Source organism: Propioniciclava flava, assembly GCF_004126535.1.
Taxonomy (GTDB): domain Bacteria; phylum Actinomycetota; class Actinomycetes; order Propionibacteriales; family Propionibacteriaceae; genus Propioniciclava; species Propioniciclava flava.
In genome coordinates this window covers 57672-107901 of sequence record NZ_PPCV01000009.1, presented here as the reverse complement: position 1 = coordinate 107901, position 50230 = coordinate 57672, and the positions used below count along the sequence as shown (strand labels likewise).

The 50230-nt window shown below is 68.5% G+C and carries 52 protein-coding genes and 2 tRNA genes (1 of these 54 running past the window's edge); 23 read left to right on the top strand and 31 right to left on the bottom strand.

From position 1 onward, the window contains the following. Positions 1-95: 95 nt before the first annotated feature. The 5 genes from C1706_RS12320 to C1706_RS14065 all read right to left on the bottom strand — a co-directional run bounded on the left by C1706_RS12320 (position 96) and on the right by C1706_RS14065 (position 2619). The gene (locus C1706_RS12320) at positions 96-380 is read right to left on the bottom strand and encodes a hypothetical protein (protein WP_129459545.1); all 285 of its coding nucleotides are present in this window, start codon (positions 378-380) and stop codon (positions 96-98) included. A 6-nt stretch (positions 381-386) separates the two neighbouring features. Further along, the gene (locus C1706_RS12315; protein WP_129459544.1) at positions 387-650 is read right to left on the bottom strand and encodes an amidohydrolase family protein; all 264 of its coding nucleotides are present in this window, start codon (positions 648-650) and stop codon (positions 387-389) included. 494 nt (positions 651-1144) lie between these two features. Then, positions 1145-1237, bottom strand: a tRNA-Ser gene (locus C1706_RS12310). Positions 1238-1893: 656 nt separating this feature from the next. Further along, on the bottom strand, positions 1894-2016 hold the full coding sequence (locus tag C1706_RS14810) for a hypothetical protein (RefSeq protein WP_284690568.1): 123 nt from the start codon (positions 2014-2016) through the stop codon (positions 1894-1896). 132 nt (positions 2017-2148) lie between these two features. Beyond that, complete coding sequence (locus C1706_RS14065) at positions 2149-2619, bottom strand: hypothetical protein (RefSeq protein WP_164987549.1); 471 nt, start codon at positions 2617-2619, stop codon at positions 2149-2151. Between C1706_RS14065 and C1706_RS12305 the strand changes: the two genes are divergently transcribed. Further along, the gene (locus tag C1706_RS12305) at positions 2609-4771 is read left to right on the top strand and encodes an LCP family protein (RefSeq protein WP_164987548.1); all 2163 of its coding nucleotides are present in this window, start codon (positions 2609-2611) and stop codon (positions 4769-4771) included. The genes C1706_RS14065 and C1706_RS12305 overlap by 11 nt on opposite strands. Before the next feature lie 65 nt (positions 4772-4836). Here C1706_RS12305 and C1706_RS12300 read toward each other — a convergent pair whose 3' ends face one another. Next, positions 4837-5289: a hypothetical protein gene (locus tag C1706_RS12300; protein ID WP_129459542.1), complete on the bottom strand. Its 453-nt coding sequence runs from the start codon at positions 5287-5289 to the stop codon at positions 4837-4839. 1 nt (position 5290) lies between these two features. After that, positions 5291-5375: transfer RNA gene (locus C1706_RS12295), tRNA-Ser, on the bottom strand. 79 nt (positions 5376-5454) lie between these two features. Between C1706_RS12295 and C1706_RS12290 the strand changes: the two genes are divergently transcribed. Both C1706_RS12290 and C1706_RS12285 read left to right on the top strand, forming a co-directional pair. Next, a complete protein-coding gene (locus C1706_RS12290) occupies positions 5455-6426 on the top strand; it encodes an NAD(P)H-quinone oxidoreductase (protein WP_129459541.1) in 972 nt (323 codons plus the stop codon). A 100-nt stretch (positions 6427-6526) separates the two neighbouring features. After that, positions 6527-7723 carry an MFS transporter gene (locus C1706_RS12285; protein ID WP_129459540.1) on the top strand — a complete coding sequence of 399 codons (1197 nt, stop codon included), beginning with the start codon at positions 6527-6529 and terminating at the stop codon, positions 7721-7723. A gap of 136 nt (positions 7724-7859) precedes the next feature. Here the strand turns inward: C1706_RS12285 and C1706_RS12280 are convergent, their stop codons facing one another. From C1706_RS12280 to C1706_RS12255, 6 genes are all read right to left on the bottom strand, one after another. After that, positions 7860-8693, bottom strand: coding sequence for an ABC transporter permease (locus C1706_RS12280; RefSeq protein ID WP_206661123.1), 834 nt, complete (start codon positions 8691-8693; stop codon positions 7860-7862). Beyond that, positions 8693-9556 (bottom strand): ABC transporter permease, encoded by an 864-nt coding sequence (locus C1706_RS12275; protein ID WP_164987547.1) that lies wholly within the window; start codon positions 9554-9556, stop codon positions 8693-8695. Before C1706_RS12275 ends, C1706_RS12280 begins: the two co-directional genes overlap by 1 nt. After that, positions 9549-10469, bottom strand: coding sequence for an ABC transporter ATP-binding protein (locus tag C1706_RS12270; RefSeq protein ID WP_129459538.1), 921 nt, complete (start codon positions 10467-10469; stop codon positions 9549-9551). The genes C1706_RS12275 and C1706_RS12270 overlap by 8 nt, the downstream gene beginning before the upstream one ends. Before the next feature lie 68 nt (positions 10470-10537). Then, the gene (locus C1706_RS12265) at positions 10538-11020 is read right to left on the bottom strand and encodes a DUF1707 SHOCT-like domain-containing protein (protein ID WP_129459537.1); all 483 of its coding nucleotides are present in this window, start codon (positions 11018-11020) and stop codon (positions 10538-10540) included. Between the two features lie 57 nt (positions 11021-11077). After that, positions 11078-12409: a DUF4921 family protein gene (locus C1706_RS12260; protein ID WP_129459536.1), complete on the bottom strand. Its 1332-nt coding sequence runs from the start codon at positions 12407-12409 to the stop codon at positions 11078-11080. A gap of 40 nt (positions 12410-12449) precedes the next feature. Next, entirely contained in the window at positions 12450-13235 is a 786-nt protein-coding gene (locus tag C1706_RS12255) for an HAD family hydrolase (protein WP_129459535.1), read from the bottom strand. 108 nt (positions 13236-13343) lie between these two features. Between C1706_RS12255 and C1706_RS12250 the strand changes: the two genes are divergently transcribed. The 4 genes from C1706_RS12250 to C1706_RS12235 all read left to right on the top strand — a co-directional run bounded on the left by C1706_RS12250 (position 13344) and on the right by C1706_RS12235 (position 17784). Continuing rightward, the gene (locus C1706_RS12250; RefSeq protein WP_129459534.1) at positions 13344-14450 is read left to right on the top strand and encodes a magnesium transporter CorA family protein; all 1107 of its coding nucleotides are present in this window, start codon (positions 13344-13346) and stop codon (positions 14448-14450) included. A 165-nt stretch (positions 14451-14615) separates the two neighbouring features. Next, on the top strand, positions 14616-15911 hold the full coding sequence (locus tag C1706_RS12245) for an ABC transporter substrate-binding protein (RefSeq protein ID WP_431830704.1): 1296 nt from the start codon (positions 14616-14618) through the stop codon (positions 15909-15911). 84 nt (positions 15912-15995) lie between these two features. Further along, positions 15996-16886: a carbohydrate ABC transporter permease gene (locus tag C1706_RS12240; protein WP_129459532.1), complete on the top strand. Its 891-nt coding sequence runs from the start codon at positions 15996-15998 to the stop codon at positions 16884-16886. Between the two features lie 4 nt (positions 16887-16890). Further along, entirely contained in the window at positions 16891-17784 is an 894-nt protein-coding gene (locus C1706_RS12235; RefSeq protein WP_241653561.1) for a carbohydrate ABC transporter permease, read from the top strand. 68 nt (positions 17785-17852) lie between these two features. On the opposite strand, the gene C1706_RS12230 is transcribed toward C1706_RS12235, so the two are convergent. Together C1706_RS12230 and C1706_RS12225 are read right to left on the bottom strand one after the other, a co-directional pair. After that, positions 17853-18479, bottom strand: a complete 627-nt coding sequence (locus C1706_RS12230; protein ID WP_129459531.1) for a hypothetical protein — start codon at positions 18477-18479, stop codon at positions 17853-17855. A 34-nt stretch (positions 18480-18513) separates the two neighbouring features. Continuing rightward, on the bottom strand, positions 18514-19440 hold the full coding sequence (locus C1706_RS12225; protein WP_164987546.1) for an aminoglycoside phosphotransferase family protein: 927 nt from the start codon (positions 19438-19440) through the stop codon (positions 18514-18516). Between C1706_RS12225 and C1706_RS14060 the strand changes: the two genes are divergently transcribed. Beyond that, the gene (locus C1706_RS14060; RefSeq protein WP_348981034.1) at positions 19352-19885 is read left to right on the top strand and encodes a DUF1707 SHOCT-like domain-containing protein; all 534 of its coding nucleotides are present in this window, start codon (positions 19352-19354) and stop codon (positions 19883-19885) included. The two genes, C1706_RS12225 and C1706_RS14060, sit on opposite strands and share 89 nt — an antisense overlap. A gap of 106 nt (positions 19886-19991) precedes the next feature. Here C1706_RS14060 and serS read toward each other — a convergent pair whose 3' ends face one another. Next, positions 19992-21269 (bottom strand): serine--tRNA ligase, encoded by a 1278-nt coding sequence (gene serS / locus C1706_RS12215; protein ID WP_129459529.1) that lies wholly within the window; start codon positions 21267-21269, stop codon positions 19992-19994. 173 nt (positions 21270-21442) lie between these two features. Between serS and C1706_RS12210 the strand changes: the two genes are divergently transcribed. Next, positions 21443-22999: a bifunctional phosphatase PAP2/diacylglycerol kinase family protein gene (locus C1706_RS12210; RefSeq protein WP_129459528.1), complete on the top strand. Its 1557-nt coding sequence runs from the start codon at positions 21443-21445 to the stop codon at positions 22997-22999. Between the two features lie 113 nt (positions 23000-23112). Next, positions 23113-23814, top strand: coding sequence for an MgtC/SapB family protein (locus C1706_RS12205; protein WP_241653565.1), 702 nt, complete (start codon positions 23113-23115; stop codon positions 23812-23814). A gap of 7 nt (positions 23815-23821) precedes the next feature. Here the strand turns inward: C1706_RS12205 and pheA are convergent, their stop codons facing one another. The 3 genes from pheA to C1706_RS12190 all read right to left on the bottom strand — a co-directional run bounded on the left by pheA (position 23822) and on the right by C1706_RS12190 (position 27413). Beyond that, entirely contained in the window at positions 23822-24733 is a 912-nt protein-coding gene (gene pheA, locus C1706_RS12200; RefSeq protein ID WP_129459526.1) for a prephenate dehydratase, read from the bottom strand. A 37-nt stretch (positions 24734-24770) separates the two neighbouring features. Continuing rightward, complete coding sequence (gene mptB, locus C1706_RS12195) at positions 24771-26402, bottom strand: polyprenol phosphomannose-dependent alpha 1,6 mannosyltransferase MptB (protein WP_241653564.1); 1632 nt, start codon at positions 26400-26402, stop codon at positions 24771-24773. 108 nt (positions 26403-26510) lie between these two features. Continuing rightward, positions 26511-27413, bottom strand: a complete 903-nt coding sequence (locus C1706_RS12190; protein WP_129459524.1) for an Fpg/Nei family DNA glycosylase — start codon at positions 27411-27413, stop codon at positions 26511-26513. An 82-nt stretch (positions 27414-27495) separates the two neighbouring features. Between C1706_RS12190 and C1706_RS12185 the strand changes: the two genes are divergently transcribed. Beyond that, a complete protein-coding gene (locus tag C1706_RS12185; RefSeq protein ID WP_129459523.1) occupies positions 27496-28104 on the top strand; it encodes a DUF1707 SHOCT-like domain-containing protein in 609 nt (202 codons plus the stop codon). Here C1706_RS12185 and aat read toward each other — a convergent pair. Further along, complete coding sequence (gene aat / locus C1706_RS12180) at positions 28082-28798, bottom strand: leucyl/phenylalanyl-tRNA--protein transferase (RefSeq protein ID WP_129459522.1); 717 nt, start codon at positions 28796-28798, stop codon at positions 28082-28084. The genes C1706_RS12185 and aat overlap by 23 nt on opposite strands. A 141-nt stretch (positions 28799-28939) precedes the next feature. Here aat and C1706_RS12175 point away from each other — a divergent pair, with 141 nt between their 5' ends. Continuing rightward, complete coding sequence (locus C1706_RS12175; RefSeq protein ID WP_129459521.1) at positions 28940-29617, top strand: hypothetical protein; 678 nt, start codon at positions 28940-28942, stop codon at positions 29615-29617. Positions 29618-29624: 7 nt separating this feature from the next. Here C1706_RS12175 and alr read toward each other — a convergent pair whose 3' ends face one another. Genes alr through pdhA form a run of 4 tightly spaced genes read right to left on the bottom strand, consistent with a single transcriptional unit; the run spans position 29625 to position 34441 of the window. Then, positions 29625-30740, bottom strand: coding sequence for an alanine racemase (alr, locus tag C1706_RS12170; protein ID WP_206661121.1), 1116 nt, complete (start codon positions 30738-30740; stop codon positions 29625-29627). 56 nt (positions 30741-30796) lie between these two features. Beyond that, a complete protein-coding gene (locus C1706_RS12165) occupies positions 30797-32281 on the bottom strand; it encodes a dihydrolipoamide acetyltransferase family protein (protein ID WP_129459519.1) in 1485 nt (494 codons plus the stop codon). Positions 32282-32303: 22 nt separating this feature from the next. Then, complete coding sequence (locus tag C1706_RS12160; protein ID WP_129459518.1) at positions 32304-33281, bottom strand: alpha-ketoacid dehydrogenase subunit beta; 978 nt, start codon at positions 33279-33281, stop codon at positions 32304-32306. Then, entirely contained in the window at positions 33281-34441 is a 1161-nt protein-coding gene (gene pdhA / locus C1706_RS12155) for a pyruvate dehydrogenase (acetyl-transferring) E1 component subunit alpha (RefSeq protein ID WP_241653560.1), read from the bottom strand. The genes C1706_RS12160 and pdhA overlap by 1 nt, the downstream gene beginning before the upstream one ends. 203 nt (positions 34442-34644) lie before the next feature. On the opposite strand from pdhA, the gene C1706_RS12150 reads away from it, so the two are divergent. Further along, the gene (locus C1706_RS12150) at positions 34645-35994 is read left to right on the top strand and encodes an MFS transporter (protein ID WP_129459516.1); all 1350 of its coding nucleotides are present in this window, start codon (positions 34645-34647) and stop codon (positions 35992-35994) included. 12 nt (positions 35995-36006) lie between these two features. Then, positions 36007-36612, top strand: a complete 606-nt coding sequence (locus C1706_RS12145) for an HAD-IA family hydrolase (protein WP_129459515.1) — start codon at positions 36007-36009, stop codon at positions 36610-36612. Between the two features lie 57 nt (positions 36613-36669). Here the strand turns inward: C1706_RS12145 and argF are convergent, their stop codons facing one another. Next, complete coding sequence (gene argF, locus C1706_RS12140; RefSeq protein ID WP_129459514.1) at positions 36670-37662, bottom strand: ornithine carbamoyltransferase; 993 nt, start codon at positions 37660-37662, stop codon at positions 36670-36672. Between the two features lie 98 nt (positions 37663-37760). On the opposite strand from argF, the gene C1706_RS12135 reads away from it, so the two are divergent. The 5 genes from C1706_RS12135 (at position 37761) to C1706_RS12115 (ending at position 42353) form a co-directional block, all read left to right on the top strand. Beyond that, complete coding sequence (locus C1706_RS12135) at positions 37761-38141, top strand: phage holin family protein (RefSeq protein ID WP_129459513.1); 381 nt, start codon at positions 37761-37763, stop codon at positions 38139-38141. Continuing rightward, on the top strand, positions 38138-38623 hold the full coding sequence (locus C1706_RS12130; RefSeq protein WP_129459512.1) for a low molecular weight protein-tyrosine-phosphatase: 486 nt from the start codon (positions 38138-38140) through the stop codon (positions 38621-38623). Before C1706_RS12135 ends, C1706_RS12130 begins: the two co-directional genes overlap by 4 nt. Before the next feature lie 9 nt (positions 38624-38632). Continuing rightward, on the top strand, positions 38633-39331 hold the full coding sequence (locus C1706_RS12125) for a response regulator transcription factor (RefSeq protein ID WP_129459511.1): 699 nt from the start codon (positions 38633-38635) through the stop codon (positions 39329-39331). Positions 39332-39341: 10 nt separating this feature from the next. Next, positions 39342-40772, top strand: coding sequence for a sensor histidine kinase (locus C1706_RS12120; RefSeq protein WP_129459510.1), 1431 nt, complete (start codon positions 39342-39344; stop codon positions 40770-40772). 162 nt (positions 40773-40934) lie between these two features. Further along, on the top strand, positions 40935-42353 hold the full coding sequence (locus tag C1706_RS12115) for an MFS transporter (protein WP_129459509.1): 1419 nt from the start codon (positions 40935-40937) through the stop codon (positions 42351-42353). A 209-nt stretch (positions 42354-42562) separates the two neighbouring features. Here the strand turns inward: C1706_RS12115 and C1706_RS12110 are convergent, their stop codons facing one another. Beyond that, a complete protein-coding gene (locus tag C1706_RS12110; RefSeq protein WP_129459508.1) occupies positions 42563-42769 on the bottom strand; it encodes a cold-shock protein in 207 nt (68 codons plus the stop codon). A 218-nt stretch (positions 42770-42987) separates the two neighbouring features. On the opposite strand from C1706_RS12110, the gene C1706_RS12105 reads away from it, so the two are divergent. Together C1706_RS12105 and C1706_RS12100 are read left to right on the top strand one after the other, a co-directional pair. After that, complete coding sequence (locus C1706_RS12105; RefSeq protein ID WP_129459507.1) at positions 42988-43230, top strand: hypothetical protein; 243 nt, start codon at positions 42988-42990, stop codon at positions 43228-43230. 137 nt (positions 43231-43367) lie between these two features. Further along, the gene (locus C1706_RS12100; RefSeq protein ID WP_129459506.1) at positions 43368-44771 is read left to right on the top strand and encodes a sodium:proton antiporter; all 1404 of its coding nucleotides are present in this window, start codon (positions 43368-43370) and stop codon (positions 44769-44771) included. A gap of 235 nt (positions 44772-45006) precedes the next feature. Here C1706_RS12100 and rplI read toward each other — a convergent pair whose 3' ends face one another. The 4 genes from rplI to rpsF form a co-directional block, all read right to left on the bottom strand. Beyond that, positions 45007-45453, bottom strand: coding sequence for a 50S ribosomal protein L9 (gene rplI, locus C1706_RS12095; RefSeq protein WP_129459505.1), 447 nt, complete (start codon positions 45451-45453; stop codon positions 45007-45009). A 14-nt stretch (positions 45454-45467) separates the two neighbouring features. After that, on the bottom strand, positions 45468-45704 hold the full coding sequence (rpsR, locus tag C1706_RS12090) for a 30S ribosomal protein S18 (protein ID WP_129459504.1): 237 nt from the start codon (positions 45702-45704) through the stop codon (positions 45468-45470). Between the two features lie 60 nt (positions 45705-45764). After that, entirely contained in the window at positions 45765-46301 is a 537-nt protein-coding gene (locus tag C1706_RS12085; RefSeq protein ID WP_129459503.1) for a single-stranded DNA-binding protein, read from the bottom strand. Positions 46302-46429: 128 nt separating this feature from the next. Next, the gene (gene rpsF, locus C1706_RS12080) at positions 46430-46723 is read right to left on the bottom strand and encodes a 30S ribosomal protein S6 (RefSeq protein ID WP_180316866.1); all 294 of its coding nucleotides are present in this window, start codon (positions 46721-46723) and stop codon (positions 46430-46432) included. Between the two features lie 192 nt (positions 46724-46915). Here rpsF and C1706_RS12075 point away from each other — a divergent pair, with 192 nt between their 5' ends. Then, positions 46916-48259 (top strand): M20 family metallopeptidase, encoded by a 1344-nt coding sequence (locus C1706_RS12075; protein WP_129459501.1) that lies wholly within the window; start codon positions 46916-46918, stop codon positions 48257-48259. Positions 48260-48346: 87 nt separating this feature from the next. Beyond that, entirely contained in the window at positions 48347-48736 is a 390-nt protein-coding gene (locus C1706_RS12070; RefSeq protein ID WP_129459500.1) for a globin, read from the top strand. Positions 48737-48828: 92 nt separating this feature from the next. Here the strand turns inward: C1706_RS12070 and C1706_RS12065 are convergent, their stop codons facing one another. Next, positions 48829-50230: the 3' portion of an AMP-dependent synthetase/ligase gene (locus C1706_RS12065; protein WP_129459499.1), read on the bottom strand. It continues 410 nt past the right edge of the window; the window shows 1402 of its 1812 coding nt (coding positions 411-1812); its start codon lies off the right edge, out of view; the stop codon is at positions 48829-48831.

The following is a 50230-nucleotide window of genomic DNA, read 5'->3' as shown; positions in this document are numbered from 1 at the left end:
CATCAACGGGCTTATCGAGCTCCACCGCCGCATCGCCCGCGGCTTCCGGAACCGAGAGAACTACCGGCTACGCATGCTCCTCATCGGCGGCGGACTCACCGTGCCCCCACCGCAGGTATGAAGAGCCACTCAACCTCCCCACCGGTAGACCAGGCGTGCCCGGCCGAGGTGGTGAGTTGGGGCCCCGCCGCCACGATGCGCGGCCCAGCAATCAGCCCTGACGCGATGGCCTCGCGCAACGCCACGTCGGCGAAGTAGCGCGAGCCCAACGATTGAACAGTGGTGACACACACCGAGGCCAACTGACGGGCGCTCGCCACCGAGGAGAAGGCAACGCGGGCCTGATCGTGGCGCTCATCGGAGGTCGTTTGGGGCAGCACCCGGGCCTACGTGCCCAGATGGGCGTGGGTTTCCACCAGCCCCGGGAGGATCGTGCCGCGCGGGTGCCGCGTCACCGGATAGGTTGCGTACACCTCGGGTAGCGCGTCCACGGGGCCCACCCAGGCGATCGCACCCGCCTCGATGACGACGGCTCCTCGCTCGATGGTCGGCTGGCCTGGCTCGGTGATGAGGCGTTCGGCGGTCATGACGCGGACGCCAGGGTCGGCCAGCGGCTCGACACCGCGCGGGAATACAACAGCAGGAGGCATGAAGAAATCGCTTTCGGGCTCGCAAAAGGGCGCGTTGACCGCGCTAAGAAAAAAGGTTCGACATCAATCGATATCGCGGCAGGCTGGCATCAGGACCGGATGAGGGTGTGGCTCACCGGGGGCCATGGGGCCAGAAGTGAAGAGCGGCTCACCGAGGAGCGACGACCCTGGGGAGTCCTCCCGGCCTAGCCAGGGAGGCCCGCACGGGCGGGAACCGCGAAGATCAGGCGCGACAACAGGCGCCAGCACACATTCGTGCGTCCGCGGCCATGGCCGGGATCGTCTGCACGAACGACGTGAGGCGAGTCATCGCTGTCCTCTCGCTTGCACCAGGATTGGATACTACGAAAAGTCTCGGGACACATTCATGAAATGTCAACTTCGGGCGCTCGATTGTTGCCATCGATACTCGCGCCCCTGAGCAACCACGCTCGAGCGGGGCAAGAAACAGCAGCGCCGCCCGGGGAAAACCCGGGCGGCGCTGCCGCTTCGTCTGGCGGAGGTGGCGAGATTTGAACTCGCGATGGGGTTAACCCCCAAACCCGCTTAGCAGGCGGGCGCCATAGACCGGACTAGGCGACACCTCCTCAGCCAAGCATGCAGCCTAGCGGTCGGCCCCCCGCGCGGCAAAAGCGGGGCAGTGGGCCCGGAGTGGGTACGCCCACCCCGCGTATGCTTGGGCGTCACCCGACCTGAAGAGGTATCGCATGCGCCGATCGGCGGACGACCCGGACGCCCCCGCGTCCCGGGGCGACGCGCGCCCAGCGCGAGCCCGCGACGCTGACCCCACCCCCCCGGCTCGACGCGTGCAAGAGGGTCGCGAGGGGAACCATCGCCCCTCACGGGTGGCAGAAGACACCCCGACCTCGTCCGGTCGCACCCCGTGGCGCGCGGCCCCCGATACACCCCGGACGCCTCCCGTCACCGCAGCCCCCGATACGCCCCGGACGCCTCCCGTTACAGCAGCCCCCGCGTCCACGCCCGTCATGCCCCCTGGAGCGGGATCTCCCTCCGCCTCCGCGCCCCCTACGACGTCCACGTCGTCCTCGGCGTCCGCGCCGGGCACCCACGAGGAGCGCCTCATCGTGCCCCCGGCCGCGCGACACTCGGCGAGTTGGGCAACGAACGCCACACCCTTCCGCTCCGCACCCACACCGCCCCCCGCGACAACGGCCGACGCGTCCGAACCGAGCACGCCGAGCGCACCGGATCCGCTGCGTCCCCGCACGCCGACCGCGGCCGTCTACTCCCCCACCGAACCGTCGGGCATCTCCTTCACCTCCTCCTCGCGTCCCGCCGCGAGGCCTAGCCCCGCGCCCTCCGCACCCACCACCGCCACTCCTCCTGCCTCGACGAGCAGCGCCACCCCGTCAGCGGTTCACCGCACGGCGTCGGATCCCGATGCCCTGCACCGACGCCCTGCCGCGGGGCAGCCCAGCCCGTCACGGACGGACGCGGAGCAGGTCACCTACACGACCGCCACGGGCGCTCCGATTCGCTACACCAGTTCGCGCGACAGCGCCGCGTCGGGGGCGCACCCCGTCAGTTCCGCTCCAGGCGTGGTCTCACCTGACTCAGCCGCAGACGCGACGCACCAGGCCACCACCAGGGATCTGCCCCCGCCCGCCGTCGTGACACCCGCGGCGTCGAGGCAGCCCAGCGCCGCCACGCCGCCACCGCCTCGGCCGACGCCCGCGCCGGCCCAGTACCCAGGGTCGGAAGGGGGTTCCTCGTCGTACACGTTCGCCTCCTCCATGCGGGCCTCAACACCGACGCCCGCACCGCCTTCGGCCACAAGCGACCCCGCGACTGCTCCGCGTCCGGCGCCACACGACGCCCCGCCCACGGTGTTCACGAGCAGCGCATCGACGCCCGCGCCCGACACGCACACGTCCACCGCCGCGCACTCCGGTTCCCCGTATGCGTTCAGCGACGCCGACACGTCCTCCTGGCGGGCTGTGGGAGCCACCGCCCCGTCCACCACGACGGCGACCTCTTCCTATGCCTCCATCGACGCCGGGGACACCTACCGTTCCTCCCAGCCGGACGCCACGCGCCGCAGCCCGAACGACGCCAGCCTGGCCTCCTACTCCTTCGCACGCTCCCCAGAGCCCGGCGCCACGGCCACTGCGGACGCCGCGACGTCCGCGTCCCCTCCCCCCACGGACGACGAGCCCACGGTCGCCTGGTCCTTGCCCGCAGAGGACGAGCCCACAGTGTCGTGGCGCCCTCACACGGCGCCTCCGCGTGCCCACCGTTCCACCTCAGACATGACGCCCGGCGCTCCGCTGGCCGTCACGGCGGCCGCTGCTGCCGCTGCAGCGGACGCTTGGGGGGCTACCGCCGCGTCGGCCACCCCTGACGGCGCCGCGCATCTGGTTGCGCCCACGCCCACACCCTCGGCGAAGTACGATCCGCTCGCCGACATGGCGTCCTGGAGTTCTGCCCCCGCCCAGGAGGCCGTCGAGGCCGGCCACGACACCTCACCGAGCCACGGCTCAGCCGCCGACCCTGAGGGCGCTACCACGCTCACGACCGACCCCTCGGCGCCCCCCTCCGCGGATGCCCAGCCGCAGGATGCCCCGCGGCGGCCTTCCCGGGCACTCGCCTCTCCCCTGGAGCCTGACGCGCGGCCGCGCAGTTTCCGCTCCGCACTCGGCTGGACGCTGGCAGGGACCGTCGTCCCGGGGCTGGGGTTGATCCGTGCCCGACACCGTGTGATCGGGATCGTCATGCTGGTGCTCTTCGTTGCCGCGGCGGTCACCGGCGCCATCATCGCGACCACCTCACCGACCTCCCTCCTCGCCGCGGCGAGCCCGACTGCCCTGCTCGCCGCCGCGATCGGGCTGTCCCTCTTCGGGGTGGTCTGGGCCACCAGCGTGGTCGTGACACATCTGTCGCTGCGCCCGCGCAACCCCTCGGGCGCACAGCGAGCCATCGGCGGGGTTGCGGTCGCCGTCTTGTCCGCAGCCCTCCTGATACCCACCGCCGTGGGCGCCCGCGCGCTGTATGACACCTCCACGATGCTGACCGGGATCTTCGGTGAGCAGGCCGCCGATGCCCCCTCCCCCGCAAACTTCGGGAATGCGGCCGACCCCTGGGCGAACAAGAAGCGACTCAACGTCCTCCTGCTTGGTGGCGATTCGGGCCAAAACCGCGCCGACGCGGTGGGCGCACGCACCGACTCCGTCATCCTCGCGTCCATCGACACCGCCAGCGGCAACACAGTGCTGTTCAGTCTGCCGCGGCAAACCCAGCGCATCCCCTTCTCGTCCGGTTCGCCCCTGGCCAAGAAGTGGCCCAGCGGATTCACCGATGGGGTGGCCAACGACGCCGAGTTCTTCCTCAACGCGATCTACCACAACGTCCCCACGATGGCCCCCGGAGCGATCCCCGCTGGCACCGAGGACGCCGGCGCCTACGCCCTCAAGGACGGCGTCGGCACCGCGCTGGGGCTGCCCATCGACTACTACGCCATGATCAACATGGACGGCTTCATCGAACTGATCAACGCGCTCGGCGGCATCACGGTGAACATCAACACCCCCGTGGCGGTCGGCGGCAGGACCACGGGGGATGTGCCGCCGGACCGCTGGCTTCCGCCGGGCCCGAACCAGCGCCTCAACGGCTGGGATGCCCTGTGGTATGCCCGAGGCCGCTACGGCGCGGCCAGCGGCGACTACGACCGGATGGCCCGTCAGCGGTGCGTCGTCTCGGCGGTCGTCAAGCAGGCGAACCCCACCACGGTGCTGGCCAACTATGAGGCGCTCACCAAGGCTGGTTCCACCATCATCGCCACCGATGCCCCCAGCAGCATGGCACCCTCCCTGCTCGCCCTCGCCTTGAAGGTGCGCGAGGGCACGATGACGAGCGTCTCCTTCGAGAACGACAAGGACGGCTTCAGCACAGTGCGTCCGAACTGGGAGTCGGTGCGGGCACGCGTCCAGGCGGCGATCAGCGTCCCCGCGCCAGCGGCGTCGTCGGCCGCGCCAGCCTCACACGCACCGACCACGGCAGCGGCACCGGCGGCGCCCGCGACCAGTGCACCGCCCGCGGCGCCCGCCACGAATGCCGGAGGCGCGTCCTCGGTGGTCGACGAGTGCTCCTATAACCCGAAGTAGCCGGGCTTCACCCGACCTAGCCGGGAGATCCCCTACCCTCAGGACAGCGCGTTCGGCCGCACGCCTCAACCCATATAGGTCGAGTAGCCACGGTTGGCGTCCAGGTGGCGGCTGATAGCGATGCCGAGAGCGTCCAGGTCGGCGTCCGACCCGGACGGAGCGATGAGATGGATGCGCCGATCGCCACCTTGGTGGACGGTGATGCGGCCGGGGGCTGCGGTGACCCGCGTCACGGACGCCCACGTCCCGGCCTGCGGCTCACCTCGGGGCATCACGACCTCGAAGCCCTCGGCGTCCAAAATGACCACCACCCGCTGACGCCGAGCGGCCACGACGGCGGCCACCGCCAACGCGACCCCGCCCAGCATGAGGAGGACGCCGGCACCCATGCCGACGACACCCCACTCCCACGCGACGCTCCCCACCAGCAGGAGCGCGCCGAGCAGGAAAGCCGTCGCCGCAATCGCGAAAGCCCGCACGGCAGGACGCGGGCTGATCACGAACTCCTGAGTGGACACGCGGCGAGGGTGGGATTCGAACCCACGGAGGTTTGCACCTCGGCCGCTTTCAAGGCGGCTGCACTAGTCCACTATGCGACCTCGCCCAACCGGGCACATCTTAGCGATCCGGCGCCCATCACGCTCAGGGCTACGACCGCGACGCCCGGCGTCTAGGGTGAGGTCATGCGTGCGGTCATCACTACGGAAGCCGGAGGGCCTGAGGTCCTCGCCCTCACCGACGTCCCCACCCCAGAACCTGGCCCTGGCCAACTCCTGATCGCGGTCACCGCCGCGGGGGTCAACCGTGCCGACATCCTGCAGCGCCAGGGGCACTATCCGCCTCCGCCTGGGGAGAGCGACCTGATCGGCCTGGAGGTGTCAGGCCACGTGGCGGCGCTGGGCGCCGACGTCCAAGGCTGGGCCGTCGGGGACGCCTGCGTGGCCCTCCTGGCTGGCGGTGGCTACGCCGAATACGTGGCCGTGAACGCGGGGCAGGTGACGCGTCCACCCGAGGGCATCGATCTGGTCTCCGCCGCGGGAATCATGGAAGTGGCGGCGACGGTCGTCTCGAACTTGGACGCGGTCCGGTTCCGCGACGGGGAGAGCATCCTGATCCACGGCGGGACCGGGGGCATCGGCATGTTCGCGATCCAGTACGCGAAGGCTCACGGGGCGACTGTGCTGACCACGGCGGGCAGCGCCGAGAAGCTCGACCTGTGCCTCACGCTGGGCGCTGACGTGGCTCTGAACTACCACGACGACTGGGTCGCCGGGGTGAAGGACGCCACGGAGGGCCGCGGCGTGGACGTGATCCTCGACAACATGGGGGCGAAGTACCTCACCCCCAACGTGCGCTCGCTGGCCCGGCTGGGCCGCCTCGTGGTGATCGGCCTCCAGGGCGGCACCAAGGGCGAGTTGAACCTGAACGCGTTGCTGGGCAAGTCTGCGACGGTGACGGCCACCTCCCTGCGGTTCCGTCCCGCGCAAGAGAAAGCCGCCATCGTCGCCCGGGTCGCCACCGATGTGTGGCCCCTCATCGCGTCCGGGCAGATCACGATCGCCCACCAGACCCGGTTCCCCATTGAGGAGATCCGCGCCGCCCACGAGCAGTTGGGGGGCGGCAGCAACGTCGGCAAAGTCGTCGTGACGTTCTGACGCGCGGCGGGGCGCTCTGGTTGCCGCCCTTGCCCCTTGTCGGACGCCAACCCCCTCCTCAGAAGGGGGATCGTCGGCGTTTGTGTGTAGCGTGGGCGGGATGAACTTTTCCGCCTACTCCGAGATTTGGCGCTTCCCCGCGGTGCGCCAGGCCGTGCTCCTGGGCGTCCTCGGGAAGGCGCCGTGGTTCGGCGTGATGGTGGTGCTCACTTTGCATGTGGTCGGCGATCTGGGGCAGGGCTACGCGAGTGCTGGCGCCTTGTCGGCGGTGTTCACCGTCGCCGTGGCGTTGGCCTCACCGCTGCGTGGTCGGCTCTTGGACACCCTCGGGTTGCGGCGCACCCTGGCCCCCAGCCTGATCCTGCTGCCGCTCGGGTTCATCGCCGCCCCGTTCCTCGGCTACTGGGCGCTCATGGCCGTGATGGCGGGTGTCGGCCTCCTCGCGATCCCCTGGTTCGTCTTGACCCGCCAACTCATGCTGGCTGCGGTCCCCCACGACCTGCGGCGTCCCGCGCTGGCCCTGGATTCGGTCGTGACCGAGGTGGCGTTCATGGGCGGCCCCACCCTGGGCATCGTGCTGGCCACCACCTGGAGCACCGGCGGAACACTGACCGCGCTCGCGCTAGCCAGCGTGAGCGCCGCCGCGATCCTCACCTTCATCAACCCGCCCTTGGTCAGTGAGGGGCGCACGGACACCGCGCCCGGGCGCGGCGGCATCCGTTCGTGGATGAGCGGCCCCGTGCTGACCACCTTCGTCGCAACGGTGGCCGTCTCGGTGACGTTGGCGGGCACAGATCTGGGCATCGTCGCGGCGTCACGGGCCATGGGGTCCAGCACGGTCCTCGCCGTGGTCATCGTGGTGTGGGGCGCCGGATCGCTGGTCGGCGGCTTCGTGTTCGGCGGGTTGCCGCACGGGGCGGTGGGCCTCACGCCTCTCATCGCCGGGCTGGCGATCTTCACGGCGCTGGGCGCCTTGGGCTCAACGCCGTGGCTGTTCGCGATCCTGATGGCGCTCGCGGGGCTGTTCTGCGCCCCCAGCATCGCGGCGATCAGTGAGCGGCTAGGCGAGATTGTCCCCGAGGCCAGCCGCGGTGAGGCGTTCGGCTGGCAGGGAACGTTCAACACGCTAGGCAGCGCGATGGCCCCACCCGTCATCGGGTCGGTCATGGACAGCCACGGCTGGCAACTGGGCCTGGTCGCGACGGGGGCCGCCGGTCTGGCGCTGGCCGCCCTCGGGTGGATCGCCCTCCGGCTGGGGCGTCGGGGCGTGGCGCGGCATCGCATGCGCAACGCCTAAGCGTCCTCGCACCGCGCCATCCCGCGAGCATCGGTTCGGGCGCGGCCTGGCCCCCGCTGGGACGCGGGCAGGGACCGGCAGAGGTGGTGTGGACGCGGCACAGCCCTGCCAAGAGCGTCCGGCCCCACCACGTACGTCAGCGCAGGAACAGGACCCTGAGCCGCAGACTGGCGGCGGCGATGCCGACGACGCTCATGACGACGAAGTAGGCGGCATGGACGAGCGTCCCGGAGGTGAAGAAGCCCACCGAGAGTTGCCGCATGAGTTCGATGCCGTGCCACAGCGGGAGCGCCTTGATGATCCATTGGATCGCCTCGGGGAACACGGTGATCGGGTACAGCGTCGAGGAGAACAAGAACATGGGCAACAGCACCATGGGGACCAGATCGAGTTGCTGGAAGCCCTTGATGTAGCTGGTGACCGCCATCCCCAAGGACGCGAACCCGAGCGCGATCAGCAATGCGACCGGGATCATCGCCAGTGCCCACCAGGTGGTGACCAGCCCCATGATCGCCAAGACACCCAGGAACCCGACCGCGTAGAGCAGCCCGCGGAACAGCGCCATGAAGATCTCTCCGATGGCGACGTCCATCGGCCCTAGGGCCGTCTGCAGCATGCCTTCATACACCTTGCTGTAGCGCAGCTTGAAGAACACGTTGTTGACCGAGTCGTAGATCGCCCCGTTCATCGCCGAGGTCGCCAGCAACGCGGGCGCGATGTACATGGCGTAGCTGATCGGCGCCCCGTCGGGGCCGGGCACCGTGCCGACGAGGGCACCCATGCCCACACCCATGGCGAGCAGGTAGAACACCGGCTCGAAGAAGCCGGTCGCGATGATGCCCCAGTTGGCGTTGCGGATCACCTTGAAGCCGCGGCCGATGACGGCCCGCGCGTTACCCGCGTACAGGGACGACAGCCACCGCGGGCGTGCGGCGAGCCGGGCCCGGATCGGTGCCATCACGTCGCTCATCAGCGCACCAGCCTTCGCGTAAAGGTGCGGCTAGCCGCCCAGAGACCACCCACGAAAAAGACCACAAGGACTACGAGGTGCACCGCCACCAGCCAGGGGGGCTCGCTCAGCCCATAGGACGCCATGCGGGCGAGTTGCGTGCCATGCCACATGGGCGAGATCCACCCGATCCACTGCAAGGAGAGCGGCATAACCGACAGCGGGAAGAAGGTCCCGGCGAATAAGAACATGGGCATGACGATGAGCCGCTGCACGAAACTGAACTGCAGCCCTTCCTCTTCCAGCGTCGCCGCATACGCCATGAGCGGAGTGAACATGGCCAGCCCCGCGAGGGTGGCGATGGGCACGTTCAGGAGCGAGGCCCCGCCGGGCCAGGCCCCGAACGCGAACCCGAGCAGCCAAAACAGCAGCGCCTGGACCAGGAGCCTGACGGTGATCGCGAGGGTCTCCCCCTGTGCCATTTGGCGGGGTTCCAGCGGGGTCGCCTGAGCGGCCAGGTAGGTCCGTTGCCATTTGAAGCCGCCGAAGATCGGCCAGGTGCCGAACTGCGCCGCCGTCGAAACGACGGTGGAGACCAGCAGACCGGGCGCGACGAACCACAGGTAGCCGACACCGTCGACGTCGTGGCGCACGATCGAGCCGAGCCCCAGCCCCATCGCGGCCAGGTACAGGATCGGGTTGCCGAGTGCGACGGCGAGCGAACTGCCCAGGAAGGGGCGTTCGGCGGCATGCCGGTAGCTCGAATACTGCACCCAGCCCCAGCGGCGCGTGCGCTTCGCGAGGACGGCGTGATCGATCCCGGTGAAGCTGACCAGCGGCGCGTCGACGGCCGTCGTACCCCCGGGCGCGGGTTGCTCAGTCAATGAGGGTCCTCCCGGTGAGGCGGAGGAACACGTCCTCCAGCGAGGAACGGCGCACCAGGGACGTGAGGGGGGTGTGCCCGCGGCGGTTGATCTCATCCAGCAGCGCCTCACCGTCGTGGGCGTACAGCAGGATGCGGTCGGGCAGGACTTCGATGCGGTCGGCCAACTCCCGCATGGGGCCCTCCATGGCCGCGTTGCGGGTGGATCCGAAGCGCACCTCGACGACCTCGCGCGTGGAGTAGTCGCGGATCAGCGACTGCGGGGAGCCCTCGGCCACGATCGTGCCGTGGTCGATGACGATGAGGCGGTCGCACAATTGCTCGGCCTCGTCCATGAAGTGGGTGGTGACCACCAGCGTGACGCCTTGCTCTTTGAGCCGGAACAGCCGATCCCACAGGATGTGACGCGCCTGGGGATCCAAGCCGGTGGTGGGTTCGTCCAGCAGCAGGATGCGCGGCTCGTTGACCAGCCCGCGCGCGATCGTGAGGCGCCGCTTCATGCCGCCCGACAGGGCGCTGACCTTCTCCTTCGCCTTGTCTGTGAGCTGGGCGAACTCGAGCAGTTCGTCGGCCTTCTTCGTCAGGTAGGCCTTGGGCAGGCCGAAGTAGCGGCCGTACACGATGAGGTTGTCACGTGCCCGTAGTTCCTCATCGAGGGAGTCCTGCTGCGGCACCACGCCCAGGGACGCCCGCACCAGCGGTCCGTTCTCCTCGGGGTCGAGCCCTAGCACCCGCAGCGACCCGGACGTCCGCAGCGAGGTGCCGCCGATCATGCGCATGGTCGTGGATTTTCCGGCCCCGTTGGGGCCGAGCAGCCCGAACGACTCCCCGGGAGCAACCTCGAAGCTGATGCCATCGACAGCGGTGAAGTCGCCGTACGTCTTGGTCAGGTCGCTCGCTTCAATCACTGCCACGGGGCACGACAATAGCTGACCCCTCTGACACGATCAGCAACCCGTGGAGGCTCGTGCGCCGCCTCGGTTCAGCGTTCCAGTTCGCGGCGGCGACCCGGCCCCGAGCCGTTGCCCCCGATCCAGGCGATGACGACGGGGATCGCCGTGCCGACCATCGGCCAGAGCGGCCAGTAGTAGTAGGGGCCGCTGGCTGACAGCACCCAGGTGGCCAGCCAGATCAGGTTGAACAGCACCGCCATGCCGAGCCAACTTCGCAGCGCTGCGCTGCGAATGCGCTGACGCCGCGGCGTCGGACCCGCGAGCGGGGCCATCACGGTCACGTCGGCGACCAGCGGCGTCAGGTCGGCCAGTTGCTTGGCGGCCAGGGCGCGGCCGATGCGGTCGGCGTGCTCGGAGGCGTCCAAGCGCCCGTCCTGGAAGGCGGCGTTGAGCGCCTCGACGGCGATGTCACGGTCGGCGTCGGAGGCGCGCAGGGTCGGTGAGCGGCGCGGATCCACGGAGAAGCGCGACCAGATATCCCCGGGTTGGGGAAAGGGGACGGGTTGGGTCATCGGTGGCACCTCTCGAGCGTGGCGTCCACAGAGTAGCGCGGCGTGCCCGGGGGCAGGTCAGCGTCCCGAGGCGTACCGCAGCGCGTTGGGTCGGCAGCGTGCCTCGTCCGCGATCCGTAGATCGGCGGTGACCGCACCGTCGTTGCGCAGCGCGACGAGCCGTTCCACCACCCGGTCGCGCAACGCGTGGGGGGTCAACGTGTTCAGGTAGATCTTGGTGGCTCCCTCGAACCCGGCCAGCGTGGAGATGCGCCACTTCAGCATCACCCGCCACGGCATCGGAGCTTCCACATCGATGGGCCGGTAATGCCACTCCTCATTGCAGGGAATGTCGGCCCCCGTGGCCGCGTGCATGGCGTGGATCAGGTCGCTCATCGCGTCCCGCTCGGCCCGGGTGTGCTCCCACGGGAAGGACTGCTCCGACGTCGAGTAGACCTCGATGGTCGGGTAGCGGTGCCCGAACCCGGCGAACGCGACCGCATGATCGTTCTCGGCGATGATCAGGTTCTTGTACGACGCATAGTTGCTGGCCACCTCGTTGAACAGGTTCGGGTTGGCGCGCAGCTTCGCGAGCGTCGCCTCGTTTTGGACGCCGCGCTCGTCGATCGCCACCACTTGCTTGTGCAGATGGTCAAAAGACGCCCCGGCGGGCTTGAGCCAGTTCTGAAAGACCGTCACGTAGCGGGCGTACCGGTTGAGGTCGTAAAGCCCCTCGACGGCCTCCAGTGTGGCGTCGAGGAAGAGCCGGTGTTCTGCGGGGGTAAGCGTCCCCGAACTGGCGAGTTGGCTGTCGTTCGTGGCCCCCGGGACGAAATGGCGCCGGGCAACGATCAGGTCATGGCCTCCGCCGAAGAACCCGGACGCCGCTTCGATGCGTCGTTCCTCGCTGAGCGCGGCGATCTCGGACGCCGTGCGCCCCGCGGCACGCAGTTTCGTGTCGATCACGGACAGCACGTGCGCCCGGCCTGCGGGCGAGGACAGGTAGGCCTGGCGCCTCATCGCCACCGGGGCGGGCAGCGTGTAGCCGTAGTTGGCGTGCCAGTAGTCGTAACTCAGGATCTCAAACAGGTTCGGGACGCGGCGAAACTCGGCCACTGTGGCGAACATGTCCTCGGCCGGGACGCCGTAGAGGGTCGTATGCCCTTCGGGCGTCGCGACGACGCGTGATTTCTCCGGCGGCGTCTCGTCGTAGCGGCGTTCGCAGAAGGCGCAGGTGGTCCCGACGGCGTCCGGATCGAGCGGACGCGGGTCCGGGTGAGCGATCCCCAGCGGGCGGTTGCCGCGCCCCGGGACGGTCCACACCTCGGTGCCGGTGAACGGGTTGAGCTGTTTGAGGGTCCCGTCCGCCAGTGCGGTGAGGTACTCGGGCTCGCGGGCGTACGGCTGCATGGTCTCTAGCCTGCCCCACCCCGTGCGGCGCGGGCGCCGCTCAAGCGAACCAGCGGTTCAACTCGGCGACCAGGCCGCCCTCGGCGACCGATCCGGTCGCGGCGTCCGCAGCGGCGATCACCTCGGCGGGCGCGTTGCCCATGGCGACGCCGCGTCCGGCCCAGGTGAGCATCTCGATGTCGTTGCGCCCATCGCCGAGCGCCAAGACGTCGCGCGCGTCGATGCCTGCTCGGGCGGTCACGCGCCCCAGGCCGTGCGCCTTGTCGACGCCGTGCGGGGCGATGTCGAGCCAGGCGGTGTAGCCGATGGAGTAGCTGACCCCGTCCAGACCAAGCCGCGCGGCGAGGTCGATGAACTCGGCCTCGCTGGAGTTCGGGTCGCGCACGATGATGCGGGTGACGTCCTTGCTGATCATTTCCTCCAGGCTCACCACCTCGATGTCTCCGTGGAGTTCCCCATCCGGGAAGGGCTCGGTCACTTGGTAGCCGGAACCGACGATCTCGACGCCCAGCCGGGCCCCCGGCACCTCGGCCAGGATGAGTTCGGCGACCGGACGCGGATCGAACGTCAGCAGATCCACCACCTCGAAGGGCGGAAAGCGCACCGTGACGGCGCCGTTGGAGCACACGTGCTCGGCGGCCATCGGAGGAAGCTGTTCGATGACGGTCAGCGCGGACGCCCAACTCCGCCCCGTCGACAAGATCACCGGGATGCCTGCGTCCAGGACGCGGGCGACCGCGTCGTACACCGGTCGGGAAACGATGTTGCTTTCATCGACCAGGGTGCCGTCGACGTCGAGTGCCACCAGATGAGGACGGAAGGTCATGGCCCCACCGTAGTGACGTCCCACACCATCGTTTCGCCCCGTCTCGCGCCACCGCCACCTCCCGGTCGCGCTCCCGCCCTGTGCCGGGATGTGCGCGATGATGGAGCCATGGATCAGGAGCTCACTCCCGGCGAGGCACTCGACTCGGGCTCGGCACAGGTCTCCCCTGCTGCACCCGCCAACGCCGACACTCCGGCCCCAGCGACGCCCGTGGCTCCCTTCCAGGATCCTGATCCTTCCTGCCTGCGGGCGGCCCGGGTGTGGCGCGACGGACGCCTGCTGCACGACCGGGTGGGGGTCAACGAGATCGTCACGTTGATCCACGACCCCAGCGTCTTGGTGTGGGTGGATCTCGTCGCTCCCACCGAAGCCGAGCTGGCATCGCTGGCGCGCCGCCTGTCGCTGCCCGCGACCGCCGTCGAGGACGCGCTGGGCCCCAAAGAGCGTCCCAAACTGGCCCGGCATGACACCCACTTGTGCGTCACCGTCTACGCCGTCATGCCGGAGCGTTCGACGCCCGAGCACCTGGAAATGTCGCGTATCTCTGCCTGGGTGATCCCCTCGGCGCTCATCACCATTCGTCTCAATGACAGCTTCGACATGGACGCTGTCGTCCACCGCTGGGAAGAGGATCCCGACCTGCTCAAGGCCGGGTCGGGTGCCCTGATTCACGGCCTGTTGGACGCGGTGGTGGACGACCAGTTCGAATGGATCGAGACCCTGGACAACCGGATGGAGGACCTCGCCGGAGACCTGTTCGCTCAGCGTCAGGTCAACGCCATGTTCGCCCGCACGATCTTCGATGTCCGTGGTGAACTCGTCACGTTGCGGCGCATCGTGTTGCCGATGCGCGAGGTGGTCGCCGGGCTGGTGCGTGACCCTGCCATGGCCTCACCGACGCTGCGCCCCTGGTTCGATGACCTGTACGACCACGTCCTGCGTGCCGGGGAGTGGACCGAGTCGCTGCGGGACCTGGTCTCTTCCGCATTCGAGACGAACCTGGCGCTCAACGACGAGCGTCTCAACACCATCATGAAGAAGCTGGCGGGCTGGGCGGCGATCATCGCCGTCCCGACGGCCATCACCGGCTGGTTCGGGCAAAACGTCCCCTACCCAGGGTTCAACGATCCGCTGGGCGTGTGGCTCTCGGCCGGTCTCATCGTCGTGTGTGCAGGCACGCTCTACCTGGTGTTCAAGGCCCGCGACTGGCTCTAAACGCTCGGAGATCGGGGCCTGCACTTCGGCATCATTTCCATAACAGCTCTCGCTTTCCAGGGGCCCCCTCGGCGTAGAGTCGCGCTTGGCAACGAGGGTGGACAACGCAGTCCATCGAGCGTCATCGGCGACGCCCTGCCAGGCAGAGGGGGGTAACAACACATGCTGATCACGAGGCGTTCGCTTCTGGTGGGCGCTGCGGTGCTGGCCACCGCAGCAGGGTGCAGTAACGGGGGCGGTGCTGCACCATCGTCGGCGGCATCCTCCGCCGCGGCAGGAGGGGCAGGCGGCGATGTCGGCGTCTTCACGTGGTGGGCCGACGGGTCGGAGAAGGAGGGCCTCGACGCCCTGATCGCCCTGTTCAAGACGAAGTACCCGAAGAACACATTTGTGAACCTGGCCGTGGCGGGCGGCAGCGGCTCCAACGCGAAGGCCAAGCTGGCCTCCGACCTGGCCAACAAGAACCCCCCGGACTCGTTCCAGGGTCACGCAGGCGCCGAACTGACCGACTACATCGACAACGAGCAGATCGAGCCGGTCGACGACATCATGAAGGCCCTGGGTGGCGCTTCGGTCTTCCCCCAAACGCTGCTCGACCTCATCACGGTCGGCGGCCACGTCTACGGCGTCCCGTGCGACATCCACCGGGCGAACATGGTGTGGACGAACTCCGGGCTGCTGTCCAAGGCGGGCATCACGGCACCTCCGGCGACCGTCGCAGCCTGGATCGCCGACCTGCAGAAGGTGAAGGCGAGCGGCGTCGCGACCCCGCTCAGCATCGGTGGCACGTGGACGCAGACCGAACTGTTCGAATCGGTGCTGGCGGCCAACCTCGGCTCCTCGGCGTACACGCAACTGTTCAGCAAGGGCGGAAAGTGGGACGCCGCGGGCGTCAAGCAGTCGATCACCGACTACGCCACGATCCTCGGCTACGCCAACACGGTCTCCGACGGTGACGACTGGCCTGCCGCGACCGTGATGGCCGCCGACGGCAAGGCCGCCTACAACCTGATGGGTGACTGGGCGCTGGCCGAGTTCACCAGCAAGGGGCTCACGTGGGGCAAGGAGTACTCGTCCTTCCCGCTGACGGGCAACGGGGAACAACTGTTCGGCTTCCTCGCCGACGCCTTCACGTTGCCGGTGGGCGCCAAGAACGCGGGCGGCGCCAAGGACTGGCTGAACCTGGTCGGCGGCGCTGAGGGCCAACTCGCCTTCAACCTGAAGAAGGGGTCGATCCCGCCTCGCACGGACGTGCCGAGTTCGTCGTTTGGGGAGTACCAGCAAAAGACGATGACGTCGTTCAAGAACGACAAGATCGTCCCGTCCATCGCGCACGGTGCCGCGGTCTCCTTGGCATGGAGTTCGGAGATCAACACCGCCATGAGCGCCTTCTACCAAAGCCGCAACGCGGACGCCCTCCAATCGGCCCTCGTCGCGGCCCACGCGAAGTACGCCGCCTAAGAGGCTCACGGCACCCGCGGCGGGTCGGATCGCTCACGTGACCGACCCGCCGCGGGTGCCCCGTCGTGTGCAGAAAGGAACCTCATGACAGGCCTTCGGCGGTGGGGGGCAGGGTTGGTCTTCCTCTTGCCCTCGATCCTCCTCGTAGGGATCTTTGTCTACGGCTTCATCGGGAAGAACATCCTCACCTCCTTCGACCAGGTGGTGACCAAGTCGGGCAAGGTCCGCGCCCCGGGCGGGCTGGAGAACTACGCCACCTTGATCGGCGATCCGCGCTACCAGCACGCCTTGTGGAACCTGCTCGTCCTCACCGTCGTGTTCGTGGTGGGGACGATGTTCTTCGGGTTGCTGTGGGCCGTCCTCCTGGAACGCTCGGTGAAGGGCGAGGGGGTGTTCCGTTCGATCTTCCTGTTCCCGATGGCGGTCTCCTTCGTGGCCGCGGGCGTCGTATGGCGTTGGCTGCTCTCCCCCGCTACCGGCGAGGGGGCCGTGGGGCTCAACCAGCTCTTCCAATACATGGGAATGCCCTGGTTGCAGTCCTCGTGGTGGTCAGCCGGGCAGTTCAACATGGCCGCCATGGCGATCCCCGCGATCTGGCAACTGTCGGGCTACGTGATGGCGTTGTTCTTGTCGGGGTTCCGCGGGATCTCCCTCGACCAGCGCGAAGCCGCCCGCGTGGACGGGGCGACCGAGTGGAAGCTCTACCGTCACGTGCTGTTCCCGCAACTGTCGCCGGTCGCGTTGAGCGCCTTAATCATCGTCGGCCACATGTCGATGAAGATGTTCGATCTGATCTATTCGATCGCCGGGCCCAACTCCTACACCGCCGAGGTGCCCGCGACGCTGATGTGGGCGCAGATGTTCCAGCTCAGCGACACCACCGGTGCCGCCGTCAACGCCACGCTCCTGCTCGTGATCGTCGCGGTGGTCGTCGTGCCGTACCTGGTCTACACGAACCGCAGCGAGAAGAGGTAGCGCCGTGAGCGTCGAAAGTACCGTCAGGCCCGCCCGCGCGGTCGCGCTGCGTCCTCGCCGAAAGACGCGCAGCCAGCGCGCCTGGTCCAGCCTGCAGATGCTGTTGTTGGTCGTCTTTGCCGTCATGATCCTGACGCCGCTGTACCTGCTTCTGCTGACGAGCTTCAAGGATCCGGCGAGCTTCAACCAGGCCACGGCCTGGTTCCTGCCCCAAGACTGGTCGGTGGACGGCTGGGTGAAGGCCTGGGATCGGTTGGCCCCCGCGGTCGCCCGCTCGCTGCTGCTGGCCACCGTCGCGTCCGTGGTGTCGTCCTTGCTGGGGTCGCTGAACGGTTACGTGTTCGCCAAGTGGCCGTTCCCGGGCTCGCATGTGGTGTTCGTGCTGTTCCTGTTCGGGATGTTCATCCCCTACCAGGCGATCATGATCCCGCTGCAGGCGCTGATGCTGAGCGTCCAATCCAGCGCCCCCTGGTTTGAGGGGATCGTCGTGCTGATCCTCGTGCACACCGTCTACGGGATCCCGATCTGCAGCCTGATTTTCCGCAACTATTACGCCACGGCGGTGCCGACCGAGATCATCGAGGCGGCTCGCGTCGACGGGGCGGGGGCGTTCCGCACGTACCTGCGCGTCGTGTTGCCCGTCTCGATCCCGGCGTTCGTCGTCGCCTTGATCTGGCAGTTCACCAGCGCGTGGAACGACTTCCTGTTCGCCTTGTTCTTGACGACGCCGAACAACGGCCCAGTCACGTACGCCCTGCAGGCGCTGGCGGGCGGGCAGAACCCGGATTACCCGTCCATCATGGCGGGCGTCCTGGTCGCGTCCTTGCCCACGCTGATCGTCTACATCGCCTTGGGGAAGTACTTCGTCTCCGGGCTGATGAGCGGGTCGGTCAAGTAGCCCCCACGACACGTCAGGCACCACCGCCCGTGGTCCCGTCCGCGCCATCGCGGGCGGGACCACCGCGGTCACAGCGTCAGGACTTCCCAGGCCAGGTCGCGGTACGCGGAGTCGTCGCCGGTCAGCCAGCCGCGCAGGGCATCACCCACCTGCTCGGCGCTGGTGGCCACCGTGGCGAGATGGTCGTGCTCGGCGCCGTCTCGACGTTCTAGCGCGAAGGTGCCGTCCCCGTTGTCGTAGCACTGCATGAACCACAGCTTTTCGCGTTCGGCGACGAGGAAGTCCCCGCTGCGGGTGGCCTTCAGGAGGGCATCGATGAGGGCCGGGGACAGCGTGGGGAAGGATCCGAACCGCTGGGTGGTGAGGTGCCCGCTCACCGCGGTGCGCGGGTCGAGCAGCACCCTCATCTGGGGGTCGTAGACGGCGTATCCGGCAGCGAAGGCTGCTGGAAGGACCACGTCCCGGGCGCGCTGGGCGGCGGAGTAGACCGCCGGGACGAACAGCGCCTCGCCGGTAGCCTGCAGCGGAACGATGGAGAACAGCGCCTCGGTGGACGCGGCTTCGCTCAGCGTCGCGGCGAGCGCGGCCGCCGTGGGGGTGGCGGTCTCCTTCTCGCCCTCCGCCTCGACCCAGGTCAGCGTTTCCGGCAGGTCATTCACGCGCGCGACGGGGATCAGTACCTGGTCGTAGCTCATGGCGACGACGGTAGCGACCTTCCTCCCGGCGCGCCTACTCGGGCACCTCGAGGCCCTGCATGGCGGTGGCGATCATGATGTTGCGGGTGATCCATTCCTGAGCGTCCGTCAGCCCTGCCCCGGGCGGGGCGCCCTCCTCGACTTGCCAGCCCAGGTTGATCATGCAGCGGGTCACGATCCAGTCGCGGGTGCGACGCTCATCCAGTCCGGCGGTGTCCACGATCGCGTAGAACCGCTCGCGTAACGCCTCCCCCACGTCCCCGGACGCCTCCAGGTCGGCCCACCGGTTCCACATCAGCGGCACCGGCTCCAAACAGGGATCCGCATTGAACCCTTTGGGGTCGATGGCCACCCAGTCGTCCCCGCGTCGCAGGACGTTGAGGTAGTGCAGGTCCCCGTGGACGACGTGAGTCCCCGGCGACGCCGTCAGTTCACGACCAGCCCGTAGCGCCCAGGCGACGAGCCGCGGCGGGGCGGGCACCTTCCGCCCGAGCGCGGCAAGGTCAGCGAGCCAGCCGCGGACCAGGGCGTGCCCATCGGGCAGTTGTGGCGCCGCCGGACGGTGAAGGTCGCGGTACAGGCCCGCCACCACCCGGGTCGCCCCCTCGGCGTCCCGCCATTCCTCCAACGACTCCCCCAGCCACTCCAGCACCATGACTCCGCGCGGTGGATCGGCGCGCAGCACGCTGACGGCGCCGCGTCCGGCCCACAGCCGCAGGGTGGCGATCTCGCCGACGTTGTCGCCCTCGACGAAGGAGAACTTCACCGCCCGACGGACCCCGTCGGCGTCCCGCACGGGAACGACGAGCGCGGTCATGCCCGTGGCCGGTTCTCCGTCGGGGGTGAGATGCCAACGGGTGAACGTGGACGCCATGAGCGCGGGCAGCCCCGCCACCCACTGCTGCCGCGACGCCCCGCCGAGTGCCGCCCACCGTGGAGGAATGCTCACCGGATCTGCCATGCCTCCATCGTGGCAGGCCCCCGCTACGGTGGTCCTCGCGACTGATTCTCCCTTGTCAGGTTCGAACGGCCACCTCCGCGTCGGCACCATGCAACGCGAGCAGGCCCTGGAAATCCTGCGCAATGCGGCGGCCGAGGAGCGCCTCACCTTCGAGGAACTGGAGGGGCGCGTCCCGCGCGCGCTGCACGCGACCACCCGTGACGACCTGACGGCGGTGCTCACCGATCTCCTGTCCGCCGAGCGCATTGAGGAGATCGTCGGTGGGGAGCCACCACTGGGAGAGGGCCCCGGTTATTCGTGGGAGGATCCGCTGGTCTTGGAGAGCGAACGCTGGTCGGAGCTGGCCGTGGTCGCCCCTGGGTGGTGCCCCCCCTTCCTGGAGGTGCAAACGTCCATCGGCGGCGTCCGCTCGAGTTCACCCAGGCCACCGTCCCCTCGAAGGTGATCGATCTGGTCGTGATGGTCAACGACTGGGGCAACGCGACGATCATCGTGCCCGAAGGGCACCGACGGTCGGGGCGAGGGCACGTCCGGATGCCCCGACCTCAGCGTCAGTTCGCGACCGGCGTCAGGAACTCCTGCCCGCCCAGGTAGGGGCGCAGCGCCTCGGGGATGCGCACCGAGCCGTCGGCCTGCTGATGGTTCTCCAGCAGCAGCACGATCATCCGCGTCATGGCGCACAGGGTGCCGTTCAGCGTCGCGAGGGGACGCGTCCCGTTCGCGTCCCGCATGCGCACATCCAGGCGGCGGGCCTGGAACTCGGTGCAGTTCGAGGTCGAGGTGATCTCGCGGTACTTGTCCTGGGTGGGCACCCAGCCTTCGCAGTCGAACTTGCGGGCGGCCGAGGCGCCCAGGTCGCCTGCGGCGACGTCGATGACGCGGAAGGGGATCTCCAAGGTGGAGAGGAACTCCTTCTCGAAGCCGAGGAGCTTGGCGTGCATCGCCTCGGCCTCCTCGGGAGCGCAGTAGACGAACATTTCGACCTTGTCGAACCAGTGGACGCGGAAGATGCCCCGGGTGTCCTTGCCGTAGCTGCCCGCCTCGCGGCGATAGCTGGGCGAATACCCCGCATACATCCGGGGCAGCGTGTCGGCAGGCAGGATCTCCTCGGAGTGGTAGGCGGCCAGGGGAACCTCGGCCGTGCCGACCAGGTACAGATCGTCGGCCTCGACGCGGTACACATTCTCGGCGGCTTGGCCAAGGAAGCCGGTGCCCTCCATTGCCCGCGGCTTCACCAGCGCGGGCGGCAGGATGGGCGTGAAGCCCCACGCCAGGGCCTTCGCCATGGCGAGTTGGATCAGCGCCAACTCTAGGAGGGCGCCTTGGCCGGTGAGGTAGTAGAACCGCGCCCCGGAGACCTTCGCGCCGCGCTCCATGTCGATGGCGCCAAGAATCTCGCCCAGTTCGAGGTGGTCGCGGGGAGTGAAACCCTCGGCGGCGAAGTCGCGCGGCGTCCCGATTTCCTCGAGCACGACGAAGTCGTCCTCGCCGCCCTCGGGGACGCCCGGAATGACGAGGTTGCCGACCTGCCGGATGAGATCGTCGAAGGTGACGTTGGCGGCATCCGCCTCAGCGGTGGCCTGCTTGACCTGCGCCGCGAGTTCCTTGGTGCGGGCGAGCAGTGCGGTCTTCTCCTCCCCAGACGACTTCGGGATGCGTGCGCTGAGCGACTTCTGTTCGGCACGCGCCGTCTCCGCCGACGACATCAGGCTGCGGCGGCGCTCATCGGCGGCGATGAGGTCGTCCACCAGGTCCACGGATTCACCGCGGATCGCCTGGCTACGGCGGACGGCGTCGGGGTCGGTGCGCAGAATCTTCGGGTCGATCACCCCTCGATCCTATCGCCGCGCACCTGCCCGCCTGGTTGCGCCCACCGACGCGTCGCGACAGCAGGACCGCCGCCTGATCGGGCGCCCACCGCACCACGCAGTCGTGACTCCCAAGCTGACACCACGGCAACCTCACCCCGAGGGTGCGCGGGCGGCGTGCGAGAATCGCGGGCATGACCAGGAGGATCGGCGTCGCCCCGGCCACCGCAACCACTGCGGCCGTGTTGTTCGTCGGCTGGACGTGGCTGACGCTGCGCACCGAGGTGCTCGCACCCCTGGATGCCCTGTCGCTGGGTCGCGGCGCGGCCGCCTCGTCCGCCTGTGGGCAAATCCTCACCACGTTCGCGATGGTGTCGTCCCCTGTGGTCGTCTACGCGGTGCTGGCCGGCTTCGCTTTCTGGGCGGTGCGGCGTCGGCTCACCCGGCTGGGCGCGGCGATGATCGCCAGTATCGTCGTCGGCGCGCTGGGATCGTTGTGGCTCAGGGCGCTGTTCGCCCGCCCGCGTCCTCCTGAGCGCCTCCCCTTGATCACGTCGGAGGGTTTCTCCTATCCCAGCGGGCACATGGTGGCCGCCACCATCGCCGCCGTCATGATCGCAGCGGCGCAGGTCATTACGCGCCGGCGCCGCCTCTACACGGTGCTGACCATGACGTTGCTGGCCGTCTTGTGGTGGTGCGTGCTGGGTGACCGCATCGCCGTGCGCGCCCACTGGTTCTCCGACCTCATCGGGGGCGGATTCTTCGGGGTCTTCGTCGCGACAGCCTCGCTGGCCGTGTTCGGCGTCCACGTGAACCGCGTCTTCCCCACGGGAGAGAACGCGGACGCCACCCTGCGATGTGCGGTCCTCTTCAATCCGACGAAGATCCCCGACCCTGCCTTGTTCCGCCGCCAGGTCGACGGCGAGTGCCGCCAGCGCGGCTGGGAGCCACCCCTGTGGCTGGAATCCGATGCCGAGGATTCCGGTGCCGCCGCGTCCAGGCGCGCCCGCCGCGCCGAGGTAGATCTGGCGTTGATCGCGGGCGGGGACGGCACCGTGCGCGCCGCGTGCGCCGAACTGGCCGGATCAGGGATCCCCATCGGCATCCTGCCAGCGGGCACCGGCAACCTGCTGGCTCGCAACCTCGGTGTGCCCCTCGACATGGCCGAGGCGCTGGACGTCGCCTTCGACGGCACCCCGCGACCCATCGACCTGATCGAGGTGCGGGCCGATGACCGTGAACCCGAATGCTCCCTCGTCATGGCAGGTATCGGCGCGGATGCCCTGATCATGGCCGAGACGAACGACGACTTGAAGAAGTTCGTCGGCTCGGCCGCCTACGTGATAGCGGCCCTGCAAACACTCAACAAAGCCCCTTTCAGCGTGCGCGTCACCGTGGGCGACCACGAACCGATCGAACGCCGGGTGGGCCTGGCGATGGTCGCGAACGTGGGCGCCATCCAAGGCCAGATCCAGATCGCCCCGGACGCCCGCCCCGACGATGGACGCGTCGACCTGGTGCTCGCCTCGCCCGACAAACCGACCGACTGGGGGGCGATCACCACACGCATCCTGGCTCGCGCCATCGACGCACCCGGCATCGAGCGGGCCCAAGCCAAAGTCGTGACCTTCGACGTGGACGCGCCGATCGCCTATCAGATCGATGGGGACGCGATGGGTGAGTGCAGCCACCTGGAGGCGACCACGTTGACGCACGTCCTGCGGATCATGGCCCCCGCCCGTCGCCGCTGAGCGCACCGCCGCGTTCCTCACCGGCGTCGCACACACGTCACCGCTTGGTGACGAACCCTTGCCTGATGCGTGCAACGGCGAGACGGTGGGCGCTTCAAGGGGGAAACGTGTTGATGTTCCACTGGGACGCGATGATCGAGCTCACCGTCGGCGTCGCACTGTCGATGCTGATCGGGCTGGAGCGAGAGTTCCACGGCAAAGCTGCCGGGATCCGAACGTGTGCGCTGGTCGGCCTGGGCTCGACGCTGTTCACTGTGGTGTCGCGCCAGGGTGAATGGCTACTCCCCGGCATGACGGTCACCAACGTGGACGGCGCCCGTGTCGCCGCCCAGATCGTGTCGGGGATCGGCTTCCTGGGTGCTGGGCTGATTTTCGTCCGACGCGATTCGGTGCGCGGCCTCACCACCGCCGCGAGCATCTGGCTCGTCGCCGCCGTCGGCATGGCGGCGGGCGCAGGCGTCGTCGACCTGGCCGTCACCGCGACGATCCTCTACCTGCTGGTCATCATCGGCCTGACGCCGTTGCGTTCCCGGCTCCCCCACTCGTCCTTCACCCACGAGGTCGTCTCCATCACCTATGAGGACGGTCACGGCGTCCTGCGCGACGTGATGAACACCATCGGCAATCATGGGGTGGCCGTCGATCACCTCGACGTCTTGTCGGTGCCCGACCGCGACACGCGAGTGCCGCTGCAGCGCGTCCGCATCGAGATGCACACCATTGGGGGCTCCTTGACCCAGCTCTTGCGCGAGTTGGCCGAGATCCCCCGCGTGCGCGGCGTCGATTCGGCGCGCGGCACCGACGAGGACGGGTGAGGGCCGACTAGCGGGTCCGCCCCATCACCGTGTCGATCCAGTCTTCGGCGGCCTGGTACTCGGCGGCGGTGAACCCGTGCGCGATCTTCGGGGAGATGCCGTCGGCGCGAGGGTAGGAGCCGAGGAACGTGACGGTGCGGCAGACCCGATGCAGCCCCTTGAGCGTGCCGCGCATCCGCGGCTCCCCGATGTGCCCCTCGGCGTCGATGGAGAAGCAGTAGTCGCCAAACGCCTTCTTGGTGGGACGCGACTCGATGCGGGTCAGGTTGACCCCCCGCATCGCGAACTGCTGGAGGATCTCCAGCAAGGCACCGGCACGGTCAGCGTGCATGTAGGCGACCAAGGTGGTCTTGTCCGCCCCGGTCGGCTCCGGCAGGGAACCGGGCCTGCGCACCAGGACGAACCGGGTGACGGCGTCCGCGTTGTCGGCGATGTCGGAGGCGATCACGTCGAGGTGGTAGAGGTCAGCGGCAACGGCGGCACAGATGGCGGCGTCGAACCGTGAATCGGGCCGGGCCACCTCTTCGGCCGCGCCCGCCGTGGAGCCCCCTTCGGTGACGACAGCACCCGGCAGGTTCGCCACGACCCAGTCACGCGTTTGCGCGTGCGCGTGCGGATGGGTGATAACGGCGCGCACCTGGTCCAGGGTCGTCCCCGGACGCACCCCCAGCACGAACGAGACGGGCAGCAGCACCTCCGAGACGATCACCAGCGGGTCGCCGGAGGCCAGGTTGTCCAGCGTCGCCGTAACTCCGCCTTCCACCGAGTTCTCGATGGGCACCAGCCCCGCCTCGATCTCCCCGGCCCGCACGGCGTCCAGGACGGCCTGCACGCTGCCGAACGGTTGCGCTGGCGCGTCGGTCACCGTGCGGAGCGCCTGGTGAGTGAACGTTCCTGCGGGGCCGAAGTATCCGAGCATCTGGGCAGTCTAGGGCGAAGCGCGTCGCGTGGACGCCTCAGTTCGTAGGCCGACGCCAGCTGCGGACGACCGGAGCAGGGTGAGCGGTGGCGTCTGCCGCCCCGTCGCGCCCCAGATGTGCGATGCCCTCGCGGACGAAGGCGACGGTCGGCCACTGCCGCGACGTCGTCCAGAACCAGTGGACGATCGCGACGAGCACGTACCACTGGATCGCCGAACAGATCACGTCGCGGACGACGAACGCGACCCCATCCACCATGAGGTCGCTGAACCCGACCGTCCGGCCGGTGACGTAGGCGACCGACAGGGCAGCGCCGCGCAGGACCATCAAGCCGTCCAGCCGTGTGGGACGCAGCAGCGCCAGCGGCGCCCACGCGATGAGGTCGTACCAGCTCAGCGTGTAGGGGGAGGTCACGAGCCAGGCGGTGCACAAGATGACGGCGGTGCGCACGGCGATGGTGAGCGGGTCACGTTCGGCAGGCACCTGCGCGCCCGGAACGGCGCCCCACGGCAGGACGCGGCTGAGCATCCAGCCGATGACCAGCAGCCCGATGACCCCGACGTAGCCGGTGATGGATCGGGCGACCGGGTCGGGCAGCACCCAGGACAGCGCGGAGCTGAGCCACGGCGCCCACGATCCAGCCGAGATATAGCCGGTGTTCCGGGACGCCGCGAACAGCGCCTGCGGGGCAAACAGCCCGTACAGCAAGGCCAGCGGGATCACCGCGCCCACGCACAGGGCGACGACCTTGCGCCAGTCACGCCGATAGCCCCACACCATCGCCACGCCGTAGAACACCAAGGACACCTTCACCGCGCCCGCGAGCCCGATGAAGATGCCGGTGATGAACGCGCTGCGGCGCATGAACAGCAAGCCGACGATGGCGAACACCAGCGTGAGCGCCTCGTTGTGCGCTCCGGCGACGACCGACCAGATGAGCAGCGGGTTCAGCAGGACGAACAGGGCCGCGCGGGTCTGCAGGGCGGCGTCATCGCGGGCCAGCCTGATCATGACGAGGCCGACGATGATGAACGGCAGCACCGACATGATCTGGAGCCAGAACACGACGTCGTGCATCGACTCGCCACCCAGCACGTTGGCCAACCACTGGGACGCCGACGCGATCGGCCCGTAGACGCTCGGGGTGTCTTGCCACGGGCGTTCGGTCCACACGAGCACCGGATCGAAGGATTGCCGGAAGATCTCCGCCGGGGTGACCGAATAGGGGTCGAGCCGTTGACGCTGGATCCGCCCGTAGGCGGCGTACATGAGAACGTCGGCGCTCGTCAGGGGAAGCGTGAAGGCGGTGGCCAGGTTCAGGCCGATCCCGAGCCCGACCAGGCGGCGCAGCCGTGGACGCCAACCGTGCAGGATCGCGCGGTGCCCGATGACAAGCCCGATCGCACCCACGATGATGCCGACCCACAACACGGGGACGACAACCCACTCCGACAACGGCAACCCGATCTGCCGCCCCCAGGCGACGGGGATGAACCATGGCGGCAGCAGGCTGGTACCTGCGGGGCCGACATTCAGCGCCACCGTCGAGGGCCCCAGGAACGCGACGACGATGGTCGTCAGGCAGCTCACGACAATGAGTTTCACGGCCAAGGCCCCGTCGCGGGTCCACGGCTGTTCGCCGAGGCGGCGCATCCGCTCGACGATCATGCTCACGTGGTCCTCCGGGGCGGGCCTCGCCCGGGAGGGCGAAACTATCGGTCTCAGTGCGACCAGGTTACTGGGGAATGCCGCACACCCAGGTGACGTCCGGTGCTCTCACTTCAGCAGCTTGGACATTCGCCGGTCGGCAAGCAGCTTTCCGCCGGTCTGACAGCCGGGGCAATAGTCCAGGAAGGTGTCGGCGAAACTCACCTCGGCGATGGGCGTCCCGCAGGTGGGGCACGGTTCGCCCTTGCGCCCGTGAATGCGCAGATGGGTGCGCTTGCCGTCCTTAAGTTGGGCGGGTTTGGCGCCACGCGCCCGCTCGATGGCCGCCCCCAGATCGGTGCGGATCGCCGTGAACAGGTCGGTGACGTCGGTCTCGCTCAACGTCCCCGCCAGTTTGAAGGGGCTCAGCCGGGCCGCCTGCAGGATCTCGTCGGAGTAGGCGTTGCCGATGCCTGCCAGCACCGACTGGTCCTTCAACAACCCTTTGAGCTGGGTGCGCCCGTGCTCGGCGAGGACGCGCGCGAAGGCCTCCCGGTCGAACCCCTCCCCCAGCGGGTCGGGCCCCAGCCGCGCAATGCCGGGAACCTGCACCAGGTCGGTCACCACGAAGACGGCGAGGTGCTTTTGCGTTCCCGCCTCCGTCAGGCTGAACCCGACCGGACCCTCCCCCGGATTCTCGGCGTCCGGGCTTGTCGGTGGGCCTTCGGCGGTGACGCGCAGCGCGAGTGGTCCCTTGCTGGGACGCACAGGCGTCGCGGGTACCGGGTCGTGCCAGGTCAGCCACCCCGCGCGCGCCAGATGGAACGCGAGCCACAACCCGTCGACGCCTACCGCGATGAACTTGCCGTGGCGGGTGACCGACGTCACCTCCAGCCCTTGCAGCGCGCTGAGAGGAACCTCCACGGTCTTCAGCGCGCTAAACGCCGCCAACTGCGCCGTGGCGATCGTGCGACCGACCAAGTTCGTCTCCAGGAAGCCGCGCAGGCCTTCCACCTCGGGCATCTCGGGCATGACGGCCTCCCTCATGGGTGAACCCCCGGGGATCACCCCGGGCACCCTCAGCGTAGCCAGCGGCGATGGTTAGGCTGGACGCATGTCCCCTCAGCCACTGGTTCCCGAGCCCTCGCGCATGCGCGCCGGGGACGCGGATCGCGACGCCATCTTGTCCGTGATCCAGGACGCCTTCGCGAACGGCCGTCTCTCGACCGCCGAGGTGTCCGAACGGCAAGAGCGGGCCCTGACCAGCGTGTACACCGACGAGTTGCTCCCGATCGTGGTCGATCTGCCGGAGGGGCAGGCGGTTGCCGCTCGGTGGGGCGTCCCCGCCCCTCAGCAGCGGTTCGCTGCCTCGCCCGTGCCGGACACCGGGGATACGCGCTTCGTGGTGATGTCGGGGCGCGATTACGCGTTGCGTCCGGGCGAGACCTGGGTGCGCAACGTGGTCATCATGGGCGGCGACACCATCGACACCACCCCGGCGTTCGGGCCGGGCGTGACGGTGACCATTCACGCCGACATGGTGATGGGCGGGCACACCATCCGCGTCCCCGCAGGCGTGCAGGTCCTCGACGAATGCCAGGGCATCATGAACGGCAACACCATCACCAAGAACGCCCGTGGTGACGGCTCGAACGGCACCCTTGTCCTGACCGGTACCGCGTTCATGGCTGGGCACACCGTCAAGCTCGCCAAGCGCTCGTGACGCTGATCGCCCCCTGCGTGGCCCTCCCCCAGTCTGGAGCGGGCTGGGCGAGCGCCTCCGACACGAGCCGCAGGTAGTCGACGCGGTCAATCGCGACCGCGCCCAGCGTCGCGAGGTGATCGGTCACCCATTGCACGTCGAGCAGGCGCCCCTCGGTCTCGTCGTCCAGGACGCTCGCCAGCCCGAGAAGTGCCACCTTCGACGCGTCCCGCCCCAGGGCGGCGTCGTGGAACATCGACTCCCCCGCGAACAGGCCACCCAGGCTGACGCCGTACAGGCCACCGGCCAGATCACCGGCCGGGGTCCACGCTTCGACCGAATGCGCGACGCCCAACCGGTTGAGTTCGGTATAGACGCTGATGATCGCCTCATCGATCCACCCCGAGGGCCGGGCCGGGTCGGCGCAGCGTCGGATGACCGCGTCGAAGTCGGCGTCCACGGTCACGACGTAGTGCTTGGCGGACTTGCGCAAGGAGCGCGTGATGCGCAGATCGTCCAGCGGCAGGATGCCGCGGTGCACGGGCGACCACCAGCCCATCGCGTCGGGCGGCCAGCCCGCATCGTGCAGCGGCATGGGGAACACCCCAGCCCGATACGCCTCGGCCACAAGGTCGGCGTCGAACTCGGTCGAGAGGGCAATCAGATCCTGACGCGGCCATTCCGCCTCCGGTCCGAACACCCCCGACAACGCCATGGCGCCAGTCTGGCACGCACCGCCGACAGCCCTGAGGACGCCCCGGGTCAGGGCCGGGCCGGGGGTGAAACCCGTTGGCCCCACCCCTGCGCGCGTTTAGCCTGGGACGCGGGCACCCCACGCCCGAAGAGGAGAGTGACGATGACAGGCGAATCGCGCGAGGTGAGCAAGAACCCGCTCGCGCGCGCCCCGGAGGTCGGCGGAAACATGCTGCGCGGGCTGCTGGAGACGGCGATCAACGGCACCACCATGGTCCCCGGAGCTAAGAGCGCGGCAGCGAAACACCTCGTCAAGAAGGGATCGGCGGAAGACGCCATCGAGTCCCTCGTCCTCACCCACATCGGCCTGGCGGGCGCGCAGGGGTTCGTGACCAGCCTGGGCGGCCTGCCCACACTCGCCGTCACCTTGCCGGCGAACATCGCCGGGCTGGCGGTCGTCCAGGTCCGGCTGATCGCCACCATCGCGCATTTGCGCGGTTACGACATCGACTCTCCCCGTGTCCGCACCGCCATGATCGTGTGCCTGATGGGGCGCGACGGCGTCCGCAGGCTGATCGACGATGGTGTTCTTCCCAGCACGCCTCTCGCCATCGCGACCGCCCCCATGTTCGACGCGACCCTCGATCACCTTGTCAGCGAGCGCGTCCTCGGCGAACTCGTCGGACGCATCGGCGGTCGCCGGGCTGGCCTGCTGTTCGCGCGCCGGATCCCGCTGCTGGGCGGTGGGGTGGGCGGTGCCATGGACGGCTACTCGACCATCGAGATCGGCAGCTTCGCCCGCGAGGTCTTCGTCACTCGTCGGCGCATCACTGCGGGCTGACCAGAACTCAGCGGAAGCGCCGCTCCACGCGCGGGGTGATCAGGCAGGTCACCTCATAGGGGATCGTTCCCATCTCCTGCGCGACCTCCGCCACCGTGATGCTGGCCTCGCCGTCACGTCCGATGAGGACGGCCGGATCCCCCGGACGCACCTGCGTGGTCGGGCCAAGATCCACCATCAGCTGATCCATGCACACCCGCCCGACGATCGGACGCCGCACCCCACCCACCAGCACTGCCCCCACATTGGACAACTGCCGGGAGAACCCGTCGCCGTAGCCCACGGGCAGGGTCGCGATCCAGGTGTCGGCGGGTGCCGTCCACGTCCGCCCATAGCTGACGCTTTCCCCTGCGGCGACCTGTTTGACGAAGCTCACCCGCGTCGTCCACTCCAGGCCGGGACGCAGATCGAGTGCGGGCTCGGAGGTCGGATCCGGGAGGCTGCCGTACACCACAATTCCGGGGCGCACCAGGTCGAACCAGGCGTCGGGATGCATCAAGACGCCACCCGAGTTGGCCAGGTGCCGCAGTTCCACGGGCCCGCGCGCCTCGGCGATGGCTTCGGTGACGGACGCGAACAGCGCGATCTGATCCTGGGTGAACGCGCGCCCACCCTCGGTGTCGGAGACGGGCAGGTGGGAGAACACGCCGCGCAGCCGCAGCCCGGCCGCGTCCACGCGTTGCGCCAGCGAGACCGCATCTGGCGGCGGGCAACCGATGCGGTGCATGCCCGTGTCCACTTTGAGGTGGACGGCTGCGGCGCGTCCGATGCGCGTGGCAGCATCCGCGACGGCGTCGATGCTGGCGGCGTCCACGACGGCCAGGTCGATGTCGGCGGCGACGGCGGCCGCCACCTGCTCCGGGTCGGTGGCGTGGCTGAGTTTGAGCAGCGGCATCGTCACCCCGGCCTCGCGCAGGGCGAGCCCTTCGGGGACGGTCGCCACCCCCAACCAGTCGGCAGCCCGCGTCGCCTGGATCATCTGCGCGACCTCGACGGCTCCGTGCCCGTAGGCATTCGCCTTGACCGCGGCCAGCACCTGACGATCACCGACCCGGGCACGCACGGCGTCCAGGTTGTGCCGGATGTGATCCAACCGCGTGGTGGCGACCGACGTGCTCAGCATGGCGACCATTGTTGCGCGCCGAGGGCTCCTTGCGGTTCCCGGGGCGCCCCTCCGGCTCAAAACAGCAGGGACAGCCCGGGATCGGTGAGGATCGTCGCCACATCGGCCAGGAAGCGGGACGCCTGTTCCCCGTCGAGGACGCGGTGGTCGATCGTGAGCGTCAGCTTGGCCACCGACCGGATCTCCATGCGCTCGCTCGCCCCCTCACCCACGACCCACGGACGCCGGTTGAACGTCCCCAGGCACAGGATCGCCGACTCGTTGGGGTTGAGGATCGGGGTGCCGCCCTCCACGCCGAACACACCGACGTTGGTGATGGTGAACGTGCCACGCGCCGCGTCCGCGGGCGTGATGCGCCCTTCGCGGACCTTGCTCACCAACTCGTTGAGAGCTTCGGCCAACTCCAGCAGGTTGAGGTCGTTGGCCGCCTTGATGTTCGGCACGACCAGGCCCCGCCGGGTCGCCGCGGCGATGCCCAGGTTCACGTCCGGGTGGACGACGATCTCGTCGCGGGCCAGATCCAGGCTGGAGTTCACCTCCGGGTGCTTGGCCATCGCCAGGCACACCGCCTTGGCGAGCACCACGATCGGCGACACCCGTAGCCCCGCGAACTCGCGGCGCTGTTTGAGCTGGTCGATCAGGGCCACCGTCTCGGTGACGTCGACGTCCACCCACACAGACGCCTGCGGCACCTGGAGGGACGCCTGCATCGCCTGCACCATCTGACGCCGGACCCCCCGCAGCGGGATCCTGGTGTCGCCTCGGCGTCCGGTCGCCGCCCCGGCTGCCGTCTGCGCGACGTCATGGGGAGTGATGATCCCTGCGGGGCCGGTCCCGGCGATCTCGCCCAGGTCGATGCCGAGATCGCGGGCCAGCCGGCGCACCGCGGGCTTGGCCAGCGGACGGCCCACCGGATCCACGGCGTGACCGGGGCGGGCCCCCGCCTCGGGACGCGGCAGCGGCGGTTCGACCGGCTCATCGTGGACCGCGCCCGTCGGGTACACCTCTTCCACCTTGTGGGCGGGTGATTCGTCGAGCCCGTAGGACTCGTGGACCTGATCGGTTTCGGGGCCGGGACGTGCGGGAACTCCCTTGCGGGGACGCCGCGCCACCGACCCGGCGGCCGCCCCGTACCCGACCAGCATCGCCCCGGCGGGTTCTGCGGCCGTGGCCTGTGGCGCGGGTCGCGCGTCCTCGTCGGGGGCGGATTCCTCGGCGTGCGTGGGTTCGTCGGCGTCGCCGGTCTCGACGCGCCCCTGCAGCACCTCGCTCGGCTCCGCCTCGGACGGCGCCGCCGCCTGATCGCCGGGTTCGGCAATGGTCATGATGGCCGAGCCGACGGCCACCACGGTGCCGACCTCGGCGTGCAACGTCGCGACACGTCCCGCGACGGGGGCGGGCAGTTCCACCAGCGATTTGGCGGTCTCGATCTCCACCACCACGTCGTTGACGGCGACCTCGTCACCGGGAGCGACGAGCCATTGGGTGATCTCGGCCTCCAGCAGGCCTTCGCCCGGGTCGGGCAACGTCATCTCGAACATGGAGTTCTCCGTTTCGTGGGGCTCAGTGGGCCAGCGACCTGTCGACGGCATCCAGGATGCGGTCGAGGTCGGGCAGGTAGTTCTTTTCGACGCGGCTAGGCGGGTAGGGCATGTCGTAGCCGGTCACGCGTAGCACGGGCGCTTCGAGGGAGTAGAAGCAGTCCTCTTGGAGTCGGCCGGCGATCTCTCCGCCCAGCCCGCCGGAGCGGACCGCTTCGTGAACGACGACGGCCCGGCCTGTCTTCTCCACCGACGCCCGCAGCGTGGCATCGTCGAGCGGGGACAGGCTGCGCAGGTCGATGACTTCCACCGAGCGCCCCTCGGCGGACGCCGCCAAAGCGGCTTCCACGCACGTCTTCACCATCGGTCCGTAGGTGATGAGGGTGACGTCGCTGCCTTCGAGGACGACGCGGGCGGCGTCCAACGGCAGGGGCGGGGCGGTCAGGTCCACCTCGCCCTTCTCGTGGTATCGGCGCTTGGGCTCGAAGAAGATCACCGGATCGTCGGAGGCGACGGCCTGCTGAATCATCCAGTAGGCGTCCAGGGGCGTGGAGGGCGCGACGACGACCAGGCCGGGCGTGTGCGCGAAGTAGGCCTCGGGCGACTCGGAGTGGTGCTCGATGGCACCGATACCGCCGCCGGAGGGGATGCGGATCACCATCGGAACGCTGAGGCGCCCCATGGAACGAAATCGCATCCGGGAGACCTGGGAAACGATCTGGTCGAATGCCGGGTAGACGAACCCGTCGAACTGGATCTCGACGACCGGACGGTACCCGCGCAGCGCCATCCCCAGCGCGGTGCCGACGATGCCGGACTCGGCCAGCGGGGAGTCGACGACCCGCTCGGGGCCGAAATCGCGCTGCAGATGCTCGGTGATGCGGAACACGCCGCCCAACTGCCCGATGTCCTCTCCGGCCAAAAGCACCTTGGGGTCGGCCTCGAGCGCACGGCGCAGGCCCGCGTTGAGCGCCTTGGCCATGGTCATGGTCTCGCTCATCAGGCTTGCCCTCCCTCGAAGGACGCCTCATAGGCCAGGTAGGCCTCCCGCTGGGCGGCCAGCGCGGGCGGGGTCTGGGCGTAGACGCGTCCCCAATAGTCTTCCAGGACCGGGTCGGGCAGGTTGGGGCAGCCCTCGCGGATGCGGACGCCGAGCGCCTCGGATTCGGCCTCCAGCGCGTCCAGCCAGGCCTGGTCGATGGCCCCGGTGCTCAGAAGGTAGGTGCGCAGGCGGGTGATGGGGTCCTTGGCCCGCCATTGCTCCTCTTCGGCCCGCTCCCGGTACTTGGTGGGGTCATCCGAGGTGGTGTGGGCGCCCATCCGGTATGTGAAAGCCTCGATGAAGGTCGGCCCGTGCCCACGTCGGGCGCGATCCAGCGCCCATTCGGTGACGGCCTGGACGGCGAGCACGTCGTTGCCGTCGACGCGGACGCTGGGGATCCCGAACCCGGTGGCGCGCCGGTAGAGCGGGATGCGGCTTTGTCGGGTGATCGGCTCGGAGATGGCCCACTGGTTGTTTTGGACGAAGAACACGACGGGCGCCTGATAGGACGCGGCGAAGACCAGCGACTCGCTCACGTCGCCTTGGCTGGTGGCACCGTCGCCGAAGTACACCAGGACTGCGCCGTTGTCGGCCTGATCGGGGTTGCCGACGACGCCGTCGCGCTGCATGCCCATGGCGTAGCCGACGGCGTGCAGAGCTTGGGTGCCGATGACGAATGAGTAGAGATGGAAGCGGGTATCGACCGAATCCCAGTCGACCATCGCAGTGCCGCGCATCGTCTTGAGCATGTCGAGCGGATCGACGCCGCGCATGAGCGCGACCGCGTGTTCCCGGTAGCTGGGGAACACGCGGTCGAGGGCCGCGACGGCGGCTCCAGAGCCGACCTGGGCTGCCTCCTGCCCCAGCGACGGGGGCCACAGGCCGAGTTGCCCCTTGCGTTGCAGCGCGGTGGCTTCGGTGTCGAAGCGGCGCCCCAGCACCATGTGGCGCAGATTCGCGGCCAGCGTCGCGTCGTCATGGTCATAGCTGAATCCGTCGGCGTCTACCCGCTCCCCCTCGGGGGTGAGGAGCTGGATGAACTCTTCGCTGCGGACGATCCGGGTGCCCCCGGGGGTCACCACCGATTCGGTGGCGTCGGGGTCGAGAGGTTCGATCACACCACCGATTGTACAGTTACGTAACCGTAGGTAGGAACCCTGCATGTCCGATTTCCGCCTGCACAAACCCCCGTTCCCGCTCACGGCGGGCGGGATCCCACAACCCTGGGCGACCCCTGAACCCCCGCCTGAGAAGGGGACGCAGCCACCCGGCGGGACCTAGACTGTCGAGGCTTTTCGTCGTCTTTGCTTAGGGGAGCCCGATGGTCTCGGACCCTCGGCAGCGCAGCTTTCGCGCTGTCTTGATCAACACGCTCATCGCCAACATCACCACCAGTTTCCTGTGGTACTGCGTCACGTTCTGGATGTACCTGGAGACCCGCAACGTCTTGGTGACCGCCATCCTCGGCGGTTCCTACATGCTCGGCACGGCCCTGTTCGGCGTCCCGTTCGGGAGTTGGATCGACCGCACGCGCAAGAAGCGCGTCATGGTCGTCGCCCAGGGCGTCACGGCGGTGTTCTTCGCGTTGGCCGCGATCGTCTATTTCATCTCCCCACGCGAGCAACTCCTCACGCTCGGCTCGCTCCCCTTCTTCGCCTTCATCGTGTTGCTCCTCACCGGCGCCATCATGGAGTCGGCGCGCAGCATCGCGCTGGGTACCGTCGTGACGCTACTCGTCCCCGACACCGAACGCGCCAAAGCCAACGGCCTAGTGGGGATGGTTGCCGGGCTCGGGTTCATGATCACCTCCGTCATCGCGGGTTTGGCGATCGGCCAACTCGGCATGACGACCTCGCTGCTCATTTCGCTCGTCTTGACCGCGGGATCCCTGGCGCACATGCTGAGTGTCCCGATCCCCGAAGCGGACATCGTGCACGCCGACGGCGCCCCCAAGAAGGTGGACTTCGCAGGCGCGTGGGGTGCGATCCGTGAAGTTCCGGCCCTGATCTGGCTCATCATCTTCTCGACGTTCAACAACCTCATCGGCGGCGTCTACATGGCCCTGCTCGACCCTTACGGCCTGTCGCTGGTCTCGGTGGAGACGTGGGGGCTGGTGTTCGGGTTCGTCGGCATCGGCTTCCTCATCGGCGGCGCGGTCATCGCGAAGGTCGGCCTGGGCGCCCGCCCACTGCGGGCCCTCCTGCTAGCCAACATCGTGATGTGGATCATCGGGGGCACCTTCGCGATCCGCGAGTCGATCTGGCTGCTCGTCGTCGGGATGCTCATCTACATGGCGATCATCCCCTTCGCCGAAGCCGCCGAGCAGACGGTCCTGCAGCGCGTCGTCCCGCTCCCCAAGCAGGGGCGCGTCTTCGGTTTCGCACAATCGGTCGAGTTGGCCTCCGCGCCGATCAGTTCCTTCCTCATCGGCCCCATCGCCCAGTTCTGGCTCATCCCCTACATGAACACCCCCGCGGGACAGGACCAATGGGGCTGGCTGCTGGGGGAGGGGCACGCACGCGGCATCGCTTTGGTGTTCCTCCTGACCAGCATCGTGGGGTTGCTCATCACCGTCGCAGCCCTCGCCTCACGGCCCTACCGGACGCTCAGCGCCGCCTACGCTCACGCGGCTCCCGGGGATGCCGCTCCGGTCGAGGGATCGAGGGCCTGACACACTGAAGCCATGATCCGCACCGTCGTCTTTGATTTCGGCAAGGTTCTCGCCTCGGGCGAGGGGGTGATCGAGGAGGCAGCCGCGCTGCTCGGCGTCCCCGAGCAGGACTATGCCCGCGTCTACTGGGCGGGCCGAACCGCCTACGATGCGGGCTGCTCCGACGCCGAGTATTGGACGCCCGTCCTGGCGGCCTTGGGTAAGCCCACCACCCCCGAGATGATCGACCGCCTCGCCCGCCTCGACGCTCGCCTGTGGGCGGTGATGCGTCCCACCGCCCGGGAACTCCTGCGGGACGTGCGTGCCGCCGGACGCACCGTGGCCGTGCTCAGCAACGCCCCGTTCAGCGTCGATCTCGCTTTCGCGGACGCCGACTACGCCCCTGATGCCGACCTGTGGTTCGTCTCCGCTTCCATGGGCATCGTGAAGCCGAACCCGGCGATCTACACCCGGGTCGAGGAGGGCACCGAGACGGCTGCGGGCGAGATCGCGTTCATCGACGACAGCGCCCTCAACGTGTCGGCGGCGCTCCGGGCGGGCTGGACGGCGCACCTGTGGAGCAGCGACGCCGACAGTCGCGCCTGGCTGACGCAGATCGGCGTCCTGCCGCGGCGTTAGCCCCGGCGCCGGACGCCGCGGGCGAACCTCGGCGCCCGGCGACGGCAGGGTTTCCGCCTAGGACGCGGTTGCCACCATGACGGCCTTGATGGAGTGCAGCCGGTTCTCGGCCTGATCGAACACGATGGACGCCGGGGAGGTGAACACCTCGTCGGTGACTTCGAGTTCGCGCATGCCGGTCAGGTCATTCACCAGCCGGGCCGTTGACGTCTCCAGGTCGTGGAACGCGGGAAGGCAGTGCATGAACTTCGCGTTCGGGCCCGCCCACTCCATGACCTGGGCCGTCACGCGGTAGGGGGCCAGGATGCGGCACCGCTCGGCCCACACCCCGTGCGGCTCCCCCATCGACACCCACACGTCGGTGTGGACGAAGTCGACGCCGCGCGCCCCCTCCTCGATGTCATCGGTGATCGTGATGGTGGCCCCGGTGCTCGCGGCGATCTCACGCGCCAGTTCGATGCGGGCGGGTGAGGGAGCGAACTCGGCGGGGGCGACCATGCGGACGTCCATGCCCATCATGGCTCCCATCGTCAGCATCGAGTTGCCCGTGTTGTAGCGGGCATCTCCCAGGTAGGCGAAAGAGAGATCCTTCGCGGGCCGGCCTGCGGCCTCGACCATGGTGAACGCGTCGCACAGCGCTTGGGTGGGGTGCCATTCGTCGGTCAGGCCGTTCCACACCGGAACGGACGCGAACTCAGCGAGCTTCTCGACCGTGTCTTGGGAGTTGCCCCGGAACTCGATGCCGTCGTACACGCGCTCCAGGACGAGCGCCGTGTCGGCGGCGGACTCCTTGGAGCCGATGTGCGCGCCGGAGGGATCCAGGTAGGTGGTGTGGGCGCCTTGTTGCCGGGCGCCGACCTCGAACGCGGCCCGCGTCCGGGTGGAGCTCTTCTCGAAGATGAGGGCGAAGTTCTTGCCGCGCAGGCGCTGCTCCTCACGGCCCTCACGTCGAGCCGTCTTCAACGCTCCGGTGAGTTCCACAAGGTGGCTCCACTCATCGGGAGTGAAGTCGACCTCCTTCAGGAAATCCCGCCCGGTCAACTCGCCCACGCGTCTGCCTCTCTCATCACCGGGCCGCCGCGCGACTCAGGGCGCGGCAAGGTAAATCCCGGAAGTGAACATTGTGCCGCACATGGAAAACTAGCGGAGTGATCCTTCGATTCTTGGTCAGTGCCCTGTCCCTCGGTGTCGCCACCTGGCTTCTGCCGGGCATCTGGCTCGACACCTCCAGTACCGCGAACGCGGTCGTCACCATGCTCGTCGTGGCCGCGATCTTCGGCTTGGTCAATGCGCTGGTCAAGCCGTTGTTCGTCTTCGTGACGTCCCCGCTGCTGCTGTTGACGCTGGGGTTCTTCCTCCTCGTCATCAACGCGGCCCTGCTCATGCTCACCTCGTGGGTGTGCGCGAAGTTGGGCGTCCCGTGGGGCGTTGACGGCTTCTGGTCGGCCTTCTGGGGCGCCTTGATGGTGTCGGTGGTCAGCTTCGTGCTCAACTCCTTCGTCGGACGCCGCGGCGAGGTCCATTCGTGACCGACGCCGTTGCGCCCACTTCGGTCGTCTTCGTCTGCTGGGGCAACATCTGCCGCTCCCCCATGGCCGAACGCGTCGCCCGCAGGCAGGCAGCGGACGCGGGGCTCGACGGCGTCACCTTCACCTCCGCGGGAGTGTCCGCCGAGGAGTCCGGGAACCCGATCGACTCCCGCGCCCGCGCCGTCCTCACCCGCCACGGCTACGAGGCGTCCGGGCACCACGCCCACCAGATCACGGCGTCCGAGATCGCCGAGGCCGACCTGGTCATCGGCCTTGAACCCTTGCACCTGGACCGCATGCGATCCCTCGCGCCGGGGGCGAACAACCTCGCTTTGCTGACCGATTTCGACCCCGATGCACCGCCCGGCTCCGGTGTCCCCGACCCCTGGTACGGGGACACCGCCGGGTTCGAGGACACGCTGGCCTGCGTGGAGGCCGCGATGCCCGGAATCCTCGCTCAGGTCGCGGACGTGCGCCGATAGGATGACCCCATGCAGATCCTCGTAGTGGACGACGACCAAGCCGTCCGAGACTCGCTGAAACGCTCGCTGCAGTACAGCGGCTACGAGGTGTCTGCCGTCAGCGACGGGATCGAAGCACTCGCCCACCTGTCCTCCCACCGCGTCGACGCGGTCGTGATGGACGTCATGATGCCGCGCTTGGACGGCCTGGAGACGACCCGCATGCTGCGGCAGCAGGGCAACGATGTCCCGATCCTCGTCCTCACCGCACGGGACGCCGTCGGGGACCGCGTCGACGGCCTCGACGCCGGAGCCGACGACTACATGGCTAAGCCCTTCGCTCTCGACGAACTGATGGCGCGCCTGCGCGCCCTCACCCGCCGCAGCCGTCCCGAATCTGACGACGCCCCCGCAACAGCAGGCGAGGTGCTGGCGTTCGCCGATCTGCGCCTCGACCTGGGAACCCGCGAGGTGACCCGTGACGGCAAACGCATCGCCTTGACGCGCACCGAGTTCGCGTTGCTGCAGACCTTCATGGAGAACCCTCGCCGCGTGCTGGAGCGCTCCTGGCTGTTGAACGAGGTGTGGGGGTTTGAGTTTCCGACCACCGCAAACTCGCTGGAGGTCTACATCGGCTACCTGCGCCGCAAGACCGAGGTGGACGGCGGTTCGCGTCTGATCCACACGGTGCGGGGCATCGGCTACGTGCTGCGGGAGTCGGCCCCGTGAGTTCGCCGTCGTGAAGCGGATTCGCGCGTTCTTCACCTCGGCCAACCGTTCCCTCCAACAGCGGCTGGCGATCGCGATCGCCCTGGCCATTGCCTTGGCCGTGGCGGTGACCGGTGTCGCGGCCTACGGGCTCACCCTCGTGACGGTCAACAACCAGTTGGACGCCGAACTAGTCGACGTCGCCAACATCACCTCCGGCGCGCTGGCCGAAGACCTCGAGAACATGGGCGGCATCGACACCTCGACGTGGCGGGCCGCCAACGTCATCGTCATGCTGGTGCGGTCGGACAACCACACGATTGCGATGCCGGGACGCCAGCTCACCTTGGAACTGGGCCCCGATGAGTTGGCGATCGCGCGCCTGTCCCACGGCTGGTCGGCGCGCACCGGGGTCAACTCGGCCGGTGGGCTGACCCGCATCGTCGCCGTTCCCCTCGTGGACCAGCAGCAGCATTACGCCCTGGTCGTGGGGCGTCCGCTCGCCCCCACGCTGGCCATCCTCCAGACCACCGGGCTGTCGCTGCTGGTGTTCGGCGGGGTGGGTGCCGCCATCGCGGCGGCGATCGGGTACGTCATCGCCAAGTCGGGGCTCCAGCCGATCCGCAAACTCACCGATGCCGTCTTGTCCATCGCCGCGACGAACAAGCTGACCCCCGTCGAGATTCACGGCGACGACGAGATCGCCGACCTGGGACAGACCTTCAACCGGATGCTGAAGGCGTTGGAGAGTTCGCGGGAGCGCCAGCGTCGACTCATCGCGGACGCGGGACACGAACTGCGGACCCCGCTCACGTCGATGCGAACCAACGTCGAGTTGCTGGTGGCCGACGAGCGTCAGGGCATGCTTCCTGAAGGTGCCCGCTCCGAGATTCTGCGCGATGTCGCCGCCCAGTTGGGTGAGTTCACCCAACTCGTCGGGGATCTGGTTCAGCTCTCCCGCGAGGAGACGGTGCAGCCAGCACCCGAGGCCGTCGATCTGCGCGAGATCATCGACCATGCCCTGGAACGGGTGAAGCGACGCGGCCCGGGGCTGACCTGGAAGGTCCACCTCGATCCGCTCTACCTGGTGGGCGAGCCGGACGCGTTGGAGCGAGCGGTCACCAACCTGCTCGACAACGCGGTCAAGTTCTCCCCGGCCGGGGGCACTATCACGGTGGAACTGATCGGAGACCGCCTCCGCGTCGCCGACGAAGGCCCCGGCATCGCCGATGAGGATCTCCCCCACGTCTTCGAGCGCTTCTACCGCTCCGAACACGCGCGCGCGACAACGGGCTCGGGCCTGGGGCTGTCCATCGTCGCCCAGACCATCCAAGCGCACGGGGGCTGGGTCAAGGCTGGGCACGCGCCCGAGGGGGGCGCGGAACTGATCGCACGCCTGCCCGGCTCACCGACCCCGCCCGAAGAGACGGTTGACGACGATGAGGAACCGGCGCCCTTCTGAGCCCGAACTGATGGCCTCACCGGGTGCGGGCCGGCCCTTCCCCTCTGCGCGGGCCTTCGCGGCCGGAGGGGCGCTTCCAGGCATCCCACGCTATGACCACTGTTCGAGACGGCTCGTCTCATGGGAGAACAATGGGAGGCTGCAAAGGAGAATCACAACTTCATGACAGCAAATACAGCCACACCGGCCGCCCCGTTGAACTCACCGGCTCGCGTCATCACCGCCAGCCTCGTCGGCACGACCATTGAGTTCTACGACTTCTACGTCTACGCGACCGCAGCAGTCCTCGTCTTCCCCCAACTCTTCTTCCCCAGCGGCAACTCGACGACGGCATTGATCGCCTCGTTCGCCGTGTTCGGTGCGGCGATGATCGCCCGCCCGATCGGAGCCATCGTGTTCGGTCACCTGGGTGACCGCCGTGGCCGCAAGACGACGCTGGTCATCAGCCTGCTGACGATGGGCATTGCCACGTTCCTCATCGGCCTGCTGCCGACCTACCACACCGTCGGCGTCCTCGCCCCGATCCTGCTGCTGGCCTTGCGCCTGACGCAGGGCTTCGCGATCGGTGGGGAATGGTCGGGTGCGGCACTGGTCGCCACCGAGAACGCACCGAAGGGACGCCGAGCCTGGTACGGCACCTTCCCGCAGTTGGGTGCCCCGCTGGGCTTCATCATCGCCAACGGCCTGTTCCTGATCATCAACTACGCCCTGCCCCACCCCACCGACGCCCTGCTGAAGTCGGAAGCGTTCCTCACGTGGGGCTGGCGGATCCCGTTCCTGTTCTCCGCCGTCATGGTCATCGTGGGCCTGTGGGTCCGCCTGAAGCTGGTCGAATCGGAGGCGTTCAACGCCGCCGAGAAGCGCGGCGCCATCCGCAAGCTGCCGCTCAGCGACACGTTCCGCCTGCACTGGCGTGAGGTGATCCTGGGCACGTTCATCATGCTGGCCACCTACGTCTTGTTCTATCTGATGACCAGCTTCACCCTGACCTACGGCACCGCCTCACAGACCGCCCAGCCCGGCGGCCTGGGGATCAGCTACATCAACTTCGTCTTGATGCAGATCATCGGCGTGATCTTCTTCGGCATCTTCACGTTGCTGTCCGGCCCGGTGGCCGACGCCATTGGCCGCCGCCGCCTGCTCATCTGGGTCACGGTCGTCATCATCATCTTCGGGATCAGCTTCCCGATGTGGCTCAGCCTGCGCCCGGACGCGATGTTCACCGGGGCACTGACCCAATCGTTCCTGATCATCGGGTTCACCCTGATGGGTGTCACGTTCGGCCCCATGGGCGCGCTCCTGCCGGAGTTGTTCCCCACGAACGTGCGCTACACCGGTTCGGCGATCGCCTACAACGTGTCCAGCATCCTCGGCGCCGCCCTGGCACCGATCATCGCCGTGGCGCTGTGGGCCCAGGCTGGTGGCAGCACCGTGCTGGTCGGCGTCTACCTCGCGGCCGCCAGCGTCTTGACCCTCATCTCGCTGATCCTGTCGCGCGAGACGAAGGACACCAACTACGACGCCTCCTCCGCTGAGGACGCGAGCCTCGACGGGGACGCCTTGGCAGGAGCCTCCCGCTAAGGAGTTCCGTCACCGCACGCGCGTGAGCCGCGGCTTCCCCTGGGGAGTCGCGGCTCACGCGCATCAACCGTCGGGTTCCGCAGGGGTGGTGTCGTCCTCAGTGTCCCCACGCGCTGCTGCCGTGGCGTTCCAGGCGTGACGCCGCCGGGTGCGGACATGCGAAACGCCGCACCCCACAGGGATGCGGCGCTTCGACGGTTCGGTGTGACTCAGGCGAGCGGCGTGATGTTCGTCGCCTGGAGGCCCTTGGGGCCCTGCTCGGTCTCGAACTCGACCTTGTCGCCCTCGTTCAGCGAGCGGAACCCGCGGGAGTTGATCGCGGAGTAGTGCGCGAACACATCCGACGAGCCGTCGTCGGGGGAGATGAAGCCGTAGCCCTTGTCGGCGTTGAACCACTTCACGGTTCCGGTGGCCATGTTTCCTGCCTTCTTAATGCTGTTACTCAACCCTCGGGGTCCCGGGGGCGTTGGGGTGACGCTCGAAACTCTACCGACGGGAACCGCAGTAAGAACTACCAACCTCAACCTGCACGACAGCCTACACGGCTCCCCACGGACCTGTCCGTTCCGTTCGCCCGGCCCCGCTCACGCGCCCCGCACAGGCTCACCACAGCCGGGCGCTCTAGACTGCCGCCATGCCCGAAACACGCAAGCACCGCGTTCAGGCACGCGACCAGATCGACCAGGCCATCTTCGCGGCGCTTGGGGAGCCCGTTCTCCCCAGCCAGCCCGGCATGGCACCCCCTGATGCTCCCGCCGCGGAACGGTCCGAGCAGGGCGCGGTGACCCCGTCGGCGACCAGTTTCGCGACCGGCGGCACGATGGGTGCCTTCACGTTCCACACCCACAAGCCCACGCGCGACGCCGACGCGTCCTGACGCTGCCTGAGGTCCACTATCTGAGCAGCCCCCCGGCACGTCACACGCGACGCGCCCGTGAGGGTAGCGGCGCAGCGTGACACGCGCGTCCCCGCCTGGAAGAATGACGAGGCGCAGGGCGAGCGGAGGGCGCGACAATGCAGGTGGAATGGTGGAGCATCATCCCCTTCGTGGTTCTCCTGGGGTGCGTCGCCGTGCTGCCACTCCTCCCGGCCACCGAGCGGGCCTGGGAAAGCAACGGCGTCAAACTGCTCGTCGCCCTGGCCTGCGGGCTGCCGGTGGCGATCTGGTTCATCGCCGCGGGACACGGCGGCGAGGTCGTGCACGCGCTGTTCGAGTACGTGCAGTTCATCATGCTGCTGCTCGCGCTGTTCGTCGTCTCGGGGGGCATCTTCCTGGCCGGCGATATCCGGGCGACGCCGCGCAACAACACGATCTTCCTGGCGATCGGCGGCCTGATCGCCTCCTTCATCGGGACGACCGGCGCGGCGATGCTGCTGATCCGGCCGCTGTTGAACACCAACCGGGAGCGCGCTCACCGCGTCCATACCGTGGTGTTCACCATCTTCATCGTCGCCAACTGCGGGGGGCTGCTCACGCCGCTGGGCGACCCGCCGCTGTTCCTGGGATTCCTGCGCGGCGTCCCGTTCGAGTGGACCTTTCGGCTGCTGCCCGAGTGGCTCGTCGTGAACGCGCTGCTGCTGCTGACCTACTACGCGCTGGATCGGCGCGAGTACGCCCGGGAGACGCCGGAGGCGATCGCGTTCGACACGACCGACGTCTCGCCGCTGCGGATCAAGGGCGGCATCAACTTCGTGTTCTTCGCGCTGATCATCGCGGCGGTGGCCTTCCTGCCGTCGCTCGACCTGCACGCCATCGAGACCGGTCACGCGACGTTCGCGCAGATGGTGCCTTGGCGTGAGCTGGTGTTCGTGGCGGCCGCGGCGCTGTCGTTCGTCGTCGGGGATCGTGACGTCCGCTTCGAGATGAACCAGTTCACCTGGGCCCCCATCCTCGAGGTGGCGGCGCTGTTCGTCGGGATCTTCCTCGCGATGATCCCGGCCCTGAACTTCCTCGGGCAGATCGCACCGACGCTGCCCCTGAACGAGATCACATTCTTCGTGTTCTCCGGCGGGCTGTCGGCCTTCCTCGACAACGCGCCGACCTACGCCACCTTCTTCGAGATGGCCGCGCAGCTGCCGGGTGAGCCTCGCATCGGGCTGGCTCCCGGCGTCCCCGAGGCGTATCTGGTGTCGATCTCGCTCGGTTCGGTCCTGTGCGGCGCCGTCAGCTACATCGGCAACGGCCCCAACTTCATGACCAAGGCCGTCGCCGACAGCGCCGGGGTGAACATGCCGAGCTTCGGCGGCTACCTGCGCTGGTCGCTCACCTACCTGGTGCCGATCCTGGTCGTGATGGTCTCGCTCTTCATCGCCGACGGCCCCGTCTGGACGATCCTCGGCCTGCTGCTGGGCGCCGCGATCGCTGCACGAGCGGTGTGGCTGGCCCGCCACCACGTGCATCCGTCCGAGATCGAGTGAGCTGAAAGCCTCGGATGCCGTGACCGGAAGTCCTCGACGGCGAGAGTCGAAGTCCTGGACGCCGTGAGCCGAAGTCCTCGACGCCGTAACCCGAAGTCATCGGCGCCGTAACCCGAAGTCCTCGGCGGGGGGAGTCGAAGTCATCGACGGGGGGAGCCGAAGTCGTCGGCGGAGGGAGGACGGGACGCAGGAACGCCGGCCAACCCGAGGGTTGACCGGCGTTCGTGGTGCTGCGTCAGGCGGCAACAACCTTCACCGGCACGTGCGCGGTGACGGCGTCGGTCAGCTTCACGCCAACCTTGTGCTCGCCGACGGACTTGATCGGCTTGTTGATGACCACGTTGCGGCGGTCGATGGCGGGGCCGTTGGCCTTCTTGATCGCCGACGCGATGTCGGCGGCCGTGATGGCGCCAAACAGCTTGCCCTCGGGGGACACGCGCGCGGGGACCTGGATCTCCAGGGCCTCGAGCTGGGTGCGAATCTCGCCAGCGTGCGCGTGATCGCGGACGGTGCGGGCCTCGCGGGCACGGTTGATGCCCTCGATCTGCTTCTCGGCGCCGCGCGTCCAACGGATCGCGAAGCCCTGGGGCAGGAGGTAGTTACGGCCAAAGCCGTCCTTGACCTCGACGATGTCGCCGGCGATGCCGAGGTGGTCGACGGCGGCGGTGAGGATGAGCTTCATGTCAGCTTCCTTTCTCAGCGCGCGTTCGACGTGTAGGGCAGCAGGGCGAGCTCGCGCGCGTTCTTGATCGCGATGGCGACCTTGCGCTGCTCCTGCACGGACAGACCCGTCACCCGACGGGCGCGGATCTTCCCACGCTCGGAGATGAACTTCCGCAAAGTCGCGGTGTCCTTGTAGTCCACGGTGCCGATCTTGATCGACTTGACCGGGGCAATCTTCTTCTTGTTCACAGGCTTACGCTGTGGAGCCATTGTGGTGCTCTCTTTCTGGAGCCCGGCAGATGCCGGAATGACGTGGTTGGAACAGGTGGATCAGAACGGCGGTTCGTCGCTCTGGGCCGAAGCCCACGGGTCGTTGACGGGCTGGCGATTGCCGCCGCCGCCCCCGTACCCGCCGCCACCTTGGCCGGAGTTGGACGACCAGTTGTTGTCGCCCCCACCCGAGCCGCCCTGCTGGCTGTAGCCGCCGCCACCGCCGCCGCCACCGCTGGTGCGGTTGACCTTGGCCGTCGCGTAACGCAGGGAGGGACCGACTTCGTCGACCTCGATCTCGAACACAGTGCGACGCTCACCTTCACGCGTCTCGTAGGAACGGCTCTTCAGCCGGCCCTGGACGATGACGCGCATGCCCTTGGTGAGGGTCTCGGCCACATTCTCAGCAGCCTGTCGCCACACCGAGCAGTTGATGAACATGGCGTCCCCGTCCTTCCACTCGCTCGTCGCACGGTCGAAGGTGCGAGGAGTGGAGGCGACGGTGAAGTTAGCCACCGGGGCCCCGGACGGGGTGAAGCGAAGCTCGGGGTCAGCCGTCAGGTTGCCCACGAGCGTGATGATGGTTTCACCAGCCATTGGTTCAGATCTCCGATTCGTCGGACGTTAGTGTCGAGGTTGCGACGCCGAAGCGCCGCGTCCTTCTCAGACTGTCAGCCACGACCGACGAAAACGAGGGTCGTGAGCACATCTGGGGAGGAAGAACCTCACTTGTGCAGATCGGGGCGGATGACCTTCGTCCGCATGATCTGCTCGTTGAGCGTGTACTGGCGATCGAGTTCCTTGACCACGTCAGGCTCGGCCGTCACGTCGAGCACCGCGTAGATGCCCTCGGACTTCTTCTGGATGTCGTAGGCGAGCCGACGACGGCCCCAGACATCGACGTTCTCGACGGTGCCACCGGCGGTCTTGAACGCTTCGAGCGGCTTCTCCACGATGCCGGCGACCTGGCGGTCATCGACGTCGGGGGAGACGATCACCATGATCTCGTACTGGCGCATGTGTATTCCCCACCTCCTCTGGACTAGCGGCCACGGGAATCTCCCGGGGCAGGAGGGTTTTCATGCAGGACGCTGAGCGTCCACCGACCCAGCCTACCGGACGGCACCGACCCACCCCTAAACCGCGCGACATCACAGCCAGCGGGCTTCCCGTTACATCGTCGTGACAAGGCGCTTCGCTAGAATCAGGGCATGCTGCCACCGACCTCCCCGACCGAGCCGTCCCCCTTCTTCTCCGAGCAACTCGCCGCGCGGACGGCGTCCCTGGCAGCCGACGCCGACCGACTGGAGCCTCCTTTCACGGGCGCCGACGCCCTCCTGCGACGTGACCTGGACGCCGCCGTGGCCGAGTTGGCGCCTTCCCTGCGCGACCTCGCCGTCGCGTTGCACGGCGACCCGGAAACCGCCTTCGAGGAGAAGCGCGCGGCTCAACGCCTGGCCGATCTGATCGCCGCAGACGGCCTCGACGCGCAGGTCGGGGTCTTCGGGCGGGAGACGGGCGTGGCGGCCGAGTTCACCGCCGGGACGGGTGGGCACACCGTCGCCGTCCTGGCCGAATACGACGCCTTGCCTGACCTGGGGCATGCGTGCGGTCACAACATCATCGCCGCGACGGGGGTGGGCGCCTTCCTGGCCCTGCACCGGCTGACCCAACGCCACCCCGACGCCTTCTGCGGACGGGTCCGTTTCCTCGGGACGCCCGGCGAAGAGGGTCACAGCGGCAAGGAGTACATGGCGCGCGAGGGCGCCTTCGACGGGGTGGATGCCGCGCTCATGCTGCACCCCTACGGCTACGACGCCGCCGACCAGGTGTGGCTGGGGCGGCGCACCTTGACCATCACGTTCACCGGACGCGCCGCGCACGCCTCCTCCGAGCCGTTCATGGGGCGCAACGCCCTGGACGCCGCGACGCTCTTCTACACCGGCATCGGGCTGTTGCGGCAGCAGATGATCCCCGTCGACCGGGTGCACGCGGTGATCAGTGAGGGCGGGACGCGCGCATCCATCATCCCGGAGCGGGCCGTCGTGCAGGCTTACGTCCGTTCGAAGTACCCGCAGACGCTCGTCGACCTCAGCCAGCGCGTGGACGACCTCGCCCACGGCGCGGCGCTGATGGCGGGCGTTGGCGTCGAGGTGGTGTGGGACCAGCACCCCGCGTCACTGCCGGTGCGCACGAACGACCCGCTGACACGGCGCTGGGCGCTCGCTCAGGCCGAGCGCGGCCGCCGGGCACTGCCGCGAGGTGTGGTTTCAGAAACCATCGCCGCGTCCACCGACTTCGGGAACGTGAGCGTCCGGGTTCCGGGCATCCACCCACTGCTGCGGATCGCCCCTGAGGGCACCGCGTTGCACACCCGCGAGTTCGCCGAGGCTGCCGCGTCCGAGTTTGCGTTGTCGGGGATCGCCGATGGCGCCTACGGGTTGGCCGCCACCGCAATGGACTTCCTCAGCGATGACGCCCTTGCCGACGCCGTCGCTGCCGACTTCGCCGCCGCGGGCGGCGTGCTGGACGTGGCGCACCTGTTCGACGCGTGACCGCTGCCCCGGGGCCGCGGACCCGAGCAGCCGGACCGGGCAAGTGCCGGGACGAGGCAGGCGACGGGTTCGTGGCAGCATGGTCCGGTGACCACCGAGCCCACAGCCAGCTTCTATGAGCGCGTCGGCGGGGAGCCAACCTTCCGCGTCCTCGTCGACCGGTTCTACGAGGGGGTCGCGGGCGATCCGCCGCTGCGAGCCCTGTACCCGGAAGAGGACTTGGGTCCGGCGGCCGATCGGCTCCGGTTGTTCCTGGAGCAGTACTGGGGCGGCCCCCACACCTATTCGGAAACGCGCGGCCACCCGCGGCTGCGCATGCGTCACGCCCCCTACGCCGTCACCCCCGACCAGCGCGATCGCTGGCTGCACCACATGCTGGCCGCTGTCGACACCCTCGCCCTGCCCGAACCCGAGGACGCCGAACTGCGCGCCTACCTCACGCGGGCCGCCCAGTTCATGATCAACCAGTTCGAGTGATCCGGGCCGCCGCACGCGCCTGGTGATCGCCGGGGTCCACCGCCACTTCAGAAGCAGTGGTCCCACCCTGCCCACGCGCGGACGCGACAACCTCAGTGGTGGAGGCGGTCCTTCGCCTGGGCGACCTTGGCGTACATGTCCTCGATGAGGGCTCCGAATCGTTCCTCGACCTGACGGCGCTTCACCTTCAGTGTCGGGGCGAGCAGCCCGTTGTCCATGGTGAGTTCTTCCAGCATGACGCGCAGATCCTTGATCTGCTCCTGGCGTGGGAGTTTGTCGGTGAGTGCGGCGACGCGGCGGGTGATTTCCTCGACGATCTCGGGACGCGTCGGCAGTTCGGAGACTTCTTTGAACGTCAACTGCAACTGGTGTGCGAGGTCCTCCAGGCCTGGCAGCGACGGACGCACCAGCAGTGTGACGTAGGGGCGGTTGTTGCCCAGCACGACCGCGTGCTCGAACAGCGGATCAGCGAGGATCAGCCCCTCGATGGGTGCGGGTGCGATGTTCTTGCCGCCCGAGGTGACGATGATGTCTTTGATCCGGTCGGTGATGACGAGGTAGCCGTCCGTGTCGACGTAGCCGACGTCACCGGTCCGCAACCAGCCCTCCTCATCGAGCGCCGCCGCGGTCGCTTCGGGGTTGTTCCAGTATTCGCGCATGACGTTGGGGCCCCGGTAGCAGATCTCGCCCTCGTCGCCGATCCGCACCTCGCCGCCCTCCATGATGCGGCCGGCGGTACCGAACTTGAAGGCTCCCGGGGAGTTGAACGAGATCAGCGGGGACGCCTCGGTGAGCCCGTACCCCTGGCACAGCAGCATGCCTGCCGCCGAGAAGAACTCTTCGATCTCTTGACGCAGGGGCGCTCCGCCACACGCCATCACAGTCTTGGGCCCGCCGAGGGCGTCCCGGATGGACGTGAAGACGAGCTTGTCGGCAATCGGTAGCGCCAGACGCAACCCTAGGGAGGGGCGGCGGCCCTTGCGGTAGGCGTGCTGGCTGCGGGCGCCGACGCTCAGCGCGGCCCGCAGGATCTTGCGTCGCAGCGGCGAGGAGGCCACCTTCTGATGCACGGTGGTGAAGACCTTCTCGTACAGACGCGGGACGCTGACGAACATCGTCGGACGCGCCTCGACGAGGGCGTCGGCCACCGTCCGTGCGTCCGCGACATAGGTGTTCATGCAGCCCTCGAACAGCACCTTGAACGTCCAGGCGCGCTCCAAGGCGTGCGACAGCGGCAGGAAGGCCAGCGAATGGTCCTTGGGGGTGATCGTGAAGAAGGCGTCCAACGCGTCGGTCTCGAACGTGAACCCGCGATGGGTCAAGACGGCGCCGCGCGGCTCCCCGGTGGTCCCCGAGGTGTAGATGATGGAGGCCACGTCGTCACCGGAGGCCGCCTCAAGGCGGGCGTCCACCTCCGCAGTGGCGTCCGGGGGAACAGGTTCGCTCAGCACCTCGGCGAGCGTGCGGACGCGGGGGTCGCCGCTCTCAACGGCA

Excerpts from the sequence above, each read along its gene's own strand:
- C1706_RS12315 (WP_129459544.1), bottom strand. The coding sequence starts at position 650 with ATGCCTCCTGCTGTTGTATTCCCGCGCGGTGTCGAGCCGCTGGCCGAC.
- C1706_RS12290 (WP_129459541.1), top strand. The coding sequence starts at position 5,455 with ATGCGTGCGGTCATCACTACGGAAGCCGGAGGGCCTGAGGTCCTCGCC.
- C1706_RS12285 (WP_129459540.1), top strand. The coding sequence starts at position 6,527 with ATGAACTTTTCCGCCTACTCCGAGATTTGGCGCTTCCCCGCGGTGCGC.
- C1706_RS12280 (WP_206661123.1), bottom strand. The coding sequence starts at position 8,693 with ATGAGCGACGTGATGGCACCGATCCGGGCCCGGCTCGCCGCACGCCCG.
- C1706_RS12265 (WP_129459537.1), bottom strand. The coding sequence starts at position 11,020 with ATGACCCAACCCGTCCCCTTTCCCCAACCCGGGGATATCTGGTCGCGC.
- C1706_RS12260 (WP_129459536.1), bottom strand. The coding sequence starts at position 12,409 with ATGCAGCCGTACGCCCGCGAGCCCGAGTACCTCACCGCACTGGCGGAC.
- C1706_RS12255 (WP_129459535.1), bottom strand. The coding sequence starts at position 13,235 with ATGACCTTCCGTCCTCATCTGGTGGCACTCGACGTCGACGGCACCCTG.
- C1706_RS12250 (WP_129459534.1), top strand. The coding sequence starts at position 13,344 with ATGGATCAGGAGCTCACTCCCGGCGAGGCACTCGACTCGGGCTCGGCA.
- C1706_RS12240 (WP_129459532.1), top strand. The coding sequence starts at position 15,996 with ATGACAGGCCTTCGGCGGTGGGGGGCAGGGTTGGTCTTCCTCTTGCCC.
- C1706_RS12230 (WP_129459531.1), bottom strand. The coding sequence starts at position 18,479 with ATGAGCTACGACCAGGTACTGATCCCCGTCGCGCGCGTGAATGACCTG.
- C1706_RS14060 (WP_348981034.1), top strand. The coding sequence starts at position 19,352 with ATGAGCGCGGGCAGCCCCGCCACCCACTGCTGCCGCGACGCCCCGCCG.
- C1706_RS12225 (WP_164987546.1), bottom strand. The coding sequence starts at position 19,440 with ATGGCAGATCCGGTGAGCATTCCTCCACGGTGGGCGGCACTCGGCGGG.
- C1706_RS12210 (WP_129459528.1), top strand. The coding sequence starts at position 21,443 with ATGACCAGGAGGATCGGCGTCGCCCCGGCCACCGCAACCACTGCGGCC.
- C1706_RS12205 (WP_241653565.1), top strand. The coding sequence starts at position 23,113 with ATGTTCCACTGGGACGCGATGATCGAGCTCACCGTCGGCGTCGCACTG.
- pheA (WP_129459526.1), bottom strand. The coding sequence starts at position 24,733 with ATGCTCGGATACTTCGGCCCCGCAGGAACGTTCACTCACCAGGCGCTC.
- mptB (WP_241653564.1), bottom strand. The coding sequence starts at position 26,402 with ATGATCGTCGAGCGGATGCGCCGCCTCGGCGAACAGCCGTGGACCCGC.
- C1706_RS12190 (WP_129459524.1), bottom strand. The coding sequence starts at position 27,413 with ATGCCCGAGATGCCCGAGGTGGAAGGCCTGCGCGGCTTCCTGGAGACG.
- C1706_RS12185 (WP_129459523.1), top strand. The coding sequence starts at position 27,496 with ATGTCCCCTCAGCCACTGGTTCCCGAGCCCTCGCGCATGCGCGCCGGG.
- aat (WP_129459522.1), bottom strand. The coding sequence starts at position 28,798 with ATGGCGTTGTCGGGGGTGTTCGGACCGGAGGCGGAATGGCCGCGTCAG.
- C1706_RS12175 (WP_129459521.1), top strand. The coding sequence starts at position 28,940 with ATGACAGGCGAATCGCGCGAGGTGAGCAAGAACCCGCTCGCGCGCGCC.
- alr (WP_206661121.1), bottom strand. The coding sequence starts at position 30,740 with ATGCTGAGCACGTCGGTCGCCACCACGCGGTTGGATCACATCCGGCAC.
- C1706_RS12165 (WP_129459519.1), bottom strand. The coding sequence starts at position 32,281 with ATGTTCGAGATGACGTTGCCCGACCCGGGCGAAGGCCTGCTGGAGGCC.
- C1706_RS12160 (WP_129459518.1), bottom strand. The coding sequence starts at position 33,281 with ATGAGCGAGACCATGACCATGGCCAAGGCGCTCAACGCGGGCCTGCGC.
- C1706_RS12150 (WP_129459516.1), top strand. The coding sequence starts at position 34,645 with ATGGTCTCGGACCCTCGGCAGCGCAGCTTTCGCGCTGTCTTGATCAAC.
- C1706_RS12145 (WP_129459515.1), top strand. The coding sequence starts at position 36,007 with ATGATCCGCACCGTCGTCTTTGATTTCGGCAAGGTTCTCGCCTCGGGC.
- C1706_RS12125 (WP_129459511.1), top strand. The coding sequence starts at position 38,633 with ATGCAGATCCTCGTAGTGGACGACGACCAAGCCGTCCGAGACTCGCTG.
- C1706_RS12115 (WP_129459509.1), top strand. The coding sequence starts at position 40,935 with ATGACAGCAAATACAGCCACACCGGCCGCCCCGTTGAACTCACCGGCT.
- C1706_RS12110 (WP_129459508.1), bottom strand. The coding sequence starts at position 42,769 with ATGGCCACCGGAACCGTGAAGTGGTTCAACGCCGACAAGGGCTACGGC.
- C1706_RS12105 (WP_129459507.1), top strand. The coding sequence starts at position 42,988 with ATGCCCGAAACACGCAAGCACCGCGTTCAGGCACGCGACCAGATCGAC.
- C1706_RS12100 (WP_129459506.1), top strand. The coding sequence starts at position 43,368 with ATGCAGGTGGAATGGTGGAGCATCATCCCCTTCGTGGTTCTCCTGGGG.
- rplI (WP_129459505.1), bottom strand. The coding sequence starts at position 45,453 with ATGAAGCTCATCCTCACCGCCGCCGTCGACCACCTCGGCATCGCCGGC.
- rpsR (WP_129459504.1), bottom strand. The coding sequence starts at position 45,704 with ATGGCTCCACAGCGTAAGCCTGTGAACAAGAAGAAGATTGCCCCGGTC.
- C1706_RS12085 (WP_129459503.1), bottom strand. The coding sequence starts at position 46,301 with ATGGCTGGTGAAACCATCATCACGCTCGTGGGCAACCTGACGGCTGAC.
- rpsF (WP_180316866.1), bottom strand. The coding sequence starts at position 46,723 with ATGCGCCAGTACGAGATCATGGTGATCGTCTCCCCCGACGTCGATGAC.
- C1706_RS12075 (WP_129459501.1), top strand. The coding sequence starts at position 46,916 with ATGCTGCCACCGACCTCCCCGACCGAGCCGTCCCCCTTCTTCTCCGAG.